Here is a 43,720-nt window from a genome sequence, read left to right as displayed (position 1 = left end):
GCAACATCACGAGCGCGTTGTCCGCCGACGACCTCGGCGACACGATCGGGGTCGCCGACGCACTTGCCCCGAACGCGGAGTACGCCCTGGCCGACGTGCTCGTCCCCAGCATCTGGGACGGGGTGACGCTGGCGCCGACACCGATTACGGAAGCGCTGGCCGACGCCGGAACACAGGTCGAGTCTCAGCGGTTCGGCCGGGAGCACCGGTTCACTCACGTGCTGCGCCCGGTGCTGAGCGCCTACGACGTGGTGCTGGTGGATACCACGCCCGCACTGGGGTTGCTGCTGACGAACGCGCTCGTTGCGGCCGAGCAGGCATTGATCGTGTCCCAACCGGAGCAATGGAGTGCGGACGGGCTCAACGAGCTGCACAACACCATCGATCTTGTGGCCGCGTATCACAACCCGAAGCTGACCGCTGTCGGCCCGCTGATCAACGGCAAACGCAAATCGCAGCACCACGACCGGGTGCTGACCGAAGACATCTCCCCGTACTACGGCGACCAGGCCTGGACCTCTCCAGACGAGGTCATCCCGCTGTGGGCGCCGATCTCGGACTACCTGCTGGCCGGCATCGGCCTCGATGAGGCCAAGGAGACGCGGCTGCGCCATGTCGCCAGCGTCTACGGGCGGTTCGTCGAGCGGATGTTGACCACAGGAGGGCGTCGCTGATGCCACCACAGCCGCGCAAGCGCACCAAACTCGGTCGACACCCGGCCGAGCCGTCTGAGCAGCATGAACCCACCAAGGATGAGCAGCACGCGCGCGGGCGCGCGGGTGACGGGCGCGAGAGCGCGCGGGTACCGAGCGCCCCGGACCCGGAAGGCGAACACGCGGGTGACGGGCGCGAGAGCGCGCGGGTACCGAGCGCCCCGGACCCGGAAGGCGAACACGCGGGTGACGGGCGCGAGAGCGCGCGGGTACCGAGCGCCCCGGACCCGGAAGGCGAACACGCGGGTGACGGGCGCGAGAGCGCGCGGGTACCGAGCGCCCCGGACCCGGAAGGCGAACACGCGGGTGACGGGCGCGAGAGCGCGCGGGTACCGAGCGCCCCGGACCCGGAAGGCGAACACGCGGGTGACGGGCGCGAGAGCGCGCGGGTACCGAGCGCCCCGGACCCGAAAGGCGAACACGCGGGTGACGGGCGCGAGAGCGCGCGGGTACCGAGCGCCCCGGACCCGAAAGGCGAACACGCGGGTGACGGGCGCGAGAGCGCGCGGGTACCGAGCGCCCCGGACCCGAAAGGCGAGAATCGGGAGCCAGCTGTTGAGCACGGGGAGTCCAACCGAACGGAACCCGATACCCGAAACCCGAGTGCCGAACAGACGGATGTCGGGCGTGTGGTGCGCTGGACCCCGGAAGCGAAGGCTGTGCGCTCCGCACTGACGGCGTGGGCTGCGGCCCGCAGGAAAACGATCCAGCGCGCGGCCGAAGCTCGCGAGGCAGCCGGCCGTGGTCAGGTCACGATGGCCGAGCTGACCATCATCGCCGAACGGGTAGCCGCTACATCCGGAGAACCACTCGACGAAGTACGCCAGGCGCTCGGAATGAAGCCCGATTGATCATGCCGTGTCGAACAAGGAAACCTCACGCGAAGCCGTGCAGTCACTCGAGTGCACGATCGCCAGCGCGCTACCCGCGTGATTTTGAGCGCTGAGATCACCTATCCAGCTTCCGGGGTGTATGACCTTCGACCGCGGGCCTGCGTCGCTGTGTGGCGACGCTGGGCAGCAAAACGGCCCCATCCTGATCTACTCAGGATGGGGCCGTTCACGGGGCGGCAGAGTCAGGTGGGCAACGGTGACGGGGCGTTGAGCCGGTCGGCGACGGACATGTCTGCCCGGTCGTTGTCGTTCAGCGCCCTGAAGTGCGCCTTGTGGCGCTGCTCAGCGATGGTCACTGTCGTTCCTGACACGCCCTTACGGACCTTCGGCAGGGACACTTCGACCTCGCCAGCCCGCGACTCGTCATCCTTGCTGGGGTCGATCATCATCCCGACCACGTCGGCATCCTGACCGAGCGAGCTCGACCCCTTCAGGTGGTAGGTCTGCGGGGCGGAAGACTTCGCCCCTTCGTTGTTGAACTGGCTGATGCAGATCACCACGCATCCCAGATCCATCGCGAGTTCCTTTAGCGCACCGGTCATCGCGGCCAACGCGAGGTCATCGCGTTCGGTGGAGACGTCTCGGGGGCGCTTGGCGATCTGGAGGTAGTCGAGCACGACCAGGCCAATCCCACTGTCGCCGCGGTGCTCGTGGTTGAGTCGCTGCGCGTTGCGGGCGACTTCGGACACGCTGGCCTTGCCCTCGACGTAGTGCAACCGGGACGCCCATTCACGATAAGCGGGCAGGTACTCGTCCTTGATCAGGTCATAGTTGCTTGGTTCGAGGTCGTGTACACCCGTGATCTTGGACAGGGCCACGCCGGACACGGCCGACATGTCCCGCTCAACCATCTCGTCACGGCTCATCTCCAGGGAGTGAAACAACACCCGTTCACCCCGGTCGCGGGCGTAGTGCCGCGCGATTTGCGCGGCCAACAGCGACTTACCGACTCCGGTATCCGCGCTGAGCAGGATCAGAGCGCCGTTCCGGGCGATCATCGCTCGGTCCAGGTCATCGATCCCGGTCGAAAACGCTGAAGTAGGGCGCTTCCCGAGATTGGTGACGAACTCGTCCATGAGCGCGTCGTCCTCGCCGACTGGCCGGGCTTCGTCGGCGTCGGGATCAGACAAAGCCGACATGCACTCTTCGTACGACTTCGCGACTCGCTCTTCGAGGTCGTCGACGTCGACGCTGTCCTGCGCGGCCTGAAGCAGACGTTGCGACTCTTCGGCGATCGTGCGCTTGATCGCAACCTTCTTGACCTCTTCGGCGTAGAACGTGGCGTTCACTGCCGTGGGCACGGTCGAGACCATCGTGATGATGTAGTTCGGTCCGCCGACTCGCTCGAACACGCCCATCCGGTCGAGTTCGGCGCCGACGGTGAGCTCGTCAACAGGCTTGCCCTGTTCGATGAGTGCGGTGATCGCGTCCCAGACAGCTTGGTGCTTGGGTCGGTAGAAGTCGTCCCGATCGAGGATGCGCGGCACGTCGATACGGGCGTCCTTGTTCAAGATCATTGACCCGAGGACGGACTGCTCGTTGATCTCGACGTCGGCGTTCGCTTGGTCCAGCCGCGGATGCGGCGAGTACGGGTCGGCAGGTGAGACACTGTCGGTGGACATCCTGCTTCCTTTCAGCGTTGGTGAGGATGTTCGAGCCCCGGCCGGGGAAGCAGCCCCGACCGGGGTCGTTTCATGCCGCGTCCGCGTCAGCGGTGCGGCACGAGCAGGGAGTTCCGTCCGGCCACGTCCGCGCCCGGACGTTGTTCCGGCACTTCAGCTCCCGCTTCGGGTCATCGGGGTCACCGCACTGGCCGCACCACTCTGGGAAGTCTGACTTCGGCTCGACTGGACCGGCAGTCTCAGCAACAGCGGGGATCTCACGCAGTTGGCTGATGACGAACCCTGCAGGGCTGCGTACGGTAGTGCGCTTCTTGGCTGCAGTGAGCTGTGTGTGGACCCAGTGAGTCAACGACTCGGGAGTCCAGCCAGATTGCAATGCGGTCTGCACCTGGCTCTGCACATTGCTTCGGCCAGGTGGGTCGATCATGGCAATGGAGGAGCTGATCAGTTTCCAAAACTGGGACACTACATCCATGCATGCATGCTTTTCATCATCATCCCTACGGGATGATGCATCAGTCTGCGCTGGTGCAGAGTCGGCGTGATCAGCGGAAATATCCTGTTTTTCCTGGTCATGCCGAGTCTGCGCTGGTGCAGGGCCGGTTTTGTGAACTCCCTGGTCATGCCGAGTCTGCGCTGGTGCAGGGCCGGTTGACAACTTCCGAGTCTGCGCTGGCGCAGACTCGGCATGACCAGCAGAAACGTTGCCCGAGTCTGCGCTGGTGCAGGAACGGTGTGCTAGTTCTCCAGACGGCCCGACGAGGTAGTCATTGCCGCCACAGCGGATGCGAGATGACGGCGGGTACTGGATGGCGAGCTCGGCAAGGTCCTGTTCTCCGAGGCGGATTTCCGAGAACAGCGTGATCCGCCTGAACCTGCCGTTGGGTTGACGTTCATCGAGTTCGACCCAGAACCCCCGATCGATGAGCGCCCGTCGAGCTGCGCGCGCTCCGCGCTCGCTGGCATTCCAACGTTGCCGGAGCTGCGGAAGAGTGAGAGCCCCGTTGTTCGGATCATGAAACAAAACGGTGGTCTGAAAGGCCACGACCAGTGGATCAGCTGTGGCCGTGAAGAGGTCTCCGCTGATCGGAGCGGATCCTCGAGTCTGGCGGAGTGCCACGATGGGGGGATTGGTGCTGCCGTCGGACGGCGTATGGGCCACGGGTGCTCCTCTCGATGAGAACACCCTTAGGAGCTGCAGCGATCGTGTGACGTGTGCTGTCGTACGGATGCACGAGTTACACACAGGCCGCATGTGTTGTATCCTCGATGTGGGCACGCCCTTGAAGGCGTGGAGCCGGGATACAAGCACATAGCTTTACTCCCAAGGGAGCGAGAAGCGCCGGGTTTAGGTTGGCAGCCAGACCGGCGCTTTTCGTATGTCTGGATCTTGTTGCAGTCAGTCTACCGCGTGTGATCGACGCGGCGCGGCGTGTCATGTCACGCCGCCCTCGCTTTTCCCGTCTGGTTCGCCTCGCTGTCGGCCAGCGCTTGGCAAGCGCGCTCGTACCAGCCCGGGTCGACGAGTACAGCGTGTACAGCCGACCCTCGCTGAACTCCTACGTGCTCGTGTCGGACGCCCACCTCGTTAAGGACAGCAGCCCATTGCTTTCGGGCGTCCGTGGCTGAGTAGGTCTTCATGTACCACACTGTACAGAACTGATCTGTATGGGCAAGTCGGGGCTCCCGGCATGCGCGTAAGCGCTCGCTGGGCAGGCACATGCCCGCCCAGCGAGCGCAACGCGCGCTCGCCGTCGAGTGATGACACGGCGGACGTCGTGAGATCGACTAGACCCACGCGGGCCGTTGGGCGATCCTGAGGGCACATGACGCGCAGGCGCGCGCGTACGCGCGCGAGGCGCCCCCACGCAAGCGAATCGACCAAATACGCGGTGACGTGCGAAAACTCTCCACGGATCGACCAGTGATCGATTCCAGATCGACCAGCACCGTTGGTCGATTTTCCGGCCGCGCTGGTCGATTTGCTGGCTGATTCGCTGGTCGATCTGGATACGCGCCGTGACCCGGCCGCGAACACGATCCAGACATGACGGAGCCCCCGGCGGCATGGCCGCCGGGGGCTCCGTCGAGGACTTGCTTCCCGCTTCGACACAAGGAGTCATCCCTCGCCGGGGAAGCATACGCACACGGCGGCGCGGTCACCGTGTCCCCGCGGCGGGCGTGCCCAACCGGAGACCGTTCGGAGGTGCCGCACCTGCCGTCACACGAACCCGAAGGCCCGTCCGCGGCGGGAGAGCTGGGCGGCTTCCGCGAACCCCGATATCGGCGTCGGTCCCCTTCCGGGAGGTGTTCGTGGAACCGGGCGAACGCGGGCGCGGCGAACACCCGCCGGGGTAACTGGGCGGGTGCCTCGACCGGATGTTCGCGAACCCGTACCCGTGGCGCCGTGGTTGGCGTTCACGGACCCCCTGCCGATTCTTTCCGGGGCGGGTTCGACGAACCCTTGATGGATCCTCTTGAAGACGGGTTCGCGAACCCCGGGTGATTTTTCCGGGAGGGGTGTTCGCGAACCTGTACATCCTGCCCCGGCTCGGAGGTTCGCGAACGCCCCGTGAGCCCACCCGAACCCGGTGTTCGCGAGTCGATACCATCGCAGCGCACGCCGTCCGCGAACACCGGTCGACGAACCCCGGATACATCCGTCGGCGAACCCCCGGGCGAGCCATAAAAAGACCCCCGGGCGCGGTGTTCGCGCCCGGGGGTCGATGTCGCCGTCGGTCGGCTACAAGATCGGTGTCCGGATGTCGAGCTCGTCCTACGAAACCCGCCGGAACACCATCGCGCACGAACCCCCACCGTCGGCGGAGTCAACGTGTTCGATGACGTACACACCGCCGTCGACGAGCACGCCATTGTCGAACCGTTCGACATGACCGATCACGGTCCGCCCGTCCAGGTTCGACGCCAACGTCCACCGCCCAGCCGCGTCCTGCCGGAGCCAGTAGCCGAACGTCGGGTTCAACCTCGCGGGTTCGACCATCCTGGTCCCGTCGAGCTCGACCTGAAGGGTCGAGCAGTGGTGCCAGTGCCCGAAGTCGACGAACCCGAGCGCGGTCATGTCGTCGGCTTCCGGCGGCACGATCGGCGAGCGGGTCGATTCCAACCGAACCCCGGCAGTGTCGATGTCAATCATGCGTGCGCCTCCCTGTAGTCCAGCGCGATCACCGTCGCGTCGTCGTGCCCTTTCGCGCGCCGTGCCCCGGGCAGGACCGACGTAGTCGGATCGTCTTCGGCCGCGCGGGTGCGAGTGATCAGGCCCCGCGGATCGCCTTCCGGTGGCGTGCACAGGTCGAGCAGGCCAGCCCAGTCGAGTAGGCCGAACACGTCGACGAGTCGGGTCGCGCCGTCGCTGGCCAGTGCCACGCGGCGCACCTGGTTCAGCGGTGTCGACCCGGATACCGCGCGGTATGCGGCGGTCGGGTCGGTGGAGGCGACCCAGAATCCTGCGTCGGTGTTGCGCACCCGGGTCACGGTGTCCAGGTCGTAGGCGGGGAGGTGATCGATCCGGTCGTCGAGGACGGGGCGGACCTCGCCGTCGACGTCGAGGATCACGGGCGAGTCGGCAAGAACGAGGTAGTCGAGCTCGCCGCTGCGCTCGCGCACCAGGGATACCGTGCTCGACGGGCTCGACGGGTTCGCGGTGTCACATGTCGATGCGTGCGATTCGGTGACGGCTCTGATCGACTCGGCGAGCATGTCGGGCAACGGCATCGTGCCGTCACTGGACAGTCGCGTACGGAGTTCCCGGCTGAGCTGGTCGACATACCAGCGCACCCCGTGGACACATCCGGTCTCCAGTGGCGGAGCGGTTGCCCCGTCGAGCACCAGTGCCCACGTTGCTTGCACTTCGCCGACGTCTTCGTTCACCGGGCCGTCGCCTCCGTCGCATGAGAGGGAGCGCCGGCTCATTCCGGGGCCTCGAACGTGTAGCTCCACTGAAACTTCAGCGCGTTGTGCACTCCGTAGGCGTACTCGACCGGGCGCCCGGCGGCGGTGCGGACCCAGCGCCACATTTCGGTGACCAACAGCGTGGGGGGGATGTCGAGCTCGTCGGTTTCGGCCGGGCTGGGCTCGCGGATGTTCAGGTCCTCGCGGATGGTGTGCGGTGTGAGCCCCTGCTGATGCAGCACGGAGAACCCGCCGCCTTGTCCAGCGGTACCGGGATCGGTCGACATGATTGCGGTGCCGATGACGTCGTTCACGCGGTACCAGCTCGTGACGTAGTGGGTCGGCTGGCCAGCGGCGTCGTAAAGCTTGCGATAGCGCCGAACCACGGCTTCGCCTTCGCCGATGTCGAGTCCCGCGGCGACATCGGCTGATGCTGCGACGGTCTCGACGGTGTTGCGCTGATCCACGGTGACCGACGCGCCGCCGTTCCCCGCTGACATGTCGGCTTCGAACGGGGCGACGCCCTGCATCCATCGATGGCGGGCGTAGCGCTCGACGCCCATCCGCTTCACGGGCTGCGGGTCGAGCACCACCGTCCCGGCCTTTCGGCGGATCCGGACGAGCCCGGCGGCTTCGAGTCGCTGCATCGCTGCGCGGATTTCCCGTACGTCGTGCCCGTACTGTTCGGCGAGCTCGCGCTGCGTGGGCAGCACGGTCCCCGGCGGGTAGGTGCCTGCGTCGAGCTCAGACCGCATCCGGTCCAAAAACTGATCTTCCTTGCGCATCGCGCGTCCTTTCCTGTCTGTGCGTGGCGTATCACCAGGTTAGCGCCACCTTGTGCGCCCCGACGCATGACAGGGGCAACCTTTTTAACCCGATTAAGGTGGCATCACTTGACATATAGATCAGATTGGGTCAATCTTAGGTCGTCACTCGCGGGATACGGACAGTCGAAAGGCTTCCGGTGTTGTTTGAGAACTCCAGAGCAGCGGCACGCGTCGATGCGGTCGACAAGCTCGTCAGCGATGACCCTCCACCGGACGGCGTCGGGAGACGTCAGGGGCGAGCGCCGAGCGACCTCGACCGTAATAGCGATTGCCGCTGATGAACCCCGTCTCACCTGGGCACAAGAGCTCGGCGAGGACGGGGAGACGTCCCCGCGACACCCGGCCGACACGGTCGGCGGGTCGCGCGCAGGTTCGAGCCCTGCCGGGGACACAGCAGAAACCCCCGGCCGCTGCATCGCCACGCACGGCCGGGGGCTGACGGACGACAGATGGAAAGGACGCGCCCGTGAGCACCACGATAACTTGCTACACAGCCCCAAGCGCCGGGTTCGTACGCGGAATTGCCGCGCTTGACCCGGACACCCTCATCGCTCACACAGAGGACCTGCGGTTCCTCGCCGGACTCACCTGCGACGAGCACCCGGCAAGCAGCACCGCCCGCGCTCTTCTCCGTGGGGTCGAGCTACTGGTCCGCAAGGTCCACGAAGACGCGGATCTTCCGGTTCCCGACGACATCCCCGCGATCTCCCCGGAGCTGAGGCACGCATGAGCACGAACGGAAGTGCCACGCTCGACCGCGTTCCCGGATCGGGTAGCGCGGTACTTCTCGGACCCGCGCTACCGGCCCCGGATCCGGTCGAGGACACCGACGTCGACGCAGACGTCACCGCCACGGCGGAGCAGCACCAGGCGGAGCCCGAACCTGAACCGGAGCTCCCGGCCGACGTTGCTGTCCCCGATGGCAGCAAGGTCACGCCGGAGCCACTGCCAGAACCGGATCCCGTCCCGGCCACCACGGGAACCGCGGACGAATGGCAGCCCGCCCCGGGATCGAAGGCCGAAACGATCGCCGAGAAGCGGCGCCAGCGTCGCAAGGACGCCGACGCTCGGTTCGAGCGCAGGCAGGCCAGGAAAGCCGCCCGCACTCGCGGCGAGTGGAACACCTGGTACGACAAATCACTTGCCAGGATCAAGGCCGCCCCGGACAACATCCTCGGATCGCTGTCCGGCATGACCTTCGTCAGTGCCTTGATCGGCTCCGGTCTCGGTCAGCTCTCCTACTGGTCAACGAAGTTCCCGTTCGCCGTGGCGATCTTCTTCGCGTTGACCTTCGAGTTCGGCATGGTCGGCATGAGCCGCAAGGCCCGGCTACGCCGGGAGCAGCAGGCATCAGCAACTGCGATGCGGGGACTGTCCTGGTGTGCCGCGCTCGGCGCCGGGGCGCTGAACTTCTTCCACCTCAGTGACCCGGCGGTCGTCGTTCGCTTCGCCTGGATCAACGGCGGAAAGCCGCTGTTCCACGGCTCCCCCGCGCTCGGGACGAGCTTCGCCGCGATCACCGCGATCGGGTTTCTCGTTCACGAGGTGTCGGAGTATTACCACGTCACCGACCGGCTTCGCGCCGCCGCGAAGATCTCGGAGCCGAAGCCGATCGGGTTCGGCCGATGGGTCTTCTACAGCGACCACGCATGGCGGACGAAGAAGCTGCTCATCGACCAGCCAACCCTCACGGTTGAGCAGGCGTGGGAACGCACTCGCAAGCCACGCCCGGCACGACCAGGAGCGCGGGTTGGTTACGCCATCGGCCGCAAGGTGGGCGGCAAGAGGATCAAGGTTGCCCCGCCGACTCCGGTTGGCAAGGCCGCACCCGCCAAGCAGTCGACCGCGGGCACCGCCGGTCCCAGTGACCATCCGGAAACACCCCCGGCGGAATCGAACACCGAGCAGACCGGACCCACGCTGCGTGCCGTCGAGTCGACCTTGAAGGGGCGCAGCGCACAGCGAAAACAGAAGAGCAGGCGTAAGGGCCGCACCAGCAAGGTCGACTACCTCGCCGCTGCCCGCGAGCACTTCGCGAACCTGCCTGACGGTGCGATCACCGTCGGCACGGTCGTTGAAGCCGTCGGATGTGCCCGCTCGACCGCGTCGGGCATCGCCAACGACCTGAAGGCGGAACGCCAATCCGCGTGATCCGCGTCCGCGGGTTCCGGCCGCGCCTCAATGGGCGCGGCCGGTCCGCCGGGGAATCGGATTGCCTCACCAGAAACACCGGCCCCACCCGTAACCCGACCCTCTCTTGGAGGACATCGGAGATGAGTACCGATACCACCACCGACCAGCGGGACACCACCGCCGAATACGCGAACGCCCTGTTCGGCGACGGGACCAACCCGCCCACCGACCCCGCTGGACCCTCCAAGCCGGACAACGGCAAGCAGGGAAAGACCAGCGAGAGCGCCAAGACCGGGGGGACGAAGAAGTCGCCGGAGAACACCGCCAGCGAGTCGAAGACCAAGGCCAAGAACAAGGTCGCCAAGATGGTCGGCACCGCCGACGGGTGGATCCCCGCCGACTTCGCCGCCGTCGCGCCGTCCAGCCTCTACGACGCCGTCACCGAGCACCGCACTCGGTTTCAGGCGCAGAGCAACATCAGCGTGAAGACGCTGTACGTGGCGTACGCCGTCATCGCCGTACCGGCCGGGTTCGCCCTGAACGTGTTGTCCCTGGCCGCCGCACACACCGCGACGGCGCTGAACGAACCGGAACGGGCGCGGGAAGCCGGGCTTGGTGTTGTCGTGCTCGTTATCGCTGTCGTAGCCCTGTTCTGGGCACTGTGAGCGTGAGCGACGATGCCGACAGCGACAGCTCAGCCGGGAGCGTCAGACGTCCTCGACGCCGAGATCGTTGACGACGCTCCCGGCCGGAACCGGCGGCAGACAAACCCGCCGCCGAAGAAGCCGAAGAAGTCCGCCACATCCACTGGGGCTCGCCGCGACCTCGACGATCACGACGACGCCTTCGAGCGACGCCTACACCAGGCCGAAGCATCCGCAACCGAGCGGATGCGGGACATGCGCCACCGCGCCAAGCAGGCGCGGCGCACGGTGCTGAAGAACAAGCACAAGTACCAGAACAAGAAAGTCCGCGTCGCCGGAGGCATGGCCCTTCGAGTAACCGGAGTCGGAATTGCGGGCGGATACCTGGCTACCCGATCGGCCGTAAAGGGTGGTCGTCGCGCCTACCGAGCCGCGTCCCCCCACGTTCGGCGAGTTGCCGGACACGCGACGCGGGCCGGATACGCCTACGCCACCGTCTACGGACACCACTACGCCCGCACCACGCGGCAACGGGTACTGCGGACCGCCGCACGACACCTGGTTTCCCGACGCCGACGTCAGCAGCTCCGTAGCGACCCGCTCCTGCGGGCGGCGATGGTCGCCAACGGGCAGATGCCCACCCGCAACATAGCCGATGCCCGCAGAGCGGCCGGGCTCCTCGATCCCCGCACCAAACAGGGCAACGGCAGACCCCGACGTCACCGCCCCGCCGCTGGGCGCAGAACACCCCCGGCTACCGGTCGCCAAGACCGAGAGGCGATCAAGCGGGCCGACGGGATCCGCCGCGACCCGCACCAGCTCATCCGAACTCAGGAAGGGGACGAATGGGCGTTCGGAATCGTCGATTCCGACGTGAAGAGATCCCCTCCGAAGCACGTCCGCGACGCGCTCCGCACGCCCCCGCCATCGCGGCGACGCTCCACCCCGACCGGCGCCCCCGACGGGGGCGACACCCGTTTCACCGATCAAGGAGGTAGCCCCGTGACAACCGGTATCCCGCAAACCACGAACCCCGTGGCCGCGCTCGACGGCGCGTTCAAGCTCGTCGCTGAGTACAACCCGGCGAACTGGCACGACTGGATTCAGCAGCTGCGTGGGCAGGCCGCCGCCTACCGGCAAGCCAGCCAGTCCTACTTGCAGTTGGCGATGTTCCTCGACCTGCGTCGGCGCATGGACCCCCGCGCGTTGGCAGGGCTCTACGTCGTCGCGGCGGCGATGGGGCAGATCGCGGATCTGTTCATCGCCACCGCCAACACCTTTTGGCAGCTCTACAGCGACCGGTTCGAAAACGCCGGTCGTGGTCGAACGATGGATGACGAGAACTCCTTCTTCAACCAGTGATCAAACCGGCCGGGCGGAAGTCAATTTCGACTTCCGCCCGGCGTTCCGACCGTGACCAGTAGCGGAGGTACTACTCATGGGCAAAAGCGTCACGAAGCCCCCGAAGCCGCCGACCGCGAAGAAGGTTGCGCGGGAGCATCGCAAGCACGACAAGAAGCAAGACCGCAAACAGAAGCGCCGCGCGTGGTTGAAATCGCGGGCGCACCAGAACCGGCACCACGGTGTTCCGCTCGCCGTCGACGCGACCGCGGTACTTACCGGGTGCGTAGGCCACTACGCCGACCCCACGACAGCAGTCATCACCGGAGCTGTGTCAGCCGCCACGATCGGCGTGCCCGTCGCGCTCGGTGCCCTGTCCGAACGGGAACGCGGACTCGTTTCCGCGCACGGTCTCGGTGCCGCGGCATGGGCCGTAGCCGGATCGGTGTTCGGACCCGTCAACACGCTGGTGAGCGCGGCCGGGGCAGTCGGGGCGATCACCGCGCAGGTTTCATGGATTGAGTCCCGCAAGGTCCGCACCACGGTGAACAGCGCCAAGATCGACAAGAAGAACGCTGAGACGTGGAACGGTGACGGCGGTGTCCTCTCCCGCGTCGGAATGCCCGGAGCCGGGCTCTTCGCCACCGAAACCGTGTGGAGCGCCGACGGGCAGCGGCGGATCGGCATGAACTACCACATCGACCTTGCCGGGTCCGGTGTCCGCGTCGAGCAAGCCCTTCAGTTGGGTCCGTCGCTGGCTGCCGAGATTCCCGGCCGCTTGCGTCAGGGTGCGGTCACCGTCCTCGATGACGAAGAAGACACGAACCACGTCATCGCCCGGGTGGTCTGGGTCAAGCCGTGGAGCGAGCACACCAAGCTCGAACACCCCATCGTCACCCATCTCGACGAGATCCGGCAGCAGGTGAACGCCGCCGTCGAGTATCACCTGTCCGACGGCGCTACCGGCGAGATGGACATTCCCGACCACATCAAGCACTTGTTGCCGAACATGTCATCGATCAAGAATCCGTTCCCCGCCGGGGAGATTGACGACGGCTCGACCCACTACAAGGAGTTTTGGCGCAAGGGCTACGGCTCCCTGCACGGGCTGAAGGTCGGCTTCACCGGTAGTGGGAAGACCGTCGACATCAACAGCGAGATCACCTCGCTCATGCCGTGCCGGGACGCGCTGGTCTGGGTCATTGACGTCTCAATGAAGGCGGGGAAGGACTTCGCGGCGTGGGGCGACTGCATCGACTGGATGGGAAACGATCCCAAGAAGGCCGCTGCGATGCTGCGCCAAGCCATCGCCTTCGCCGACGGCCGCGGCAAGGAATACCGCAACTCCAGCATCCTTAGCCCAGCCACGGCCCCGGCAATCGTGATCCTCATCGACGAACTCAGCGCCCTGTGGAAGCAGTTGCCGGAACTGTGCTCGTCGATGCTGACCCGCGGGACGAAGGAGTTCCGGTCGCAGGGGATCATCCTGCGGACCGCGAGCCAGCGCGGCAGCCAGGAAGGATACGGACACGGCTTCGCCGAGTTCCGGGAAATGCTCGTCGCCAACGAGCTCCTGAAGGTCAAGAAGGCCGCCGAAGCCGCCTTCACGCTCTCCGACACCGAGAACCTGCCCGGCAACCCGGAGAAGTTCACCTACGGCGAAGCCGTGGAAGAGAACTCGATCACCGGAAAGCAGGTCCACCGAAAGGGCTACTTCGTCGACATCGGCGACGACGAAGACGAAGACGACCACGGTGTGATTCCCGAACTCGCATCTCTGTATGGGCCGTTCCGGCCCACCCTGGACGCGCCGACCATGAAGTACGCCACTCCGGATTACCTCAACCGCACGACTGCGTCCGGCGAGAACCCGTTGATCACTCCGGAGATGGTCACCAAGCCGCGCACGCCGGAGCCGATCACCACCGAAGACGAACTCGCCGAGCACGTCGAGGGCATCCGAACCAACACCGAATGGTTGGGGTCGCACCTCAGCGGCGACTTCCGCATCAACACCACCGGACCGTACGACGACGACACGGACGGAGAGGACGACGACATGAACACCGCCCCCGAAATGCACATCACCGACATCGCCAAAAAGATGGGAATCACCACCGGAGACGACGAGATGGTCCGTGAGCAGCGCGCCGCGATCATGCAGGCCCAGCACGACGCCGACGACGCTCGCCGCGGCGACGAGCTCGCTGACCTGGACCGGCGCCTCGAACAGATGCCCGCCGAGCACGCCAACAAGGACGCCGCCGAAGCGGTTGGGCAAGTCACTGTGAAGCAGTTCCCCGACGACGACCCCATCAAGGCGTTCTGTGTCCAACAACTCGGCAAGGCCAGCACGAAGGGCATCCAGACCGGTGAGATCGCCGCTCGCTACGCCGAACACAGCGGGAAGAAAGCCCCGAGCAAGACCACCGTCGTCGACCGGCTGAAGGACCTCAACGCCCACGGCAAGGCGAAAGCCGCCGGATCCGGCCGTGGCGTGAAGTGGTTCCGCGCCGACCAGGCGCCCGAGGACGCGATGTGAACCGAACCGCACTCCGCCCTGCAGTCACCCCTCGGTGACTGTGCGGGTGGGTGGGCAGTTCGGCTCGCCCCGCTTCGACACACCGCCCCGGCCAAGACCGGCGGGGCACCTACTCACTCAGGAGTACTCATCATGGACAAGAAGAAGATCCTTATCTACGTCGCCGTCGGCTTCGTCCTGTTCTGGATCATCGGTGACCCCATAGGCGCAGCCAACACCGTCAACGACGGGCAGAACTGGCTCGGCGACGCCGCCGGTTCGATGCAGACCTTCCTCGCTGGGGTCTTCCAGTGACCCGAACGGACCTCGGAGCGCTGTAGCGCCCCGCTTGCTTCTGGTGCCCGGCCCACGCCGGACACCGGGGGGCGCACGACCCCGTCGAACCGAACCCCGTGATTCGGGGAACTGGCACGTACGACACAGGAGAGGACCCGAAGCATGAACACCGACCACCCCCGGCCTGGACGTCCGCCGCTGCCGATCGATTGGGAGGCCGAGAACGCTGTCCACAATGCCGAACACGCCGACTTCACCAAGCGGTCGCGCAACGCCATGATGCAGATGTTCCTCAGCAACGGCTATACGCCGGAGCAGGCGCAGCACGAAGTTGACAAGCACGACCAGCGCACCACCGCCATCGGTGAGGCGATGCAGTCGGCCGTTAACGACAGGATGCCGACCTGCGGGGACACCGATCCGTCGTCGCCGCGGCCGGATCAGCAACCCGTCACCGAGTACGCCCCTGAAACCCGTGCGGAACCAACGGAACCGGCTGCGCCCCGCCCGCGTCCCTACATCGAAGAGTGCGACCAGGAACCCGAGATGCGAATGCCGGTCATGCCCGGCGCGTTCTCCCGTGCACTGTCCTCACCGGGGCACTGGCTCAAAGCGTTCGGACTCGCCTTGTTCACGGGCGGTGCCGTGTTCCTTCTACTGGCCGGACTTCTGCACTGGTTGTTTGGTACTGCCGCACTAGTGACGTGGGTTACCGGCATCATTGCCGGAATCGGTGCGCTACCGGTTTTGATGGCCACTCTGAGTGCCGCATCACGTGAGGTCCGTGAATGGGTCCGTGTTGGCGGTCCAAAGCCAATCCGGTGGTGGTGACACCAGCACCTCCGGTCCGGGCGTGCCCGCAGCACACCGACACGCGCGCGGTGTGCTGCGGGGTCCGTCTCAGGGCCGTGTCGCTTGTCTGCTCCGTGCTGTGTCCGGACCTTGTGCATACAGACGTGGCAGCGATCAATTCCGACCGTGAAAGACCCGCCCGGGCTCTTTGACCGGAACCGGGCGGGTCGTTACCTCTACTGGAGGCCTCTTCCATGTTGGCAGAAATCGCGGTGCTCGTCACGAGCGCCAGCACCCTCACCACCAGCACAGTCGCTTGCCGACTGCGACGGCAGCTGCGCACCGACTTGTTGACCGGGCTGGCCAACCGCGTTGCCCTTGCCGCCGCGTTTCCTCGGGCGTGCCGTCGCCACCGTCACCACCGGGTTGCGGTAGCCCTCGGCGACTTGCGGCGGTTCAAAACGATCAACGACACTTATGGGCATCGTTTTGGTGATCGCGCTCTGACTGCGATAGCGGACCGACTTCGTGCTGTCACCAGCCGCGGCGAGCTGCCGGTGCGGCTGCACGGCGACGAGTTCGCGGTGCTCCTGAGCGGAGCTTCGCACTCCGAGGTTGAGCGGCGGGTCCGGGAACTCGAGGAGATGGTGAACCGTCCCCTGTTCATTGACGGAATTTTGGTCGAGACCGGCCTGGATTTGGGGGTGATGAGCGCTCCCGCCGGATCGGCGGAACTCTCGGCGCTGCTGGCCAGTGCTGACGACCGCATGTACGGCACCAAACAGAGCAACCGTGCTCACGACGTCTCCACTTTCACGACGGAGTCGAGGTAGGACACGAGCTTGCCTGCTGAGTTGGTCAGTCGCAGGTGTTTGCGTTTCTGCCGGGCGGTGTCACCCTGCGAAGCTCTGGTGTGGATTGTGTGCTTCGCTACCCCACCAGGAGGTGTGGGGTTGTGGGGGCCGGGAATGCGCGGCTATCCGTGCCGCTGGAGGGGCATAGTGCTCTCCAGCGGCACGGGAGGACCAGCCTGATCCGGGCCGGCGTGCTCTTCGCGGGTTACGGGAGGGCTGATTCGCGGCTCGGGCCGGTGACCGTGAGCAGTGTCGCGGCGTAGAGACAGGACTGGTCATGCGTGAGGTCGGTGTTGGCTTCGGCGATACGCCTCGTCAGCTCGTCCTCGGACATAGACGGATTCTCGTCGAACGCTTGACAAACCGACTGGCCGATCGCATCGCGCACGCGCGCGATCAGTGGGTCACCTATCTGGTCGCCTTGCTTCGGTGCTGCGTAATCAGAGTGACCGGCGTTTCCTCTGAACCCCTTTTGGAGGATCGGAACCTTTTGGGGGTTTCCAAAAGGTTCCGTCGTCTCCTCCGTCGTGTTCTCCCTCGTCTCCTCGCTCGTCTTCTCTGGAACCCCCCGGTTGCCGACCCCTCGGTCATCCGACCCCTCGGCCATCCGGCCCCCGGTATGTGCGGGGTCGGGGCGAGCAGGGAAAAGGTCACCACCAAAGCTGTGACCAGGAGATTTGACGTCAGTATCCCGACCCCCTGAATCCGGGGGGTCGGTGCGACCTGCGGAAACGTCGCTGTCGGGGGAGTTATCCACAGGCTTGCCCGTGATCCGTTCGTTGGTCGCGCGCCATGACTCCATCTGCGCCGAGCGCACCGTGACCGGACGCATGACCGTCTGGCCTCGCGCGTCGCGCACGTGTCGGCCGCGCTTGTCGACCTGGGGGATTTGCCAGATGGATCCGGGCACGTAGTAGCTCGCGATTTGGTCGAGCTCGACGTCGGTGTGCGGTTCGGAGGCACGCCAGATGTCGGTGTGGTGCTTGCCGCCATCGTGTTGAAACTTGACGCGGACGTAGTAGCCCTCATCGCGGAGGGTTTTCCGTGCCTTGCCGAGGCTCGTTTCGCCTTCGAGGTACTTCTGCACAAGCTTCTCGAGGGAGGGCACCCAGCCATCTTCATGACGCATGAGGATCGTGAGATAGCCGATGGCGAGGACCGACGGTGTGTTGTCGACCGCGCCGTTGCTGACGCGCGCGTACTTTTCGGGATGGAGAGTGCGCAGGTTGGGCACGTGAGGGCCTTTCCGGCCCGGGGCGTTGTTCCCCGAGACGGCTGTGCCGTCGGCGGAGGTTTCCGGGTGGATGCCGGGACCTCCGCTGGGGGAACACCACCGCGGGGCGTCTGCGGGTGGTGTCAGGAGTGGTCGGTGAGCACGGCCCGTCGCGGTGGCAGGATGTGCGGCTCTGCCGGGGGGTCCTGGGCGCGTTCGGCGGCGAACAGGCGCACCAAGGAGGGGCAGCAGGCCTCGGGGGTCAGCAAATGCTCGGCGAGCAGTTCGGCCAGTGCGGTTTCGGCCTGTTCGAGGGGAACGTCGAGCAGGTTCCTGGCGGTGACCGCGTCGATGCAGGTGTGGTCGGCGGCACCGAGGTGCTGCAGAAGCCGGGCGGCCAGGGGGGTGAGGTGCTGGTAGGAGGCGGCCAACGTGGCGCGCAGCGCCGACTGGGGATCGCCTGCGGCGGCGGTGGTCAGCACGTGCAGGCGGCGTGGTCCGGTCAGCGGCTCGACGAGCTGGGACAGCTCCCGGCCGGGGTGGGTGGTGATGACCTCGGCGGCAGCGCACAGAGCCAGGGGAAGTCGGTCGCAGCCGTCGACGATGCGGGCCAGGGCGTGCTGATCGTCAGCGCCGTCGAGACTGCGGTGCGGAGTAAGCAGATTGCTGAGCATGTGGCCGGCTTCGGCGGCCGACAACGGTGCCAGCGGGATCCGCGTCGCGGATCCGCGTAGGGACAGCCGGGTCAGGCGCCGGCGGCTGGTGATCAGCACGTGGCAGCTGGAAGTGCCGGGCAGCAGTGGCTGGACCTGGTCACTGTCGACGGCATCGTCGAGCAGCAGCAGCAGATGCCGCTCGGCCAGCACGGTTCGCAACAACCGGGAGCGTGCGGGGGTGCTCTCGGGGAGGTCGGTGATCCCGAGGTCGCCGAGGATGTCGGCCACCACGTCACCGGGGTCGGCGGGGGTGTGGCCGGGGGTGTGGCCGCCCAAGTGGGCGGTGATCACCCCGTCGGGATAGTGCTGGGCGTGCTGGTGGGCCCAGTGCACGACCAGCGCCGATTTACCTACCCCTGCCGGGCCTTCCACGGTGGTGATGGCGGGGGCCGTGTCGCGCGTAGCGGACAGCGATTCGGACAGGCGCGCTAGGGATTCGTCGCGGCCGTACAGCTCGGCGATGTCGGCGGGCAACTGTTCGGGCCGGTGCAGTCGCTGGGGGCGAGCCTGGGTCAGGCTTTGGTGGGCACGTTTCACGAGTTCGCCGCCGGTGTGCAGGACTTCGTCCATGCTGGTGGCGAGTTTGAGGCTGAGCCGCCGTCGATTTTTTTCGACGTAGCTGACCGTGCCGCGCGTGCAGTACGCCTGACGGGCGAGTTCCCCCTGGGAGAGATTGTTGCGCTCACGGTGTTCGCGGACGAACTCGCCGAGATTCGTGGTTTGGGTCTGGCTGGTTGCGTGCATGTCTACCCCCGACTCGTAGCTGCGGGCCGGTATCCCCGTTCCGACCCATCAGGTCCCCGTGTGGCGCTGTTCGCGTTCGCTGGCCGCATGGCACTCCTCCCCGGTGTTGCTCAGTGACGCACGAGCGCGACGTCTGTCCAGTGTGGTGACCTGCCGTATGATGTTGGTGCCGTTGGGTGGCATCTGGTCGCGGAATCCCCGCAAACGGACGCACCGCGTTGAGCGATCACCACTCTACGAAACTGTCAAACCGGTTGAACAGAACGGTGCGGAGTGGCCGTGCTCACCGTGGGGTGGGTTGTTGCTGCAGTGGGGCCTGTGCTGAACTAGATCGACCATGACAACTCAGCAGCAGCGGATTCAGGAGCTGGTGGCGGACTATCAGCGCCGCACCCAGCAGCCGCGGCTGTCCACCCGCGCCCTGGCCCGGCAGATGAAAAGCGCCGGCCAGACGATCTCGCACGGCACGCTGCATAACCTGCTGAACGGGAGCACATCCCCGGACCTCCGCACGCGTCATGCCTTGACCGAGTTTTTCGGGGTCAGCCCGTATTACTTCGACACGCGCGAACCTCGCTCGGCGGAGATCATGGGCCGGATCGGGCAACTGGAGCAGGACAAACTGGATGCTGTGGAACAGTTGCTCTCTGAGTTCGATGACGAGGCTGTGTAATGGCGGCTCTGCCCGTCATGTTGCGGCACGCCCGAGCTCGGCTGGCCGAACTGCCACCGTTGCCGGAGCCGTGGGACATGGCCGAGTTCGTCGAGCGGGTGGCCCAGCACCGGGGGCGGCCGATCCAGCTGGCCCCGCGCACGATGAGCCATTACGCCAGCGTGGCCACCGGGCTGTGGATCCGCCGCACCGACCGCGATGTCATCGTCTATGACACCTCGGGCACCGAGCTGCACCAGGATCACATCGTGCTGCACGAGTTGGCGCACATGCTCTGCGGCCACACCGGCGTTCCCCTCCATACCGACGCGACGTCCCGAGACGATGATCAGGATGGGGATCAGCAGATGCTGTCCCGCTTGAGTGGTGACGACGTGCTGGCCGAGGAGTCGGTGCGGGTGTTGCATCGCAACGCCTACGACTCCGCCCAGGAGCTCGAAGCCGAAACGCTGGCTTATGTGATCTGGCAGGCCGCCGGACTGCAACTGGTCTCCGGTAGCGGGCCGGTCTCGCGGGCGGTGGCCGCCTTCGAATACCACTGACCCCGGAGACTTCTATGTCGACCCGCGATCTGATTCAGATCATGGTCGTGGCCGTGGCCGTGACCGCCGCCACGGTCAAACTCCTGCAGCTGACGCGCCCGCAGCCCGGTATCAACCGGCCGGCGGTGGCCGCGATGTGTGGCGCCATCATCACCATGGGGATCGCCAACACGCAAGAAGTCCCGTCGGTGGTGCCGGTGCTGACCGAGGCCCTGGGATCCAATTTCGCCTACGCCCAGCGCCACACCCCGGCGTTGGCGTGTTTTTTCCTGCTGCGGCTGGCATTTGTGTGCTGGGTCTGGCCTCCGGGGTGGCGGCGTCGCCAGACGGTGCGCGCCCACACGGCCCTGTTCGCCGTCGTGGTGGTGGCACGGTGGCTGCTGGCCGCTCTGGCGCCCACCGGAGATGCCGCCCAGGCGCTGGACGGGTACTGGATGCAGGCACCGACCACGATGGTCGCGATGCTGATCTACGTCGCCTACATGGGGCTGATGATCGGTTCGGTGAGCAGGCTGTCGTGGCTGTGGGCGCGCAGCGCCGCCCACCGCACTCGGTGGACCGCCCGCGGGCTGCGGCTCATCGCTGCTGGTGCGGCTACCTACGAGCTCTACCTCGCCCACAAGATCGCGTTTCTGGGGATCGTGCTGGCCGTGGGGTATCCGCCGTATCCCCAGGTGCGGGTGGAGTGGTTCATCTTGGTACCGGGAACGCTGCTGCTGGTGATCGGGTTGGCGATGCCGCTGATCGCCACCGGGGTGCCGGCCGCGGTGCGTCTGGCCCGGCAGCGGGCCGCCTACGGTCGCCTCGGCCCGCTGTGGCTAGCCCTGACCAGCTACCGGCCCGAAGTGGTGCTGGGGGCCTGCCCGGCGTGGATGCCACGGTGGCTGCGCCCGGCCTGGGACCGCTTCGTGCTCGTACATATGGGATTCCGGCTCTACCGGCGGGTCATCGAGTGCTGGGACATCGTCGTCGGTCTGCACGGCTACTGCGACGAGCGGCTCCGCCAGCGGGTCTACGACCAGGCCCGGGAGAGCACCAGTGATGAGGACCTGGCGAGGTCGGTGGCTGAGGCGGTCATGATCCGCACCGCCCTGGAATCCGCCCGCACCGAGGACGCTCTCGTGCCCGCCGAACACCGGGCCCCGCCCCAGGACCACCATCCGCGGTTGCGGGACAACGTGGCCTGGTGGCAACGGGTCGCCCGCGCCTGGGGGCACCCGCTGACCGCGGCGTTGTCACCACCGCTGACTCAGCTGCCCTGACCACCTGCCCTGTCGTTGTCGGAAGGACGAGCCGTGTCGTCGCCCGTGCCGGTGGCCTTCGATGCCGCGTTCCTGGCCGCCCCGTACGCGACCTACGCCCGCCTGCGTGCCCAGGCCCCGGTGCATCGCGCGCACACTCCGGACGGGTCGCCGATCTGGCTGGTCACCCGCTACAACGACGTGCAGGCCGCCCTGGCCGACCCGAACCTGTCGGTGGACAAACAGCACTCCACCACCGGGTATGCGGGGTTTTCCCTACCACCGGCGCTGGATGCCAACCTGCTCAATCGCGACGCAGGCGAGCACGCCCGGCTGCGCGGACTGGTCAACCAAGCCTTCACTCCGCGTCGCGTGCAGCAGTTGCGGCCCCGCATCCAGCACCTCGCCGACGAGCTCACCGCCACCCTCCCGGACGGGCAGGTGGAGATGATGCAAGCCTGGGCCGGACCACTGCCGATCACCGTGATCTGTGAACTGTTGGGAATCCCCCCGGATCAGCGTCCCAATTTCCAGGCCTGGACCGACCGGATGCTGGCCCCGCAGACGTCCGACGACGTGCGCGGCGGGGTGGCCGCACTGCACGAGTACCTCCTGGAGTTGATCAGCAGCAAACGCCGCGCCCCCGGTAGTGACGTACTCAGCGACCTGATCGCCGCCCGCGACGCGGGCGACCACCTCGACGAGAATGAACTCGTCTCCGCTGCGTTCGTGATCCTGTTCGCCGGATACGAAAACACCGTCAACCTGCTCGGCAACGGGCTGGCCGCGCTGCTGACCCACCCGGAGCAGCTGGCCGCGCTCCGCGCCCGCCCTGAGCGCATTCCGGCCGCCGTGGAAGAGCTGCTGCGGTTCGACCCCCCGCCGCAGCTGGCTATCCGCCGGTTCGCTCTCACCGATCTTGAGCTCGGCGGAATGACCATCCCCGCCGGAGACACGGTGATGGTCTCGTTGGCCTCGGCCCACCGCGATCCGCGGGCCTACTCCGATCCCGACACCCTGGATATCGATCGCGGATGCCCGGCCGCGCCGACGCATTTGGGACTCGGCTACGGGCGGCACTTCTGCCTCGGTGCGGCCCTGGCCCGCACCGAGGCCGAGATCGCCCTGACCACCCTGCTGCGCGACTGCGAGGATCTGCGGCTGGCCGTCGACCCGGCCGAACTGGCCTGGCGCCCCTCGTTCCGCAACCGTGGCTTGATCCGTCTGCCGGTGGCCTTGTCCCGGCGTTGACCGCCATAGTCACGAGGTCAACACTTCCGCCGCCTCGTCGCGGGTGATCGTCTAGGCAACGTCCGGGCCGTCGAGCCCGGATCGGGACACCGGTGCCTCCTGCCGCTGAAGGCGGCACCACCGGTGTGCCCACCATCGATCCACCCCTGGGTACGAGGAGACGATGCTGGTGAGCTGGCTGCAACCCGCCCCCCACGAGGAACGAGCCCACACCGCCAAGCGCAACCCGAGCGATGCGGAGTTCGCGCGCACCACCGTGTTCGTCGAGCGTGACCTCGACAGCGAGAAGATGATCACAACCACGGTCGGCGGCTCCGATTGGGTTTATGCCTACCCCAGCTATGAACTGCTGGAACGCTGCCGCGGTTTCTCCGAGGAGCTCGATCACATCATGCTCACCGGGCGCCAGCTCAAACAGCGGCTGCTGGCGACGACGGGCATCGTCTGGCGCCCCAACGAGATCGACGAGGACGTCCTCGTCTACCCGCAGGCCACGCCGGTCCAACGGGTGGTCGTGGAATGAGCACTGAGGACACTCCCCGGGGGCCGACTCCACCGGAGGAGATCACCGACGCCGTGCTGCTGGACGCGGCCAACCTGCGTCTGCAGGCCGAACGCCTCCACCAACGTGAGCAGCAGGCCACCCCGGAAATATTCGGCCACGCCGGTGTGGCCGCGTCGATGCAGACCTTTCTCGGGGAGGCGAGCGCGTACCTGTCGCAGCGCGCCGACCACCTCGACCAGATCACTCGGGCTGCCCTGGCCGAGCACCGTGATCCGCACTCTCCGGGGGAGGACGGCGATGAGTAGTCAGCCCCGTGCCCTGACCGTGGTCGGGGATCTGTCCGACCCGGAACCCGCGCCCGCCCCGGACGACGGTGACGAACCGGTCGCGCTGCTGGAGGCGGTGCGCGCGGTCCGTGCCGGGGACGGCGACATGGACGAGCTCCTCGCGCTGTTCCGAGACACCGAGGTGTACATCGAGACCAGCCCCGTCGAGGGCGGGACCAGCGTGTCCACCGTGTCCCAGGACGGGCTGAACTGGCTGCCGGTCTACACCACCCTGGAACGGATGGCGGCCGGCATGGTCGCGGCCGGACGGGGCGCCGAGGACGTCGGCTACGCCCACGTCCTGGGTGCGGACCTGCTCGACGGGATCCTGCACGCCCTGCCGTACGGCACCGGGCTCGTGCTGGACCCGCTCGCCGAGCACGTGTTCGCGCTGCCCCCGGTGAGCGGCATCGTCGCCGAACCGTTGGCCGTCGACGGGCAGGAGCAACACGCCTCATGACCGACACCACCGACAGCGCGATGCTGGAAACCCTGCAGCAGGCCTCGGCGCGCCTGCGGCTGCTCAGCCCCGATTTGCAGGTGGAAGCCGATTCCGTACCGGCCACCGTGCTGGGTAGTGCCGAGCTGGCGGGTAAAACCAGCACGCTCATGCGTGACTTCGGCCAGGCCGTGAACTCGTTGGCCGACGACGTCGAGGACCTGGCCTACCAGTACCGTCAGCAAATCCGGGGCGGCGAGACGGCGACTCCGGAGCCGGGCCAGCCCGGCAGCATTCTGCACCGCCCCCTCAACGGCCCCGCCCCGCACAGCGCGGAGGAGGCTTGATGGGCGGCGGGGAAAACAGCTTCGGCGTCGACCTGGATGCGCTGCACAAAGCCGAGACCGGAGTGCAGGACGCGATCAGTGAGCTCGAAGGGCTGACCATGTGGGGCACCTCGGAACAGGCCAAGGAGGGCATGGGGCTGACCTACGGGCTGCCGACCTCGGGGTGGGAGATCGGCCACGACGACCTCGCGGCCGCGCTGGGCGAGTTCGCCGAAGCCTGGGAGTGGGGCGTGCGCTACCTCATCGACGACGGCAAAGACGCCGCCGACGCGCTCGGCGAAACCCGCAGCAACTATCAGCAGGTTGAGGACAGTGTGGTCCACGTCCTCGACCAGGTCGCGCATGTCGCTATCGGGAATCCGTCCAAGACGCTGGAAGAAGCCAACACCGACGGCCAGGTCTGGGGGTACTAGCTCGTGGTCAGCAACACGACCTCGTTCGGCCAGGACTGGGACGGGATGGTCTCCGGCATCACCGGAACCACCTCGGCGGACATCATCCCCGGGGACCCGTCCGAGGCCGCCAGCCGGGGCGAACATCTGACCAAACTGGGCGAGGCCTTCGACCGTGCCGGACAGGGATTCCGGGCCGTGCGCACCGACGGGTGGCACGGCCAGGCTGCGGAGGCGGCACGGTCCTATCTGGACCAGGCCCCGAAGAAGTGGTTCGCCGCTGCCGACGCCTTCACCGACGCGGGCGCGGCCATGACCGAGTATCAGCACGCGCTGGCCGCCGCCAAACGCAAAGGGGCTCAGGCCCAGAAGGACCTGGAGGCGGCCAATCAGGCCAGCGAGGCCGCCCGGCAGCAGCACAACGCCCAAGTCGAGGCCTACAACGCCGCGATCAAACAGGGCGGCGGTCAGGGGCCGCCGCCGACCCCACCGGGCTCGTTCCAGGATCCGGCCGCCGAGAAGCGGCGCCAAGCCAAGCAGGACACCGTCGAGGCGATCGCGGCGGTCAGTCAGGCGGGAGACCGGGCCGCGGCCGCCCTGCGTCAGGCACTCAAGACCGCCCCGGCCGAGCCGGGATGGATGACCCAGCTCAAAGAGACCCTCGTGGACAACACCCAGACCATGGTCCGCACCCATGTCAATGTCCTGGAGGGAGCCCTGGGCGCGGTCACCGGGCTGATCAAAACCACCCGCTTGATCAACCCCCTCGACCCCTACAACATCTCCCACCCAGGCGACTACGTGAGCAACGTATCCACCATGGCCGCCGGCGTGGTCACGGCGGCCGCCAACCCGTGGCAGACGGTCAAAACCGTCGTCAACGTCGACGGATGGCAGAACCAGCCGTTTAAGACACTGGGCTCGTTCATCCCCGATGCGCTGGCCAGCGTGGTCGGCGGCGCCGGCGTGGCCAGCCGCGTCACCCGCGGCCTCGGCACCGCCAGCAAGGTCGGCAAAACCGCCGACAAGGCCAGCGACGCCAGCAAGGTCGGCAAAACCGCCGACAAGGCCAGCGACACCTCGCCTCCGCGACCCGATCCGAACCAGCCACCCCCGGGCCAGCCCGCGCACCCACCCGGCACACCGACACCGCCCGAGCCCGGCACCCCCACGTCGGTGGGCCAGCCCCACGTCGGCACCCCCTGGGACAACCAGGACCTGCCCCCCGCGCCCCGGCCCGACCAACCCGACTCGGGGCCGAACCCGTTCGGCGAACAACAACCCTGGCGCCCCTCGGACTCGGCGGGCATGCCCTCCCGCAACGGCGAAATCGATCTGCACCAGCCACCCGCCCACAGCGACCCCGTGAACCCGCACACGGCGCGGCCCGAGCGGCTGGATCAGCCCGGCCCGGCACAATCCGCCACGCACCCCGGGCCCGGACCGCGCCCCGACGGCGGATTCGGCCCCCCACCCCGCGATCCCACGCCGTCCGCGCCGGAACCGCGCCCCGGGACCGACTCCCCGCAGCGGGTACACCCGTCCGAACGCGGGATGGAACCGTGGGAACGTGACTCCGGCGGGGACGGTGAACCAGCCCGCCCCGGGCGTCCGTCCATCGGTGACAAACTCTCGCCCACTCCGGAACCGGAGGCACCGCAGCACGCGCCGGACTCGTCTCCCCAGCCGGACTCTCCCGGCACGCCCAGGTCGGAGGTCGGGTCGGACTATTCCGGCAACAGCGACTTCCACGCCTCCGAGCAGGACCACCAGGCCTATCGGGAACAGCTGGGACACAACCCGTATGAGGACCGCATGATCCAGGAGACTCGTGCCCTGCACCCCGAGCTGGATCACGTCCCCGACGAAGAGCTCACCGCGATGCGGCGCTACACCGGGATCCACCATCAGGACATCAACGAAGCACTGCGCTCCGGCGACGAAGCAGCGCTCCAGAAGCACGACACCGAGATCAAAAACATGACCTCGGGCATGAACAGACTCCCCGACTGGAAAGGAAGCCCCGAACACCCCGACGTGTACCGGGGCATCCAGATCGACAGCCCCGAGGAGATGGACAAGCTGCTCTCCCGGTACGAACCCGGGGCCGTGGTCAAGGAAGAAGCCTTCACCAGCGGTGACAAAACCCAGGCGTATCCCGGCAATGTCGAGTTCGTCATCCGGCCCGAGCATGCCAAGGACCTCGAGTTCGCCAACCCACACGGGGTTGGCCACGAAGTCGGCTGGGCACCCGGCAACCGCTTCGAGGTCACTGGCCGCGTGTACAACCCGGAAACGGAAAAGTGGACCATTCACATGGACGATCACGGAAGGTGAGCGCGCGTGGACCATGAAGATTTGCTCAGGAAATATCACACAGACCCTGCTGACCTGCCGCCGAACGTGCGCGAGAGGCACGAACGAGCTCAAGCGCAATGGCGAAAGCAGATGGAGACCGGCGAGTGGGCGCAACCCAAGGAGGGCGACAACTTCGCAATCGGGTTGGACGCCAACTACGAGCCCTTCCCCGACCGGGGCGATACCGAGACCGGCCCGGCGCAAGCACACGATGAAGGCGGGGAAGCTGCAGCCTCAGGATCGGACGTCCGCAGTGTCGCGATCCCCCCGGAAGACATCGTGGCCTCCGGGGTCGGCATGGCCGTCACCAACTGGCACCAGCAGCACAGCAATGCCCACGGGCGAAGCCGCGACGGCGACGCGGATCCATCCTGACGCAGACCCATCGTGGGCTCGCCTTCGTGGTCATCAATCGCGATGAGACCGGCCGCATCCTGCACAGGCTGACCACGCTCGACGCGGACCTCACCGAGTAGGAATAATTAAGTTTACAACTTCAGTACTAACTAAAATTACCCCCAAGGGAACACACCTCCCAAATCGCCATGACAAGAATATGGCGATCGCGTACATCGCACAGCGAACTACTCGACGGTCTCCACGCGGGGATCGTGTTTCGAGGGTAGGTGCGCCTTGGCACATACGTTTCGGGCTCGGGCATGATGGGGCTGTGAGCACCGCGCGGAGCTCGACCATAACGATGCCGCCCGGCCACGTGGTCTGGCCGGGCGGCATCGTCGGTGGTGCGGTATCACGTCAGTGTCAGCGGAATCGTCCTTGCTTGACCGCCTCCACGAACGCGCGGCCGTGGTGGGTGGACACGGCCAGCACGGGTGAGTCGGTCAGCTTGGAGTCGCGCAGGCCGAAGGCACCGCTTTCCAGGGCGACCTCCACGCAGGATCCTTGGTGGTCGCTGTAGCTGGACTTGTAAAACGTCGCTTCCTGCAGGGCGTGCATGTTCACGTGTTCATCTCCTTGGCTGCTGTGGACAGGTGTCTCTGTGAGTCTTTCGTGTCCCGGGCGAGGTCTTGCAGCTGGGTCATGGCTCGTTTGTAGGCTTCGACTTCAGCAGGGTCTTCGTAGTAGTGTCCGCCGACGAGCTGGTCCACGGCGACGATGCCGGGGTCGGCCATCTCCGGTGGAAACCGCATGATGTTGAATGATCCGGTTTGCCCGAGGTGGGCTCCTGCCGTGAAGGGCAGGACCTGGATGTTGATGCGGGGATGCTGAGCCATCTCGTGCAGGTGTTGCAGTTGGGCGGCCATCACCGCATGGGTACCGCGGACGCGGTGCAACACGCCTTCGTCGAGTACGGCCCAGATCCGCACCGGCTCGTCGTCACGGTGCAGGATCTGCTGGCGTCCCATCCTCAGTTCGACTCGTTGCCGGATGCCCTCCTCGGACAGTTCCGGATCGGCGCGGATCGTGGCCTCGGCGTATTCCGGTGTTTGCAACAAGCCCGGCACCAACAGTGCGTCGTAGGAGTTGAGCTCGGCTGCACCGGCTTCCAGTCCGAGGTAGAGATCGAACCACTTCGGGACCGCCTCGCTGAGCGCCTTCCACCAATTGTCCTTCTTGCGAGCTCCGCTCAGTAGTTGGCGGAAGAAGTCGGTGCGTTCCGGCACCCCGTACAGCCCAAGCAGCAGCTCCAAGTCCGCCGCGCTGGGCAGGTTCGCACCTTTTTCGATGTTGACGATCGCCTGCTGGGTCCGGCCGATTCGGGCGGCTGCGTCCTGCTGGCGATGTCCGGCTTCGCTGCGCAGCAGCTTGAGATGCAGGGCGATCCACCGTTTCAGCACGGCGGGACTTGACGACGCGACCACGAGTCTCCTCCTGGTGGTTGAGGGCGCTTACGGGGCATCTCCGACGAACTCACCCGAACGGAGTATCAACCCCGGGTTGATTTTCTTGTATCAATCTACTTGTATCAAGGTGTGGCTGCGTTCACAGTGTTGATCACGAATGTAGCCGCTGGCCGGTGGAGTGCGGGCGCACCCCCGAGCGCCTGCCGGGACTTCGTCCCGGCAGCCCTCGCCGGCTGCCTCCGGCTCTGACGGGGTCCAGGCGGTACCCCGACTGCCTGCCCCCCGTCAGAGCCTCCGACACAGCTATGCACACACGATCAAAGATCGGGGAGATCATGACGGTGCTCGACCGCGAGGACGTGGGAACCCGACTGTGGGTCCAGTGTCAGGTGGCGATCGACCTGTTCGAATTCAAGGTGGATGGCATTCCCCGAGCTGTAGCGGCGGCGTCCACACTGCACGCCAAGTACGGCTTGCCCGTGCGGTGGACACCGATCGGCGGGGGTGACGGGGTGCCTTGTGCTTTCGTCCCGCTCGGGTTCTGGATCCATATGGCGTGGTTCCCGACCGGTGTCTGGATCCGGGAGTACGCAGGCACCGCCTGCGGGAAATCGTTTCACACTCGGCGTGAACCACTACTGAGCCGCCCGGAAGCGGCGTGCACCGTCGGTCACTGCGTGTTCTGTCTCCCCGACTGGAGGATTCACGATGGAAACTGACGAGCTCCCACTGCGGAAGCCCGGCACGCACATGGTTCGCGGACTGTGCTGGTCCGGCGAGATATACCCGGCGACCGTGGATCTCCGCGACGCTCCGGAGACGGACTGGTTCGGACGCTCAAGCTCGCAACGGCCTACATCGCCGTCATGGGTCAAAGCTCAGCCAGACACCAGCATTTACCGCATGCACCGCCTGTACCGGGCGCTGGGTGGGACTGAGTCTGATGTCGAGCTCGGTCTTCCACAACTTCAGGGTTCGGAACAGGAGTGACTGCGATGACCGACAAGTTCTACACCATCCCGCCCGGTCTGCATTCGCAAGCCGTGCGTGCAGCGCTGGCCGCTGAGTGTCCCGGCATCTCTGAGTACTGCCACTTCAGTAATGAGGCTTGGTGTTACCGCTATATCGACCACAACAACGGTGAATACCTGCACCTGGTGCGAGGGGCGACCACGGGCGTGGCCGCCGAGTTCTTCGGATCCTCCCGATTGTGGGCACAGATCCGGGAGGTGGCGCTGCGCGTGGCCAGCGCTGAAGTCATCGCTGCCTGAGATAACTCGGTCCGATACCGCATGTCCCCCGACCGGTATCGGACCGCGCCCGATCTCCACGCGTCGTGGCATGCCAGCGCCGGTAGGCGTGGAGATCGGGCTCCCACTGCGGCACGGCGTCTGCCGTGCCGTCGCGGGCCGGTCGAGCAGCAACTCCTCCCCTCCCAAGCTGCTCGACCGGTCCTGCCCCTGTGCACCCCGTTGATCCGAGAGGAACGCTCGTGCCGGATTCCCCGCCGACGCTGGCGCAGTACTGCACCGCGCTGCGCCAGGACCCCTGGGCCTGGCAGCAGGTCGCTCGACGCTCTCGGGTGATGAGTGAGTTTCGTTCCGTGCTGGCTCGTCGGGGACACCTCGAACAGCCTCCAGGGCACCGACCAGAGCGGTGGCACGGCCAGCCCCTGGCGCTAAGAGCGCTGGTGACCTGCGGGTTCGCCCGCGTTTACGAGATCAGCCGCAGTACCTTTCCCGGGTCCACCCGGTGTGAGGCCTACGAGGCCGACGCGGACCTGACAACGATGCAAGACCTGGCCGTGGACCTCCTGTCCACGGTGGCGGCGGTGACCGCCCCGATGCCCGGGATCGTGCTGACGGCGAAAGCCCGTGGCGTGTCGGTGCACGCCGCCGTCGGTGGCGTGCTGGGCACGACCGTCACTCCGGACACCTCACGGGAGACGCTGCAGCGGCTGGCCGTCGAGCAGGGGATTGTAGTCGACGAGGCGGCCTCGGTCGCCGAGCTCGTGTACGCGGTCTATGAGCAGCGCGTCGTGCCCGTCACGCACGCCCCGCAGTTGTACACCGATTTCCCGACCAACGCGTTCCCGCTCGCGCGAACCTGTGCCCACGACGAGCGGCTGGCCCAGCGGTGGACGCTGGTGGCCGCTGGCGGTGAGATCGCTGCGGCCACCGCCGAGGAACCCGACCCGGCCACGATCCAGCAGCGAATGCGCACGCCAGATGGAGACGCGGAGTGGTGGTCGGTCCTGGCCGGGATGCCGCCAGCGGCCGGGATCACGGTGCACCTCGACCATCTGATGACCACCCCGGTGTCCAGGATCGGGGGAACGACGGACGAGTCCACACAGGATGATCCTGAGTGCGACGGGAACAGCCACTGAGGTGGCACAGCGCGTCGGGAACAGGCACTGGCAACCAGGCCGAAATTCGTGCTGTGCGTCCACCTCACTGTGCTGGCCAGCGCACTCGAATCCTTTCTGACGTGGATATCACGGGGCTGTGCCGACCTGCTGGCCAGTCTCGTTGGCCCTCAACCTGCTCTGCACCGGGTACGCACCGTTGCCGGTTTCGAGGCGGTTCTGCCCCGAACGAGTGGCCTGCCACGTGCTGTTCCTGTCGGTGATGATCGCTATGATCCCACATGTAGTGGATCGCCTACTGGTCACGCTCCACCTGTTGTAGCCCCTCGCCCCAAGGAACCCGCGCCGTATGCCCCAGGACGTCACCGACGCCGCCCCGGTCACCCCCACACGCTCGCGCCGTCGGCTCCCGCGGGTACGCAGCGGCTACCGGCTCGACGTCGACATCGGCGGCACCGAGTTCGGCATGACCGTCAACGTCGACGGTGACCAGCGCCTCGGCGCGGTTTTCCTCGACCACAGCAAGCACGGCAGCTTCACCCACGGCCTCGTGGCCACGATCTCGGAACTACTGTCGACAGCCTTGGCCTACGGAATGCCGGTCGACGAGTTCGTCGAACGGTTCCTGCACACCCGCTTCGACCCTTGCGGACTCACCAGTGACCCCGATATCCGTTGGGCGGCTAGCCCGATGGACTACCTCGCCCGACGGATCGGCAAAGACTTCCTACCCCGACAACGCCAAATCACCCTCGGCATCACCGACGCCAACACCGCCGCTGTGACCGCGTAACCCGCCGATCCCTTCCGGGCCCGCACAACCTCCCGACCGTGGCCGCCCCTGCGCACGCATCGGGGCCGTGGCATCGTGCTCGGCGCTGTTCACGCTGGTGAGTCCTGCGGCCAGGACATCTGGATGCGGGTGTGGTGCTTGTCGAGTACTCGGCCGGCGGGCAGGTCTGGGACCGTGGCGGTGGCGGGGTAGACGTCGATGCGGGGCTGCTGCTCGCGGTGATGCTGGTCCCAGGTTTGGATGAGTGCGACGTAGTCCGCGGCCAGGCGTTCGGCGGCGGGTCCGTGGGCGAGGCTCCTCCTCGAGAACTACCGACACTGTGCCTACTACTGCGAGCCAGTAGTGTTCCGGGGAATCGACCGCCGATGTCGGGCTCCGGCTATGGTCCTGATCGTGTCGTCTTCTGCTGCTGTCAACTATGCGTGGTGTCCGGGTCCGGTGCCGGCAGGGATGCCGGTGGTGCAGGTGTATGGCTGGCTGCTGCACCAGGGCCGGGTGCTGGTCCAAGACACCGGCAGCGGGTTCAACCTGCCCGGTGGCCGCCCCGAACCCGAGGATGCCGACCTGGTGGCCACCCTGCGGCGCGAAGCTCGGGAGGAATCCCAAGTCACCGTGGCCGAGACTCGATACCTGGGTTATGAGCGCGTAGTCCGCTCCGGACAGCCCCGAGCGCTGGTGCGGATGGTCGGCGTGATCGACGAGTTCCTGCCCCGCCATCCTGATCCCGATGGCGGGCGGCTGCTGGGACGGCTGCTGTGCCCGCTGTCGGAAGCGACGCACCTGCTCGACTGGGGAACCAGCGGACAGGACCAGTCCCGGGCCGCTGCGGTGGAGGCGGAACAGGGATGGGGCATATCGGTGCCCACCTCGGCGGCGGCGTTGCTGGTCGTTTAGGACGCAGTGGCGGGAGAAGCCAGGGACCACGGGGCGAGTTCGGTCAGCAGCTGATCGCTGCTGGGCACAGTTCCGGAGAGAAGCACGTGACCGGTGTCCGACGTTGACTGGGCCAGCCTGAGCCAGCGATGGGTCCATCCTCCTGATTCTTCTCCGGGGCTCATGCGGTCGTGCACGGTGAGCCTGTGTAGCTGCCACTGTGCGTGGGAATCCGTTTGTGTTTGTGAAACGGTGGTCGTCATGGCTCGTCATACCAAGGTGCTCGATTTGCGTGAGGCGTCCTATGAGGACGTGGTGGCCCAGATGCAGTGGCGCACCGGGGTCGGGCTGGATCGGGCGACGGTGGTCTACGGCGAGAGTGGCGCCACGGCGGGGTTTCGCACCACCCGGGGCACGTGGCTGCGCGTGCAGCACCGGCATTGTGACCGCACACCGCCGTGGACCTGGACCGGTCTGGAGGACGCTGCCCGGGTGGTGGGGGTGCGCAAACCCGGCTGGATCCAGGCCGTCGAATGGGTCGACGTCGAGCGGAACGTGGTGTGGCGGGCCGACGAGTTGGAGTTGGTCACCGCTGCGGTCGTCGGGGGACTGACCCACCGACCCGAGGATCTGCCGGACGAGTGGTGGCAGCGCCTGGCCGGGTCGCTGGAGCTGCTTCAGGCCTACAGCACCGACCGGATCGCGCTGTCCCAGGCGCATCTGTCCGACCGGATCCGGTCGGTGTTCGGGGACCGGGTTGATACCACGGTCACCGAGTGGCGCACCGCCCACGGTGATCTGCACTGGGGCAACGTGACCGTCGACGGGGAGCTGTTGGATTGGGAGGCCTGGGGGCTGGGCCCGCGCGGGCTGGATGCCGCCTGTCTGTGGGGCATTTCGCTGACCGACCCGCTGTTGGCTGAGCGGATTGAGCGCGAGTTCGCCGCGGAGTTGTCCACTCGGTCGGGCCGGTTGTGCCGGCTGATGGTGTGTGCCACCGCGATACGAGCCGCGCAGCACCGCGCGGATGCCGAAGCGGTGGCCGCCCCGGCCCGGGACGCGGCCGAGACCCTGGTGGCCGAGCTCGCCGAGTATCCGGCCGCGGCCAGGTAGCGCAGCCGGCCCGGGCAGCAGCGGAAACACCGAGACGGCGTTTCCGCGTGTGCGCACGGTTGTCCGGTCGTGTCGGTGGCTACTCCACGGGCCGGCTCGGTGGTGACTCGTCGAGTAGCCTCTCGCGGTGCTGCTGGGCCAGTCCGATGGCCGCGGTCGCGCCGGGAGAGACCGCACCGAGGCTGCGGGCGTGGGTGAGGCTGTCGGGCCCGAACGGGACACGGCAGGTCGGGATGTGGCCTTCGTCGTTGGCCGTGACGGTGACGGCGAACAGGTCGTCGTAGACCTCGGGGGCGATGACGGCGACGGTGAGGATGTCGGCGGCCAGCGTCAGCGCGTCGAGGGTCACGCCGAGGCAGTACACGCGGATCTGCCCGCGCGCTCGGGCGCGCTCCATACCGGCGAAGGGCTCCTGTTCGTAGTCGATCGGGGAGCCGTCACCGCCGCATGTGGTGTCGCCGAGCAGTTCCTCGACTGCTTCGCGTTGGATGTTGCGCCAGAGCGAAAAGTCCTGGTCCAGCGCCTGGGGGTGCACGCTGGAGGGTTGGAACAGTCCGGCGGGCATCAGGTGCAGCAGGCTGCCGCCGCCGGCGACCCGGTGGCTGTCGCGGTGGTGCAGCACCATGCTCGGCGCGGTGCCGCCGCGGATGGTCAGGGTGCCGATCGCGCCGAGTACCGCGCGTCGCGACAGCGCGAACGGGTCGCCGACATGACTCCGAAACGGCAGGTGGGGGTGCTCGGTCTCCGTCGAGGGTGCCTCGGCGGCGGCCAGTTCGTGGGCCAACCCTTCGTTGATGTCGACGCCGTCGTAGAAGCCCATGGTGGAAAACCGCAGGCTCTGGGTGTTCCAGTCGATGCCGGTCAAACGGAAACACAACCGGTTCTCGAACAGGCGCGGCATGGCGAGATCCCGGATGGCGTGGCTGTAGCGCCGGTAGGGGGTCGTGGCCGCGTGGGCGGGGCGCACCCCGATGCTAGGTGGTTCCGAGCCGTCGATACTCGGTGCCGGGGCCTCGGGTTCGTAGGCGATCCGCATGGCCGACAGCTCGACCGGAGTGGGCGGGATCCACGCGGACGTGGTGATCGCACCACTGCCGTCGGCGCCGGGCACCGTGTAGTCCGTGGCGTAGAACCGTGCCGCGGCGGCGGCGAGAGCATGGCGGCGCCCTGCTAACGCGGCCCGGGTCCTGCACCACCGGTGTTGGTCCACCGCCACCGCGGAGGCCTCACCGCTGTGGGGATGCTCGTCGCCGCCGGCGGGGTCGGTGAAGCCGAGCTCGCCAGGTGCGCACCCGAAGAACGTCGCCAGCAGGCGGCGATACAGCGGCACGGGGCAGGCGACGTCGCCGCGTTCCCAGCGCCCGATGGTTTTTTTGGTCACCGCGACGCTGCCACCAGCGAGATCGCTGAGCGCTCGCGCGAGCTCGTCCTGCGACAAGCCCGCTCGCTCGCGCAGCGCCACCAACCGGGTATTCGATGCGTGCTCCGCCACCGGCCGAGCGTATCGCCGTGCCAAGCATCTGCCCGCAGTGTCCTCGACCTGTCCCCACGATGTCCCTTTCGATGTCCTCGAAACCGGGCGTGCCAGTTGGTGCACTGTCCGCAGTGGCGGGACCGGCCCGCCACCCCGTAGGAAAGGAGACCCGCCGTGGGCGGTTCCGACTTCGATCACCCCCGCAGCACCACCACGCCGGTGCTGGCCTTCCCCGAGCAGGTCGCCATCGACCAGCTCGCCACCCGGATGCCCGTGACCACCGACCACGAGCAGCCCGCCCTGGCGCGCTGACCCAGCACGCCACACGACAGGTCGGCGGGAAGGCCCAGGACCCCCACTCCCCCCGGGTCCTTCCCGCCGACCGCCCCCATACCTGCCCCTGACCGACCTGCTCACGCGAAGGACCCGCCGTGCCGATCACCGAGATCACGACCGAACGCGAAGTGTCCTTGTCCGAGGCTGCCGAGCGCGCGCACCGCCTACTCGACCAGCGAGGATGGCAAGCCCACTATGACGATCTCGGCCACGGCGCCACCGTCACCGCGTGGCGCTGCACCCTGCACGACGCCCACGGCCATCCGATTCCCGGCGGCACCGGAGCGGGCAAGGGCCACACCGACGCCGCCCGCGTCGGGGCGGTCTTCGAGGCGATCGAGCACTACACCAGCCGCCACCCCGAGCTGCACCACGCCGACATCGCACCCCACCCGGCCGGGACCGTGGCCGAAGCCCTCGGCCCCGACCCGATCACCGCGGTACTGGCCGCCGACCCCGAGGTCCCGGTGGGCTGCGTGCGCTATCACGCCGCCGAGGAGCCCCAGCACGAGCTGCTGGCCCCCGCGGCACTGTCGGTGCCCTACTACTGCGCCGAGGACCACGCCGACCAGCGCCGAACCCTTGGTGATCACGCCGACTACCGGGTGCTGGCCCGCTACGCCTCCAACAGCGGCAGCGCCATCGGCACCAGCCACAACGAAGCCCTGCTCCACGCGCTCAACGAAGCCATCGAACGCGACGCCCTCTCACTGCTGCTCGTGCGCGCGTTCCTGGCCGAGCGGGCCTACCGACCGCAGGTACTCGATGTCGACACGCTGCCCGGTGAGCTGGTTGAGATGACCACCGCCGTCGAAAACCACCTCGGCGATTCGGTGTGGCTGGTCGAGATCACCACCGACATCGGCGTGCCCACCGTGCTGGCCTACACACCCCCCAGCACCCACCACCCCCGCCACCGACGCGGACTCGGCACGTCCCTGAGCCGCCACCACGCCATCTACCGCGCCCTCGGCGAACTCCTACAAGGCGAACTCGTCGGCGAAGTCACCCTGACAGAACAGCTCGCCCACCTCGCCGATTACCACACCGGGCTGCACCGATGCGCCACGTTCGACCTCGGCGCCCACCTCGCCCACGCCGAGACCATCCCGTACCGACCCACCCCCGGCCACCAGGCCCCCGCCGACCAAGTCGAGGCCGTGCTCGCCCACCTCCGGGCGGCCGGATATACCGCCTACACCCGCACCCTGGGCCAGCACACCCTCCCGATCGTGCACGCCCTCGTGCCCGGGCTCGAACGGTTCATGACCATCCTGCAAGGAGTCCTGAACCTACCCGGCCCCCGCGCACACCATCACCGCAACGCACCCGGCGAACACCTACCGGCCCAGCGCACCAGCCCCGAACCCAACGGAAGCTGACCTCGCCAGCGGACTCGCCCGGAGGTCGTTGCGGCGCTGCTGACCAGGGGGCACGAGCGGCCGTGGTTGATGATCGTGGCCGCGTCCCGGCCGGCGGCGACCAGTTCGCGCAGCCGGGCGGCCGCCGTTTCCAGTTGGTCGGCCGTCCGGGCCAGGTTCGGGGTGACGTGCTCGGCGCGGGGATCGTCGGTGCTGCGCACGGTCGTGATCTCCAGTAGCAGTGTCACCGCTTCGGCGCCCGCTGGAGGCCGCGCTTATCACTCCGAGATCGACCGGGAGCCGTTGCTGGATCGCGGCCAGCTCGGAGGCGTGGCACATCGCGGTGTAGTGCAGCAGGATCGCCACGCCCTCGGCATCGGCCCCGGCGGCCTGCCAGGCCTCAGCCCGATACCGGTTGTCGACCCCGGCATCGTGGGCGGCGACTTCGGTGTGCAGCACCCGGGCCCACGCCGTGCCGTAGAGGGCATTGGCCAACCGAGCCGACAGCTCCGCGGTGCCCTCGTTGTGTTCGGCGATGGCCAGCCGCTGCGCTGTCGGCTCCTCGGCGTAGGCGCCCAACGCGGCCAACGCCCCGGAAAGTTCGTGAATCGCCGGTGACAGTGCCGCGCGGGCCAGGTCCAGGCCGACCTCCCAGACACGCTCGCGGAGCTGGCGAGCCCGGTAGGCCCGGGCGGCGCGGCAGCCCGCACACCGACGCCGACGACCGGACATCACCCCACCATGCGCCCTGACGTGCTCTGTTGCCGTGGGAAGGCTCGGGCCGCGAGGAACACCGGACCCGGCTCTCTGGTGCTGACGGCATCTTCTGCTAGTATGTCTACTAACACGGCCAGCCCCTCTGATCATTGTGATCACGGGCTGGTTTTCTTTTGCCCGGACACCGGGAGAGGACGTCCTTGCCTGCGTCATACACCAAGCCGCACTTGGACCTGCCTGCCCAGGTGCAGCTGCTGTCCTCCCGCGGGCTGAGCATTTCCGATTCTCAGCACGCGCAGCGCGTCCTGCGCACCGTGGGCTACTACCGGCTCAGCGGCTACTGGTATCCCTACCGCCAACCCGACCCGACCGGCGTGGGACGAGCGGACGACTTCCTGCCCGGCACCAGCTTCGACCAGATCGTCGGCCTCTACGACTTCGACCGCCGATTGAAACTGCACCTGCTCGACGCCCTCGAACGCATCGAGATCGCCGTACGCGTCCAGCTCGGCGACGTCCTCGGCCGCCGCAGCGCCTACGCCCATCTCGACCCGACCAACCTGGACCCCGGCTTCGACAAGTCACCTGGAGGCAAGCCTAGCCGCTACCAGGAGTGGCTGCGCCGTATGCAGGAGGCCCAGCAGCGATCACGCGAGGACTTCGTCAAGCACTTCCGCACCAAGTACGACGGTTGGCTGCCGACGTGGGTCGTGACCGAGATCCTGGATTTCGGTGGGGTCTCCACCCTCTACAGCGGCCTCCAGCGGCGCGATCGTGACGAGATCGCGGCCGACCTCGGCGCTCTCGACGCCACCGGAGCAGGCAACGGCTCAGCCCTCAAAAACTGGCTGCAAGTGATCAACTATCTGCGTAACACCTGCGCCCACCACTCGCGGCTGTGGAACCGAAATATGGACGTTCAGCTCGCCCCGAAACATCTGGGACCGATCAGCCGACTGGCGCACCTGCACACCGGGCCGCCCACTCAGCTCTTCCGGGTTTTCGGGCCCCTGTGCCTCGTGCTCTTCCTCCTCGCCGAGACCACCGACGACGACGCGTGGCAACAGTGGCGTGCCAGTCTCCTGGACCTGCTGACCACGGCCCTGCCGCCGACCGGACGAGACCTGGTCGAGATGGGCTTCCCGCTCGACTGGCGCACCTGGTCTCTGTGGCGTTGACCCGGCTGGGAACCCAACGCCTCCTACTTCTTCTGCTCCCTCCACTCCTTGCACTCCTGGCGGAGCATGGCGAGCGCCAAAGAGGCATTGGCCACGGCGAGTGCCGCCTGGGCACGTTCCTCGCTCGTCGCGCACTGCTCCCAGGTGTTCTGAGCCATGTCGTAGGCCCGTACAACGTTCTCGTAGTCGGAAATAGGATTGGGGGGAGCCATGGTGCGGCCCTTCCTGTTGTGAGCGAGTGTCGTATTCAATCTTGCACGAAAGACGTGGCAGGCGGAGGCGGTTCGGTGCCGGCCTCGTCCTCGCAAGCTTCCTGCTCTGTACCTCGACGGCCGCCGCCCAACCGGCCTCGCCGGATGCGCTCAGCCCCGTGTCCGTGACCATTCTGGACCTGACGGACATCCCGCATCGCCGCAGCTAAGCGGGGGGCGAGCTCGTCCTTGTTCTGTTCGCTCATCGCGTCAGTGTCTCGCCGATGCACCGTGGGGCTCAAGTTCGTGCCGATGGTGTTGTCGACGAGCAGAGGGATCGACCGGAGGGTAGGCGGGGATGGCGGAGTCGGTGCGGGCCGATGCGGTACAGCGATTGCGGAAGCTGCTCACCGAGCTCGCCCCGCGTGATCCAGCGGCGGCCGCGCTCGCCGTTGATGCCCTGGTCGTCGAGCTCGGCGCAAAGGAGACTGCCGCGGTGGTCGCGGTGGTGCTACCGGACGGGCCGGCCGAACTCAGTGCCTACCTCCGTACTCACCGGGCGCAGGATCGTCCGAGCTGGTCGGGCCCCTAGCCGCGGGCCAGGCGTTGCAGCCCCGGATGGTCCAGCCCGGCTCGCCCGTGGCACAGATACCGCAGCGCCACCGCCCACCAGAACACCCCGAGCCCGGCCAGCCGCAGCGGCTCACCCCCGACTCGAGGGTGCAGATCCACGGTGCCGGTGCCGAAATGCCGCTTGGCGGTCTTTTTGCCCAGGTCCGGCACGACCTCGACCGCAGCCAGAGGCAGGTCTTCCCACCGGTTGTCGAGGAAGGAGCACACCCGGTGATTGGTCAACAGGTGCGGGTGCGCTCCGTAGTAGCGCCACTGGGGCGCGGCCCGGCGCGCGGCCTGCCGCCGGGTCGCCGCGGCCGAGACGGCGTGGGTGAGCGCGGCACCGGCCACGAACCCCGGGGAACCGACCGCGGCATAGCCGGGCACGGAGTAGGACACGTGCGCCGACCGGAACCGGCCGACGTCGAACCACCCCTGAGCGCACAGCACCTCACCGGGCTGCAACCAGCGCAGCGTCTTATCCCCACCTAAAAGCTGGCCGTTTCGCAGATTGCTGTACAGCAGCAGCGCTTCGTTCCACTGCTCCCGCAGGTCCTGCCGGTACTGACGCATCACTGCTCCTTGATGGGCACTGGTCGAGGTGGCGGGTCATACGACGACAAGCCCCAGCAGCAGGCATCCCGCGCCGCCGCCGACCAGGGCCAGGCCGATACCGAGTTCCCCGTAGGCCAGGGCCACGACGCGCTCCGTCCGCGCCGCGCGAAACGGCCCGCGTGGGCGCTGTCCGCGCACGGGTCGGTGCAGGTCGAACCGGTAGACCTCGCCGAGGCGGGCGGCCCCCAGCAGCAGCCCGAAAACACCGGCCAGGGAAAGCGCCACGGCCAACACCGTGGCCCCCGCCTGCTCCACGGCCTGGGTAGCGCTCCCATCGAGGGTGTCCATGCCGGGCGGGACGGGCGTGTACACCACATAAGCGAGCATGATCAGGGGTAACCCGAGTCCCGCGGCCAGGATCGTCAACCCGTCACGTCGCCGAAGCTGGCTCCCCGTAGCCAGGAGGAGTCCCATTGGGACGGCAAACGCTGCGACGGCGAGGGAGGCTGCCAGCAGCCAATACTGCAATGCGGTCATAACGCGATTCTCCGTGGCGAGGTAGCGAACAAGGCGGTGACTGCTCGGCGCGGCGTACTGGTGGCTGACGAGTTTCGGCGCCGGCCGGTACCCCTGCTGCACCGCCTGCTGCGTCTACATCTCCGCCGGGACCTCGTTGGGCTCATAGATCGGCACTCCGTGAACGTCAAGGTTACGCATCATCGCTGGGCTCCTCGTCCGTATCGGCGTGGTCGTCGTCATCGGTCCGATTAGTCTCATAGTGCTGTTCGGCCACATGGGCCGGAACGAGTGCCATGCGGCGTTTGCCGTTCCGTGTCAGATACAGGTATCCGCCTGCTCCAACCACGAACGAGGCATCGTCCCGTTGGGAAGCAAACTCCGTCATGGTCAGTTCATCGCCTGACTCCAGTTCCTTGCTCATGGTGTGATCGTAGCACAGGCTCGTCCCATTTGGATCGTACGATCCGCGTGGTAGAGTGGAGATCATCACGAGCCCCTGATAATCCCCATTAACTGGGGCTAGTGAAGACGAAGGGAAGGAACGTGGAACAGCTCCCCGAATCGCAGCGATCGAACGGTGTGCTGCAAGCAGCCAATAGCGATGATCGCTACAATCCACACGGATTGACCGATCTGTGGCTTCAGACGCTCGCACGCAAGTCAGCCAATACGTGCAAACTGTACGAACGCGCGCTCTCGTCGTGGTTGACGTACTGCCACGGCCAGAACGTCCACCCGTTCGAGGCGCGTCGCGCCGACGTGGACGATTGGCTGCTGTCGCTCGGACCGAAGTCCGCGAGCACCCTGAACAGCTACCAGTCGGGCGTGCGGAACTGGTACCGCTACCTCGGCCGTAATGGCGCCACCGAGGCCGACCCCGTGGGAGCGGAGAACCGCTCGCCGGTCGACCGCGACGTGTCCAACACGGCCAGCCTCGACCAGGAGGAAATGAGCCGCCTGCTCGACTACGCGAGCAAGCACGCCGACGAGACCGGCACCGAGACCGCCGTACGCAACTGCGCGATGCTGCGGCTCATGCTCACCACCGGAGTCCGCTCGGCCGCCGTACTGGCCAGCACGGTCGGCCAGATCCAGATCAACCGAGGCCACCGGGTACTGGAGTACCGCAACAAGGGAGGCAAGCGCCGCCAGGTGCCACTCGCCCCATACGTCACCGTGACACTTGACCGCTACCATCAGATCCGCGCCGACCGGCACGGAATCCGGCGCGATGAGCTATCCGGACTCCTCTTCGTCTCCGCGCCCTACCGGGGTCCGACGAAGACCGGCGATCGTCAGCTCGACTCGAAAGACCTCGGAGAGATCCTGCGCCGCTATGCCCGCAAGGCGGGCATCGAGTCGCACGACCAGCTCGTGCCGCACTCGACCCGACACAGCGTCATCACGAACGCGCTCGCGCAAGGGATCTCCCTGCCGAAGGTGCAGGACCTCGCCGGACACGCGGACCCGCGCATGACCCGGCTCTACGACCATTCGCGGAACCGGCTCGATGACTCGCCCGCCTACCAGATGGCGGCATTCATCAGTGAGCACAGCAACTACCACCCGCAGCGCGATTAGGCCCCGTACTCCTGAAACTGCCCTGAGCCGCAAAGTAGCGGAGGCTCGGGCGTGGCTATGACCGGTGCTCGATGGCCCTGTACTCCTGGAGCTGTCCTGAGGGGCGGAGTGGCCATGATCTCGGGGCCGGCCGGGACGGATGCCCCCTGATATCGGAAGTCGTATGCGGACACTATGGCCGCGGCGCTCTCTCGATATCGGAAGCACCCTGGTGCGCTGTGTTCTGATATCCAGCAGTATCGGAACCTGGGGGACGCTTGTGTCGCGGCAGGAGGTGTTGAGTACCGATGCGGACCTCTGCGATCGTCACCGTCCTCGTCGTGCTCTTGGGAGGGCTTGGCTACTTCGTCGGCGGCCAGTGGATCGCTCCGTTCCAGGACCGTGCAGTGAGCATCTGTGCCGAATTGGACGGAGACCACTCCGGAAGCGAGGTTTCCTGGCGCATCGGTATCCCCGCCGGATGGGTCTGCCACCACCCCGGCGGAGAAACCTTCCTCGGCTGGACCGCCCCCTTCACCGAGTCCTACTACGACGCGCACGTCGCCTGACCGGAAACGGACGCTCCGAGCCGATCGACTCACTCTGCCCCTCAGGACAGCTTCAGGAGTACGAGGCCTCGATAGCGTGCGCGTGTGCAGCGCGAGTGGCAGCCAGATGAGCTGGTGGGAGGAGAAACCGGATATGCCGGAAAGGGGCCACGCTGCTCGTTCCTGCTGGCCGGTCCCGGTCGCATCCGAACTCTCGGTGGGCTATACTGGGGTCAGCCACGGCTTCGCGGAGTCGGTGGAAGTGAGCCTGGGAAGTTCCCGCCGGACGACGGGGTCCCGGGCTCGCGGTGTTTCTATACCTGGTCAGTCGCGTGCAGGGTGTGCAGCGTGACCAGCGGTTTCAGGGTCTGCAGGTAGTCGGAGTGGCCGCCGCGATCGGCGGTGACGGCCCCGCAGACGATGT

Annotated in this window: 48 protein-coding genes (1 of these 48 running past the window's edge); 32 read left to right on the top strand and 16 right to left on the bottom strand. The window is 67.0% G+C overall.

The window, feature by feature from the left end; translation table 11 throughout:
* Positions 1–674: ParA family protein (locus tag FHX42_RS25390; protein WP_220480887.1), on the top strand; the 674-nt coding region annotated here is incomplete at its 5' end.
* Positions 674–1,564, top strand: a complete 891-nt coding sequence (locus FHX42_RS25385; protein ID WP_182546915.1) for a hypothetical protein — start codon at positions 674–676, stop codon at positions 1,562–1,564. The genes FHX42_RS25390 and FHX42_RS25385, both read left to right, overlap by 1 nt.
* A 224-nt stretch (positions 1,565–1,788) precedes the next feature.
* On the opposite strand, the gene FHX42_RS25380 is transcribed toward FHX42_RS25385, so the two are convergent.
* The 5 genes from FHX42_RS25380 to FHX42_RS25360 all read right to left on the bottom strand — a co-directional run bounded on the left by FHX42_RS25380 (position 1,789) and on the right by FHX42_RS25360 (position 7,922).
* Positions 1,789–3,228 carry a replicative DNA helicase gene (locus tag FHX42_RS25380; RefSeq protein WP_182546999.1) on the bottom strand — a complete coding sequence of 480 codons (1,440 nt, stop codon included), beginning with the start codon at positions 3,226–3,228 and terminating at the stop codon, positions 1,789–1,791.
* 70 nt (positions 3,229–3,298) lie between these two features.
* Positions 3,299–4,390 carry a hypothetical protein gene (locus tag FHX42_RS25375; RefSeq protein ID WP_182546998.1) on the bottom strand — a complete coding sequence of 364 codons (1,092 nt, stop codon included), beginning with the start codon at positions 4,388–4,390 and terminating at the stop codon, positions 3,299–3,301.
* A 1,614-nt stretch (positions 4,391–6,004) separates the two neighbouring features.
* Entirely contained in the window at positions 6,005–6,382 is a 378-nt protein-coding gene (locus FHX42_RS25370; RefSeq protein ID WP_182546997.1) for a hypothetical protein, read from the bottom strand.
* Complete coding sequence (locus FHX42_RS25365) at positions 6,379–7,116, bottom strand: protein phosphatase 2C domain-containing protein (RefSeq protein WP_220480886.1); 738 nt, start codon at positions 7,114–7,116, stop codon at positions 6,379–6,381. The genes FHX42_RS25370 and FHX42_RS25365 overlap by 4 nt, the downstream gene beginning before the upstream one ends.
* A gap of 38 nt (positions 7,117–7,154) precedes the next feature.
* A complete protein-coding gene (locus FHX42_RS25360) occupies positions 7,155–7,922 on the bottom strand; it encodes a GntR family transcriptional regulator (protein ID WP_182546995.1) in 768 nt (255 codons plus the stop codon).
* Positions 7,923–8,430: 508 nt separating this feature from the next.
* Here FHX42_RS25360 and FHX42_RS25355 point away from each other — a divergent pair.
* From FHX42_RS25355 to FHX42_RS25320, 8 genes are all read left to right on the top strand, one after another.
* Positions 8,431–8,694, top strand: coding sequence for a hypothetical protein (locus FHX42_RS25355; RefSeq protein WP_182546994.1), 264 nt, complete (start codon positions 8,431–8,433; stop codon positions 8,692–8,694).
* Positions 8,691–10,115, top strand: a complete 1,425-nt coding sequence (locus tag FHX42_RS25350) for a hypothetical protein (RefSeq protein WP_182546993.1) — start codon at positions 8,691–8,693, stop codon at positions 10,113–10,115. Before FHX42_RS25355 ends, FHX42_RS25350 begins: the two co-directional genes overlap by 4 nt.
* A 122-nt stretch (positions 10,116–10,237) precedes the next feature.
* Positions 10,238–10,762: a hypothetical protein gene (locus FHX42_RS25345; protein WP_182546992.1), complete on the top strand. Its 525-nt coding sequence runs from the start codon at positions 10,238–10,240 to the stop codon at positions 10,760–10,762.
* 12 nt (positions 10,763–10,774) lie between these two features.
* Positions 10,775–12,103 (top strand): hypothetical protein, encoded by a 1,329-nt coding sequence (locus FHX42_RS25340; RefSeq protein ID WP_182546991.1) that lies wholly within the window; start codon positions 10,775–10,777, stop codon positions 12,101–12,103.
* A gap of 76 nt (positions 12,104–12,179) precedes the next feature.
* Complete coding sequence (locus tag FHX42_RS25335) at positions 12,180–14,624, top strand: hypothetical protein (protein WP_182546990.1); 2,445 nt, start codon at positions 12,180–12,182, stop codon at positions 14,622–14,624.
* Between the two features lie 132 nt (positions 14,625–14,756).
* The gene (locus tag FHX42_RS25330; protein WP_182546989.1) at positions 14,757–14,918 is read left to right on the top strand and encodes a hypothetical protein; all 162 of its coding nucleotides are present in this window, start codon (positions 14,757–14,759) and stop codon (positions 14,916–14,918) included.
* Between the two features lie 144 nt (positions 14,919–15,062).
* Positions 15,063–15,731 (top strand): hypothetical protein, encoded by a 669-nt coding sequence (locus FHX42_RS25325; RefSeq protein ID WP_182546988.1) that lies wholly within the window; start codon positions 15,063–15,065, stop codon positions 15,729–15,731.
* Positions 15,732–15,946: 215 nt separating this feature from the next.
* Positions 15,947–16,525 carry a GGDEF domain-containing protein gene (locus FHX42_RS25320; RefSeq protein WP_182546987.1) on the top strand — a complete coding sequence of 193 codons (579 nt, stop codon included), beginning with the start codon at positions 15,947–15,949 and terminating at the stop codon, positions 16,523–16,525.
* A 226-nt stretch (positions 16,526–16,751) separates the two neighbouring features.
* Here FHX42_RS25320 and FHX42_RS25315 read toward each other — a convergent pair whose 3' ends face one another.
* Together FHX42_RS25315 and FHX42_RS25310 are read right to left on the bottom strand one after the other, a co-directional pair.
* Positions 16,752–17,780 carry a hypothetical protein gene (locus tag FHX42_RS25315; RefSeq protein WP_182546986.1) on the bottom strand — a complete coding sequence of 343 codons (1,029 nt, stop codon included), beginning with the start codon at positions 17,778–17,780 and terminating at the stop codon, positions 16,752–16,754.
* Positions 17,781–17,902: 122 nt separating this feature from the next.
* On the bottom strand, positions 17,903–19,219 hold the full coding sequence (locus FHX42_RS25310) for a helix-turn-helix domain-containing protein (protein WP_182546985.1): 1,317 nt from the start codon (positions 19,217–19,219) through the stop codon (positions 17,903–17,905).
* Between the two features lie 337 nt (positions 19,220–19,556).
* On the opposite strand from FHX42_RS25310, the gene FHX42_RS25305 reads away from it, so the two are divergent.
* The 11 genes from FHX42_RS25305 (at position 19,557) to FHX42_RS25255 (ending at position 27,668) form a co-directional block, all read left to right on the top strand.
* Positions 19,557–19,892, top strand: coding sequence for a helix-turn-helix transcriptional regulator (locus FHX42_RS25305; protein WP_182546984.1), 336 nt, complete (start codon positions 19,557–19,559; stop codon positions 19,890–19,892).
* Positions 19,892–20,434 carry an ImmA/IrrE family metallo-endopeptidase gene (locus FHX42_RS25300; protein ID WP_182546983.1) on the top strand — a complete coding sequence of 181 codons (543 nt, stop codon included), beginning with the start codon at positions 19,892–19,894 and terminating at the stop codon, positions 20,432–20,434. Before FHX42_RS25305 ends, FHX42_RS25300 begins: the two co-directional genes overlap by 1 nt.
* Positions 20,435–20,448: 14 nt before the next feature.
* The gene (locus tag FHX42_RS25295) at positions 20,449–21,696 is read left to right on the top strand and encodes an MAB_1171c family putative transporter (protein WP_182546982.1); all 1,248 of its coding nucleotides are present in this window, start codon (positions 20,449–20,451) and stop codon (positions 21,694–21,696) included.
* 33 nt (positions 21,697–21,729) lie between these two features.
* Positions 21,730–22,926 carry a cytochrome P450 family protein gene (locus FHX42_RS25290; protein WP_328796739.1) on the top strand — a complete coding sequence of 399 codons (1,197 nt, stop codon included), beginning with the start codon at positions 21,730–21,732 and terminating at the stop codon, positions 22,924–22,926.
* A 169-nt stretch (positions 22,927–23,095) separates the two neighbouring features.
* Positions 23,096–23,449: a hypothetical protein gene (locus FHX42_RS25285; RefSeq protein ID WP_182546981.1), complete on the top strand. Its 354-nt coding sequence runs from the start codon at positions 23,096–23,098 to the stop codon at positions 23,447–23,449.
* The gene (locus FHX42_RS25280) at positions 23,446–23,736 is read left to right on the top strand and encodes a hypothetical protein (RefSeq protein ID WP_182546980.1); all 291 of its coding nucleotides are present in this window, start codon (positions 23,446–23,448) and stop codon (positions 23,734–23,736) included. The genes FHX42_RS25285 and FHX42_RS25280 overlap by 4 nt, the downstream gene beginning before the upstream one ends.
* Entirely contained in the window at positions 23,729–24,217 is a 489-nt protein-coding gene (locus tag FHX42_RS25275) for an SseB family protein (RefSeq protein WP_182546979.1), read from the top strand. Before FHX42_RS25280 ends, FHX42_RS25275 begins: the two co-directional genes overlap by 8 nt.
* A complete protein-coding gene (locus tag FHX42_RS25270) occupies positions 24,214–24,543 on the top strand; it encodes a hypothetical protein (protein ID WP_182546978.1) in 330 nt (109 codons plus the stop codon). The genes FHX42_RS25275 and FHX42_RS25270 overlap by 4 nt, the downstream gene beginning before the upstream one ends.
* On the top strand, positions 24,543–24,956 hold the full coding sequence (locus FHX42_RS25265) for a hypothetical protein (protein ID WP_182546977.1): 414 nt from the start codon (positions 24,543–24,545) through the stop codon (positions 24,954–24,956). The genes FHX42_RS25270 and FHX42_RS25265 overlap by 1 nt, the downstream gene beginning before the upstream one ends.
* A gap of 3 nt (positions 24,957–24,959) precedes the next feature.
* A complete protein-coding gene (locus FHX42_RS27580; protein WP_182546976.1) occupies positions 24,960–27,272 on the top strand; it encodes a putative T7SS-secreted protein in 2,313 nt (770 codons plus the stop codon).
* A gap of 6 nt (positions 27,273–27,278) precedes the next feature.
* Positions 27,279–27,668, top strand: a complete 390-nt coding sequence (locus FHX42_RS25255; RefSeq protein WP_182546975.1) for a hypothetical protein — start codon at positions 27,279–27,281, stop codon at positions 27,666–27,668.
* Between the two features lie 387 nt (positions 27,669–28,055).
* Here FHX42_RS25255 and FHX42_RS25250 read toward each other — a convergent pair whose 3' ends face one another.
* Positions 28,056–28,250: a DUF397 domain-containing protein gene (locus FHX42_RS25250; RefSeq protein ID WP_182547004.1), complete on the bottom strand. Its 195-nt coding sequence runs from the start codon at positions 28,248–28,250 to the stop codon at positions 28,056–28,058.
* A 2-nt stretch (positions 28,251–28,252) separates the two neighbouring features.
* Positions 28,253–29,116 (bottom strand): helix-turn-helix domain-containing protein, encoded by an 864-nt coding sequence (locus tag FHX42_RS25245; RefSeq protein ID WP_182546974.1) that lies wholly within the window; start codon positions 29,114–29,116, stop codon positions 28,253–28,255.
* 977 nt (positions 29,117–30,093) lie between these two features.
* On the opposite strand from FHX42_RS25245, the gene FHX42_RS25240 reads away from it, so the two are divergent.
* From FHX42_RS25240 to FHX42_RS25220, 5 genes are all read left to right on the top strand, one after another.
* Positions 30,094–30,369, top strand: coding sequence for a hypothetical protein (locus tag FHX42_RS25240; RefSeq protein WP_182546973.1), 276 nt, complete (start codon positions 30,094–30,096; stop codon positions 30,367–30,369).
* A gap of 221 nt (positions 30,370–30,590) precedes the next feature.
* Positions 30,591–31,487 (top strand): class-II aminoacyl-tRNA synthetase family protein, encoded by an 897-nt coding sequence (locus FHX42_RS25235; protein WP_182546972.1) that lies wholly within the window; start codon positions 30,591–30,593, stop codon positions 31,485–31,487.
* Between the two features lie 328 nt (positions 31,488–31,815).
* Positions 31,816–32,259: a TSCPD domain-containing protein gene (locus tag FHX42_RS25230; protein ID WP_182546971.1), complete on the top strand. Its 444-nt coding sequence runs from the start codon at positions 31,816–31,818 to the stop codon at positions 32,257–32,259.
* A gap of 456 nt (positions 32,260–32,715) precedes the next feature.
* Positions 32,716–33,153 (top strand): NUDIX domain-containing protein, encoded by a 438-nt coding sequence (locus tag FHX42_RS25225; protein ID WP_220480883.1) that lies wholly within the window; start codon positions 32,716–32,718, stop codon positions 33,151–33,153.
* Positions 33,154–33,393: 240 nt separating this feature from the next.
* Positions 33,394–34,245, top strand: coding sequence for a phosphotransferase (locus FHX42_RS25220; RefSeq protein WP_220480882.1), 852 nt, complete (start codon positions 33,394–33,396; stop codon positions 34,243–34,245).
* A 79-nt stretch (positions 34,246–34,324) separates the two neighbouring features.
* Here FHX42_RS25220 and FHX42_RS25215 read toward each other — a convergent pair whose 3' ends face one another.
* Positions 34,325–35,737 carry a helix-turn-helix transcriptional regulator gene (locus FHX42_RS25215; protein WP_328796738.1) on the bottom strand — a complete coding sequence of 471 codons (1,413 nt, stop codon included), beginning with the start codon at positions 35,735–35,737 and terminating at the stop codon, positions 34,325–34,327.
* A 156-nt stretch (positions 35,738–35,893) separates the two neighbouring features.
* Here FHX42_RS25215 and FHX42_RS25210 point away from each other — a divergent pair, with 156 nt between their 5' ends.
* Both FHX42_RS25210 and FHX42_RS25205 read left to right on the top strand, forming a co-directional pair.
* Complete coding sequence (locus tag FHX42_RS25210; RefSeq protein ID WP_182546969.1) at positions 35,894–36,031, top strand: hypothetical protein; 138 nt, start codon at positions 35,894–35,896, stop codon at positions 36,029–36,031.
* A 119-nt stretch (positions 36,032–36,150) separates the two neighbouring features.
* Entirely contained in the window at positions 36,151–37,437 is a 1,287-nt protein-coding gene (locus FHX42_RS25205) for a YcaO-like family protein (RefSeq protein ID WP_182546968.1), read from the top strand.
* Here FHX42_RS25205 and FHX42_RS25200 read toward each other — a convergent pair.
* On the bottom strand, positions 37,396–38,148 hold the full coding sequence (locus FHX42_RS25200; RefSeq protein ID WP_182546967.1) for a hypothetical protein: 753 nt from the start codon (positions 38,146–38,148) through the stop codon (positions 37,396–37,398). The genes FHX42_RS25205 and FHX42_RS25200 overlap by 42 nt on opposite strands.
* Before the next feature lie 185 nt (positions 38,149–38,333).
* Between FHX42_RS25200 and FHX42_RS25195 the strand changes: the two genes are divergently transcribed.
* The gene (locus FHX42_RS25195) at positions 38,334–39,311 is read left to right on the top strand and encodes an Abi family protein (RefSeq protein WP_182546966.1); all 978 of its coding nucleotides are present in this window, start codon (positions 38,334–38,336) and stop codon (positions 39,309–39,311) included.
* Between the two features lie 23 nt (positions 39,312–39,334).
* Here FHX42_RS25195 and FHX42_RS25190 read toward each other — a convergent pair whose 3' ends face one another.
* Positions 39,335–39,523 (bottom strand): hypothetical protein, encoded by a 189-nt coding sequence (locus FHX42_RS25190; RefSeq protein ID WP_182546965.1) that lies wholly within the window; start codon positions 39,521–39,523, stop codon positions 39,335–39,337.
* Between the two features lie 337 nt (positions 39,524–39,860).
* Between FHX42_RS25190 and FHX42_RS25185 the strand changes: the two genes are divergently transcribed.
* On the top strand, positions 39,861–40,094 hold the full coding sequence (locus FHX42_RS25185) for a hypothetical protein (RefSeq protein WP_182546964.1): 234 nt from the start codon (positions 39,861–39,863) through the stop codon (positions 40,092–40,094).
* Here the strand turns inward: FHX42_RS25185 and FHX42_RS25180 are convergent.
* The 3 genes from FHX42_RS25180 to FHX42_RS25170 all read right to left on the bottom strand — a co-directional run bounded on the left by FHX42_RS25180 (position 40,091) and on the right by FHX42_RS25170 (position 41,609).
* Positions 40,091–40,687 carry a hypothetical protein gene (locus FHX42_RS25180; RefSeq protein WP_182546963.1) on the bottom strand — a complete coding sequence of 199 codons (597 nt, stop codon included), beginning with the start codon at positions 40,685–40,687 and terminating at the stop codon, positions 40,091–40,093. The two genes, FHX42_RS25185 and FHX42_RS25180, sit on opposite strands and share 4 nt — an antisense overlap.
* Before the next feature lie 36 nt (positions 40,688–40,723).
* Positions 40,724–41,206 carry a hypothetical protein gene (locus FHX42_RS25175; protein WP_182546962.1) on the bottom strand — a complete coding sequence of 161 codons (483 nt, stop codon included), beginning with the start codon at positions 41,204–41,206 and terminating at the stop codon, positions 40,724–40,726.
* Positions 41,207–41,378: 172 nt separating this feature from the next.
* Positions 41,379–41,609, bottom strand: a complete 231-nt coding sequence (locus FHX42_RS25170; RefSeq protein WP_182546961.1) for a hypothetical protein — start codon at positions 41,607–41,609, stop codon at positions 41,379–41,381.
* Positions 41,610–41,731: 122 nt separating this feature from the next.
* Here FHX42_RS25170 and FHX42_RS25165 point away from each other — a divergent pair, with 122 nt between their 5' ends.
* Positions 41,732–42,769, top strand: coding sequence for a tyrosine-type recombinase/integrase (locus tag FHX42_RS25165; RefSeq protein ID WP_182546960.1), 1,038 nt, complete (start codon positions 41,732–41,734; stop codon positions 42,767–42,769).
* A 287-nt stretch (positions 42,770–43,056) separates the two neighbouring features.
* A complete protein-coding gene (locus FHX42_RS25160; RefSeq protein WP_182546959.1) occupies positions 43,057–43,317 on the top strand; it encodes a hypothetical protein in 261 nt (86 codons plus the stop codon).
* A gap of 293 nt (positions 43,318–43,610) precedes the next feature.
* On the opposite strand, the gene FHX42_RS25155 is transcribed toward FHX42_RS25160, so the two are convergent.
* On the bottom strand, positions 43,611–43,720 hold the 3' end of the coding sequence (locus FHX42_RS25155) for a DUF3800 domain-containing protein (protein WP_182546958.1). It continues 478 nt past the right edge of the window; 110 of the gene's 588 nt are visible here — the last part of the coding sequence; the start codon falls outside the window, past its right edge — the gene reads right to left on this strand; its stop codon occupies positions 43,611–43,613.

The sequence above is a fragment of the Halosaccharopolyspora lacisalsi genome (genome assembly GCF_014137975.1).
Taxonomy (GTDB): Bacteria; Actinomycetota; Actinomycetes; order Mycobacteriales; family Pseudonocardiaceae; genus Halosaccharopolyspora; species Halosaccharopolyspora lacisalsi.
Note: the sequence above shows the minus strand (reverse complement) of the source record. Positions and strands in the feature narration are given on the sequence as shown.

Excerpts from the sequence above, each read along its gene's own strand:
- FHX42_RS25190 (WP_182546965.1), bottom strand. The coding sequence starts at position 39,523 with ATGGCTCCCCCCAATCCTATTTCCGACTACGAGAACGTTGTACGGGCC.
- FHX42_RS25200 (WP_182546967.1), bottom strand. The coding sequence starts at position 38,148 with ATGTCCGGTCGTCGGCGTCGGTGTGCGGGCTGCCGCGCCGCCCGGGCC.
- FHX42_RS25180 (WP_182546963.1), bottom strand. The coding sequence starts at position 40,687 with ATGCGTCAGTACCGGCAGGACCTGCGGGAGCAGTGGAACGAAGCGCTG.
- FHX42_RS25320 (WP_182546987.1), top strand. The coding sequence starts at position 15,947 with ATGTTGGCAGAAATCGCGGTGCTCGTCACGAGCGCCAGCACCCTCACC.
- FHX42_RS25170 (WP_182546961.1), bottom strand. The coding sequence starts at position 41,609 with ATGAGCAAGGAACTGGAGTCAGGCGATGAACTGACCATGACGGAGTTT.
- FHX42_RS25175 (WP_182546962.1), bottom strand. The coding sequence starts at position 41,206 with ATGACCGCATTGCAGTATTGGCTGCTGGCAGCCTCCCTCGCCGTCGCA.
- FHX42_RS25370 (WP_182546997.1), bottom strand. The coding sequence starts at position 6,382 with ATGATTGACATCGACACTGCCGGGGTTCGGTTGGAATCGACCCGCTCG.
- FHX42_RS25305 (WP_182546984.1), top strand. The coding sequence starts at position 19,557 with ATGACAACTCAGCAGCAGCGGATTCAGGAGCTGGTGGCGGACTATCAG.
- FHX42_RS25335 (WP_182546990.1), top strand. The coding sequence starts at position 12,180 with ATGGGCAAAAGCGTCACGAAGCCCCCGAAGCCGCCGACCGCGAAGAAG.
- FHX42_RS25350 (WP_182546993.1), top strand. The coding sequence starts at position 8,691 with ATGAGCACGAACGGAAGTGCCACGCTCGACCGCGTTCCCGGATCGGGT.
- FHX42_RS25240 (WP_182546973.1), top strand. The coding sequence starts at position 30,094 with ATGACCGACAAGTTCTACACCATCCCGCCCGGTCTGCATTCGCAAGCC.
- FHX42_RS25340 (WP_182546991.1), top strand. The coding sequence starts at position 10,775 with ATGCCGACAGCGACAGCTCAGCCGGGAGCGTCAGACGTCCTCGACGCC.
- FHX42_RS25385 (WP_182546915.1), top strand. The coding sequence starts at position 674 with ATGCCACCACAGCCGCGCAAGCGCACCAAACTCGGTCGACACCCGGCC.
- FHX42_RS25280 (WP_182546980.1), top strand. The coding sequence starts at position 23,446 with ATGAGCACTGAGGACACTCCCCGGGGGCCGACTCCACCGGAGGAGATC.
- FHX42_RS25330 (WP_182546989.1), top strand. The coding sequence starts at position 14,757 with ATGGACAAGAAGAAGATCCTTATCTACGTCGCCGTCGGCTTCGTCCTG.
- FHX42_RS25295 (WP_182546982.1), top strand. The coding sequence starts at position 20,449 with ATGTCGACCCGCGATCTGATTCAGATCATGGTCGTGGCCGTGGCCGTG.
- FHX42_RS25270 (WP_182546978.1), top strand. The coding sequence starts at position 24,214 with ATGACCGACACCACCGACAGCGCGATGCTGGAAACCCTGCAGCAGGCC.
- FHX42_RS25310 (WP_182546985.1), bottom strand. The coding sequence starts at position 19,219 with ATGCACGCAACCAGCCAGACCCAAACCACGAATCTCGGCGAGTTCGTC.
- FHX42_RS25325 (WP_182546988.1), top strand. The coding sequence starts at position 15,063 with ATGAACACCGACCACCCCCGGCCTGGACGTCCGCCGCTGCCGATCGAT.
- FHX42_RS25380 (WP_182546999.1), bottom strand. The coding sequence starts at position 3,228 with ATGTCCACCGACAGTGTCTCACCTGCCGACCCGTACTCGCCGCATCCG.
- FHX42_RS25300 (WP_182546983.1), top strand. The coding sequence starts at position 19,892 with ATGGCGGCTCTGCCCGTCATGTTGCGGCACGCCCGAGCTCGGCTGGCC.
- FHX42_RS25220 (WP_220480882.1), top strand. The coding sequence starts at position 33,394 with ATGGCTCGTCATACCAAGGTGCTCGATTTGCGTGAGGCGTCCTATGAG.
- FHX42_RS25185 (WP_182546964.1), top strand. The coding sequence starts at position 39,861 with ATGGCGGAGTCGGTGCGGGCCGATGCGGTACAGCGATTGCGGAAGCTG.
- FHX42_RS25275 (WP_182546979.1), top strand. The coding sequence starts at position 23,729 with ATGAGTAGTCAGCCCCGTGCCCTGACCGTGGTCGGGGATCTGTCCGAC.
- FHX42_RS25265 (WP_182546977.1), top strand. The coding sequence starts at position 24,543 with ATGGGCGGCGGGGAAAACAGCTTCGGCGTCGACCTGGATGCGCTGCAC.
- FHX42_RS25360 (WP_182546995.1), bottom strand. The coding sequence starts at position 7,922 with ATGCGCAAGGAAGATCAGTTTTTGGACCGGATGCGGTCTGAGCTCGAC.
- FHX42_RS25160 (WP_182546959.1), top strand. The coding sequence starts at position 43,057 with ATGCGGACCTCTGCGATCGTCACCGTCCTCGTCGTGCTCTTGGGAGGG.
- FHX42_RS25250 (WP_182547004.1), bottom strand. The coding sequence starts at position 28,250 with ATGCACGCCCTGCAGGAAGCGACGTTTTACAAGTCCAGCTACAGCGAC.
- FHX42_RS25345 (WP_182546992.1), top strand. The coding sequence starts at position 10,238 with ATGAGTACCGATACCACCACCGACCAGCGGGACACCACCGCCGAATAC.
- FHX42_RS25230 (WP_182546971.1), top strand. The coding sequence starts at position 31,816 with ATGCCCCAGGACGTCACCGACGCCGCCCCGGTCACCCCCACACGCTCG.